At 33.9% G+C, this 47,967-nt stretch carries 40 protein-coding genes and 1 pseudogene; 29 read left to right on the forward strand and 12 right to left on the reverse strand.

The window, feature by feature from the left end; all coding sequences use genetic code 11:
• Positions 1-162: 162 nt before the first annotated feature.
• Positions 163-480: a rhodanese-like domain-containing protein gene (locus KQA_RS0207250; protein ID WP_010179588.1), complete on the forward strand. Its 318-nt coding sequence runs from the start codon at positions 163-165 to the stop codon at positions 478-480.
• A gap of 443 nt (positions 481-923) precedes the next feature.
• On the forward strand, positions 924-2,861 hold the full coding sequence (gyrB, locus tag KQA_RS0207260; RefSeq protein WP_010179590.1) for a DNA topoisomerase (ATP-hydrolyzing) subunit B: 1,938 nt from the start codon (positions 924-926) through the stop codon (positions 2,859-2,861).
• An 85-nt stretch (positions 2,862-2,946) separates the two neighbouring features.
• On the opposite strand, the gene KQA_RS0207265 is transcribed toward gyrB, so the two are convergent.
• The 5 genes from KQA_RS0207265 to KQA_RS0207285 all read right to left on the reverse strand — a co-directional run bounded on the left by KQA_RS0207265 (position 2,947) and on the right by KQA_RS0207285 (position 8,691).
• Positions 2,947-3,834 (reverse strand): bifunctional 5,10-methylenetetrahydrofolate dehydrogenase/5,10-methenyltetrahydrofolate cyclohydrolase, encoded by an 888-nt coding sequence (locus tag KQA_RS0207265; protein ID WP_010179592.1) that lies wholly within the window; start codon positions 3,832-3,834, stop codon positions 2,947-2,949.
• A 40-nt stretch (positions 3,835-3,874) separates the two neighbouring features.
• Positions 3,875-5,203 carry a signal recognition particle protein gene (ffh, locus tag KQA_RS0207270; protein ID WP_010179594.1) on the reverse strand — a complete coding sequence of 443 codons (1,329 nt, stop codon included), beginning with the start codon at positions 5,201-5,203 and terminating at the stop codon, positions 3,875-3,877.
• A 153-nt stretch (positions 5,204-5,356) separates the two neighbouring features.
• Complete coding sequence (locus tag KQA_RS18680) at positions 5,357-6,412, reverse strand: LamG domain-containing protein (protein WP_040396183.1); 1,056 nt, start codon at positions 6,410-6,412, stop codon at positions 5,357-5,359.
• Positions 6,413-6,786: 374 nt separating this feature from the next.
• Entirely contained in the window at positions 6,787-7,032 is a 246-nt protein-coding gene (locus KQA_RS20710; protein ID WP_232285866.1) for a hypothetical protein, read from the reverse strand.
• Between the two features lie 141 nt (positions 7,033-7,173).
• Positions 7,174-8,691 (reverse strand): GH3 auxin-responsive promoter family protein, encoded by a 1,518-nt coding sequence (locus KQA_RS0207285; protein ID WP_010179600.1) that lies wholly within the window; start codon positions 8,689-8,691, stop codon positions 7,174-7,176.
• Between the two features lie 314 nt (positions 8,692-9,005).
• Between KQA_RS0207285 and KQA_RS0207290 the strand changes: the two genes are divergently transcribed.
• From KQA_RS0207290 to KQA_RS0207300, 3 genes are all read left to right on the forward strand, one after another.
• Positions 9,006-9,800 (forward strand): DUF2797 domain-containing protein, encoded by a 795-nt coding sequence (locus KQA_RS0207290; RefSeq protein ID WP_010179602.1) that lies wholly within the window; start codon positions 9,006-9,008, stop codon positions 9,798-9,800.
• A gap of 65 nt (positions 9,801-9,865) precedes the next feature.
• On the forward strand, positions 9,866-10,441 hold the full coding sequence (locus tag KQA_RS0207295) for a DUF2911 domain-containing protein (protein ID WP_010179604.1): 576 nt from the start codon (positions 9,866-9,868) through the stop codon (positions 10,439-10,441).
• A gap of 250 nt (positions 10,442-10,691) precedes the next feature.
• Entirely contained in the window at positions 10,692-11,096 is a 405-nt protein-coding gene (locus tag KQA_RS0207300) for a lipocalin family protein (protein WP_010179606.1), read from the forward strand.
• A 72-nt stretch (positions 11,097-11,168) separates the two neighbouring features.
• On the opposite strand, the gene KQA_RS0207305 is transcribed toward KQA_RS0207300, so the two are convergent.
• Positions 11,169-11,927 (reverse strand): helix-turn-helix domain-containing protein, encoded by a 759-nt coding sequence (locus tag KQA_RS0207305; protein ID WP_010179607.1) that lies wholly within the window; start codon positions 11,925-11,927, stop codon positions 11,169-11,171.
• A 273-nt stretch (positions 11,928-12,200) separates the two neighbouring features.
• On the opposite strand from KQA_RS0207305, the gene KQA_RS0207310 reads away from it, so the two are divergent.
• The 14 genes from KQA_RS0207310 (at position 12,201) to KQA_RS0207375 (ending at position 27,886) form a co-directional block, all read left to right on the forward strand.
• A complete protein-coding gene (locus KQA_RS0207310; RefSeq protein WP_010179609.1) occupies positions 12,201-12,596 on the forward strand; it encodes a CesT family type III secretion system chaperone in 396 nt (131 codons plus the stop codon).
• Between the two features lie 4 nt (positions 12,597-12,600).
• On the forward strand, positions 12,601-13,314 hold the full coding sequence (locus tag KQA_RS0207315) for a PspA/IM30 family protein (RefSeq protein WP_010179611.1): 714 nt from the start codon (positions 12,601-12,603) through the stop codon (positions 13,312-13,314).
• 861 nt (positions 13,315-14,175) lie between these two features.
• Positions 14,176-14,493, forward strand: a complete 318-nt coding sequence (locus KQA_RS0207320; protein ID WP_010179613.1) for a YbjQ family protein — start codon at positions 14,176-14,178, stop codon at positions 14,491-14,493.
• Complete coding sequence (locus KQA_RS20890; RefSeq protein ID WP_262482136.1) at positions 14,493-14,627, forward strand: hypothetical protein; 135 nt, start codon at positions 14,493-14,495, stop codon at positions 14,625-14,627. The genes KQA_RS0207320 and KQA_RS20890 overlap by 1 nt, the downstream gene beginning before the upstream one ends.
• Before the next feature lie 117 nt (positions 14,628-14,744).
• The gene (locus KQA_RS0207330; RefSeq protein WP_010179615.1) at positions 14,745-15,416 is read left to right on the forward strand and encodes a hypothetical protein; all 672 of its coding nucleotides are present in this window, start codon (positions 14,745-14,747) and stop codon (positions 15,414-15,416) included.
• Between the two features lie 13 nt (positions 15,417-15,429).
• Complete coding sequence (locus KQA_RS0207335; RefSeq protein WP_010179618.1) at positions 15,430-17,529, forward strand: flotillin family protein; 2,100 nt, start codon at positions 15,430-15,432, stop codon at positions 17,527-17,529.
• Positions 17,530-17,633: 104 nt separating this feature from the next.
• Positions 17,634-17,966 carry a hypothetical protein gene (locus tag KQA_RS0207340; protein WP_010179619.1) on the forward strand — a complete coding sequence of 111 codons (333 nt, stop codon included), beginning with the start codon at positions 17,634-17,636 and terminating at the stop codon, positions 17,964-17,966.
• A 13-nt stretch (positions 17,967-17,979) separates the two neighbouring features.
• Complete coding sequence (locus KQA_RS0207345) at positions 17,980-18,348, forward strand: endonuclease domain-containing protein (protein ID WP_010179621.1); 369 nt, start codon at positions 17,980-17,982, stop codon at positions 18,346-18,348.
• A 173-nt stretch (positions 18,349-18,521) separates the two neighbouring features.
• Complete coding sequence (locus KQA_RS0207350; RefSeq protein ID WP_010179623.1) at positions 18,522-23,411, forward strand: DNA repair ATPase; 4,890 nt, start codon at positions 18,522-18,524, stop codon at positions 23,409-23,411.
• 40 nt (positions 23,412-23,451) lie between these two features.
• Positions 23,452-24,042, forward strand: coding sequence for a hypothetical protein (locus KQA_RS20520; RefSeq protein ID WP_010179625.1), 591 nt, complete (start codon positions 23,452-23,454; stop codon positions 24,040-24,042).
• Position 24,043: 1 nt separating this feature from the next.
• On the forward strand, positions 24,044-24,589 hold the full coding sequence (locus KQA_RS0207360) for a DUF4178 domain-containing protein (protein ID WP_010179627.1): 546 nt from the start codon (positions 24,044-24,046) through the stop codon (positions 24,587-24,589).
• An 11-nt stretch (positions 24,590-24,600) separates the two neighbouring features.
• Positions 24,601-25,449 (forward strand): hypothetical protein, encoded by an 849-nt coding sequence (locus tag KQA_RS0207365; RefSeq protein ID WP_029209506.1) that lies wholly within the window; start codon positions 24,601-24,603, stop codon positions 25,447-25,449.
• A gap of 11 nt (positions 25,450-25,460) precedes the next feature.
• Complete coding sequence (locus tag KQA_RS0207370; RefSeq protein WP_010179631.1) at positions 25,461-26,339, forward strand: DUF350 domain-containing protein; 879 nt, start codon at positions 25,461-25,463, stop codon at positions 26,337-26,339.
• Positions 26,327-27,886 carry a polyamine aminopropyltransferase gene (locus KQA_RS0207375; RefSeq protein ID WP_010179633.1) on the forward strand — a complete coding sequence of 520 codons (1,560 nt, stop codon included), beginning with the start codon at positions 26,327-26,329 and terminating at the stop codon, positions 27,884-27,886. Before KQA_RS0207370 ends, KQA_RS0207375 begins: the two co-directional genes overlap by 13 nt.
• Here the strand turns inward: KQA_RS0207375 and KQA_RS20215 are convergent.
• A complete protein-coding gene (locus KQA_RS20215; RefSeq protein WP_010179634.1) occupies positions 27,860-28,666 on the reverse strand; it encodes a hypothetical protein in 807 nt (268 codons plus the stop codon). The two genes, KQA_RS0207375 and KQA_RS20215, sit on opposite strands and share 27 nt — an antisense overlap.
• A gap of 114 nt (positions 28,667-28,780) precedes the next feature.
• On the opposite strand from KQA_RS20215, the gene KQA_RS0207385 reads away from it, so the two are divergent.
• The 9 genes and pseudogenes from KQA_RS0207385 to KQA_RS0207425 all read left to right on the forward strand — a co-directional run bounded on the left by KQA_RS0207385 (position 28,781) and on the right by KQA_RS0207425 (position 40,500).
• Positions 28,781-29,083 carry an S-adenosylmethionine decarboxylase family protein gene (locus KQA_RS0207385; RefSeq protein WP_010179637.1) on the forward strand — a complete coding sequence of 101 codons (303 nt, stop codon included), beginning with the start codon at positions 28,781-28,783 and terminating at the stop codon, positions 29,081-29,083.
• Entirely contained in the window at positions 29,077-30,087 is a 1,011-nt protein-coding gene (locus KQA_RS0207390) for a potassium channel family protein (protein WP_010179639.1), read from the forward strand. The genes KQA_RS0207385 and KQA_RS0207390 overlap by 7 nt, the downstream gene beginning before the upstream one ends.
• Positions 30,088-30,142: 55 nt before the next feature.
• Positions 30,143-31,327: a hypothetical protein gene (locus KQA_RS0207395; protein WP_010179641.1), complete on the forward strand. Its 1,185-nt coding sequence runs from the start codon at positions 30,143-30,145 to the stop codon at positions 31,325-31,327.
• A 337-nt stretch (positions 31,328-31,664) separates the two neighbouring features.
• Positions 31,665-33,788, forward strand: a complete 2,124-nt coding sequence (locus tag KQA_RS0207400) for a T9SS type A sorting domain-containing protein (RefSeq protein ID WP_010179643.1) — start codon at positions 31,665-31,667, stop codon at positions 33,786-33,788.
• A gap of 534 nt (positions 33,789-34,322) precedes the next feature.
• Complete coding sequence (locus KQA_RS0207405; protein WP_157366617.1) at positions 34,323-36,605, forward strand: glycoside hydrolase family 3 N-terminal domain-containing protein; 2,283 nt, start codon at positions 34,323-34,325, stop codon at positions 36,603-36,605.
• A 5-nt stretch (positions 36,606-36,610) separates the two neighbouring features.
• Positions 36,611-37,105 (forward strand): gluconokinase, encoded by a 495-nt coding sequence (locus tag KQA_RS0207410; RefSeq protein ID WP_029209509.1) that lies wholly within the window; start codon positions 36,611-36,613, stop codon positions 37,103-37,105.
• Positions 37,099-38,446: pseudogene (locus KQA_RS18690) on the forward strand (GntP family permease). Before KQA_RS0207410 ends, KQA_RS18690 begins: the two are co-directional and overlap by 7 nt.
• Before the next feature lie 61 nt (positions 38,447-38,507).
• Positions 38,508-39,113, forward strand: a complete 606-nt coding sequence (locus KQA_RS0207420; protein WP_010179650.1) for a DUF1684 domain-containing protein — start codon at positions 38,508-38,510, stop codon at positions 39,111-39,113.
• A gap of 223 nt (positions 39,114-39,336) precedes the next feature.
• A complete protein-coding gene (locus KQA_RS0207425) occupies positions 39,337-40,500 on the forward strand; it encodes a proline dehydrogenase family protein (protein ID WP_010179651.1) in 1,164 nt (387 codons plus the stop codon).
• A gap of 126 nt (positions 40,501-40,626) precedes the next feature.
• Here the strand turns inward: KQA_RS0207425 and KQA_RS0207430 are convergent, their stop codons facing one another.
• From KQA_RS0207430 to KQA_RS0207440, 3 genes are all read right to left on the reverse strand, one after another.
• Complete coding sequence (locus KQA_RS0207430; RefSeq protein WP_010179653.1) at positions 40,627-41,157, reverse strand: carboxymuconolactone decarboxylase family protein; 531 nt, start codon at positions 41,155-41,157, stop codon at positions 40,627-40,629.
• A 173-nt stretch (positions 41,158-41,330) separates the two neighbouring features.
• Positions 41,331-42,824: a beta-porphyranase gene (locus tag KQA_RS0207435; RefSeq protein ID WP_010179655.1), complete on the reverse strand. Its 1,494-nt coding sequence runs from the start codon at positions 42,822-42,824 to the stop codon at positions 41,331-41,333.
• 155 nt (positions 42,825-42,979) lie between these two features.
• The gene (locus tag KQA_RS0207440; protein ID WP_010179657.1) at positions 42,980-45,655 is read right to left on the reverse strand and encodes an AsmA-like C-terminal region-containing protein; all 2,676 of its coding nucleotides are present in this window, start codon (positions 45,653-45,655) and stop codon (positions 42,980-42,982) included.
• Positions 45,656-45,813: 158 nt separating this feature from the next.
• On the opposite strand from KQA_RS0207440, the gene folK reads away from it, so the two are divergent.
• Positions 45,814-46,329 carry a 2-amino-4-hydroxy-6-hydroxymethyldihydropteridine diphosphokinase gene (folK, locus tag KQA_RS0207445; protein ID WP_010179659.1) on the forward strand — a complete coding sequence of 172 codons (516 nt, stop codon included), beginning with the start codon at positions 45,814-45,816 and terminating at the stop codon, positions 46,327-46,329.
• Here folK and KQA_RS0207450 read toward each other — a convergent pair.
• On the reverse strand, positions 46,322-47,302 hold the full coding sequence (locus KQA_RS0207450) for an alpha/beta hydrolase (RefSeq protein WP_232285867.1): 981 nt from the start codon (positions 47,300-47,302) through the stop codon (positions 46,322-46,324). The two genes, folK and KQA_RS0207450, sit on opposite strands and share 8 nt — an antisense overlap.
• Before the next feature lie 44 nt (positions 47,303-47,346).
• On the reverse strand, positions 47,347-47,883 hold the full coding sequence (locus tag KQA_RS0207455; protein WP_010179663.1) for an RNA methyltransferase: 537 nt from the start codon (positions 47,881-47,883) through the stop codon (positions 47,347-47,349).
• Positions 47,884-47,967 lie beyond the last annotated feature (84 nt).

The raw sequence follows: 47,967 nt of genomic DNA on the forward strand, positions 1-47,967 counted from the left end.
TGAATGAAATTTCGTTATAAATTTTAAATAAAAAATGCAAGATATCACGACTAGTTAACTAGAGATATCCACCACCAAATATTAAAATTTAAATTTTTCATTACACAAATGTAATTATTTTTTATTTTTTTTCAATAACATTGTAAAATAAAATTTAAAACTATGAGACAAGATATAGATCAAGACGAATGGATTGAGCTTTTAGAAAGTGATGATAACGCTGTCATTTTAGATGTACGTACCGATGGTGAAGTTTCAGAAGGTTATATCCCTAATATGAAACAAATCGATTTTTTAGAAGGTCAGATTTTTTTAGAAGAAGTAGCTAAATTAGACAAATCTAAAAACTATTATATCTATTGCCGTTCAGGTAATCGAAGCGGTCAAGCTTGTGATATTATGGAACAACTTGGTTTTGAAACCACTTACAACTTAGAAGGTGGATTTATGAACTGGACGGGAGATATTGTGGAAGATTAAAGCTCCAAATGAAGTACTATAAACTGAAAAGGGTATAACTCAAAGGCTGCATTTTTTACATATTCATTTTTGCTATTAGCCATTAGCATTTTTATAAAATATAAAAAAAGCCAACAACTAAAAGCTAACTACTAAAAGCTCTTTGTACTATTTTTTAGAAGCTAAAAACGAAATGCACTAAAGCACATAGTTTTAACTATTTCTAAAACCAATAGACACCAAACGCACTTTCAATCATTTTAAGCCCTTTTAAGGGCTTTTCTTATTTTTAACCACAAAATTAGTGTTCAAAAAAACACCAAAACGCCAATAAACTCAATTTAAACACCTTTTTAAGTCACTTTTAGTTATTGATACACTAATGTTAATAACTTAAACAAGACTCTTTTAAACTCCTAATTTTGTTACCTATCTTTGAAAATAGCGTAAAAAAAAGTAAAATTATGAGCGAAGAAGCTAAACAAGGCTATTCAGCCGATAGTATTCAGGCACTTGAAGGAATGGAGCATGTACGCATGCGTCCTTCCATGTATATAGGGGATGTCGGGGTACGTGGTTTACACCATCTAGTATACGAAGTAGTTGACAACTCCATTGATGAAGCATTAGCAGGTCATTGTGATGTGATTACGGTAACTATAAATGAAAACAATTCGGTTACCGTAACCGATAATGGTCGTGGTATTCCTGTTGGTTTACACAAAAAAGAAGGCGTTTCTGCCCTTGAGGTAGTAATGACCAAAATTGGTGCCGGGGGTAAATTTGACAAAGATTCTTATAAAGTATCTGGTGGACTTCACGGAGTTGGAGTTTCCTGTGTAAATGCACTATCTGACCATTTACACGCCACAGTTTTCCGCGAAGGTAAAGTTTGGGAGCAAGAATACGAAAGAGGGAAAGCCGTTTACCCTGTAAAATCAACTGGTGATACTGATAAAAATGGAACAATTGTTACCTTTTTACCAGATAGATCGATTTTTCAGCAAACTGTAGAGTATAATTACGACACACTTGCTAGCAGAATGCGTGAATTGGCTTACCTTAATAAAGGAATTACCATTACGCTAACCGATGCACGTAATACTGACGAAAAAGGTGAATTTATTTCTGAAACTTTTCATTCTAACGAAGGACTAAAAGAATTTGTAAGTTTTCTTGACGCTTCTAGAACACCAATTATTGGCCATGTTATTGCCATGGAAGGTGAAAAGAATGATATTCCTGTTGAAGTAGCTATGATCTACAACGATTCATATGCCGAAAATTTACACTCCTATGTAAACAACATTAACACGCACGAAGGAGGAACACATCTTTCTGGTTTCCGTAGAGGATTGACTTCTACTTTAAAGAAATTTGCCGACAACTCTGGGCTTCTTGACAAATTAAAATTTGAAATTGCTGGTGATGACTTCCGTGAAGGTTTAACCGCTATTATTTCTGTTAAAGTTCAAGAGCCGCAATTTGAAGGACAAACTAAAACCAAATTAGGTAACCGAGAGGTAACTTCTGCCGTTTCTCAAGCGGTTTCTGAAATGCTAGAAAACTATCTTGAAGAAAATCCGGCGGATGCCAAAACCATCATTCAAAAGGTTATTCTTGCTGCTCAAGCCCGTCATGCTGCCAAAAAAGCACGTGAAATGGTACAGCGTAAAACCGTAATGAGTATTGGTGGCTTACCTGGTAAATTATCTGACTGTTCAGAAACTGATCCAGCTGAATGTGAAATATTCCTTGTGGAGGGAGATTCTGCAGGTGGAACAGCTAAACAAGGTCGAGATCGAAACTTTCAGGCCATTTTACCCTTACGTGGTAAAATTTTAAATGTTGAAAAAGCCATGCAACATAAGGTTTTTGAAAACGAAGAAATTCGAAATATTTTTACTGCCCTAGGAGTTTCTATTGGAACAGAAGAGGACAGTAAAGCCTTAAACTTAACTAAATTACGTTACCATAAAGTAGTTATTATGTGTGATGCCGATGTTGATGGTAGCCACATTGCCACTTTAATTTTAACCTTCTTTTTCAGGTACATGAAAGAGCTTATTGAGCAAGGCTATGTATATATTGCTGCGCCACCATTATATTTGGTTAAAAAAGGAGCTAAAAAACAATATGCTTGGAATGATGACCAACGTGACCTTTTAGTTAAAGAATACGGTGAAAATTCAAAAATCCAACGTTATAAAGGTCTTGGAGAAATGAATGCAGAACAACTTTGGGATACTACAATGAATCCTGAATTTAGAACAATGCGTCAAGTAACCATAGAATCTATGACAGAGGCCGACAGAGTATTCTCAATGCTTATGGGAGACGAGGTTCCACCTCGTAGAGAGTTTATTGAAAAGAATGCGATTTACGCAAATATTGATGCTTAACAGCTCAGTTTCTTATAAAACAAATGCGCTCAGCTTTAAAAGTTGAGCGCATTTTTTATACTTTATATTTACTTCTACAGAAGTTTTATTTTTCGTTTGCCATATGACGTGATCTTGCCAGCAAGGTGTTTTTTAACAACATGGCAATGGTCATTGGTCCTACTCCTCCAGGAACAGGTGTTATAAATGATGACTTAGGTGCTACAGATTCAAAATGCACATCACCTGCTAAACGGAAGCCTCTTTTCTTAGAAGCATCTTCTAAACGTGTAATTCCAACATCAATAATGGTAACTCCCTCCTTTACCATATCTCCTTTTAAAAACTCGGCAACTCCCAAAGCAACTACAATAATATCAGCATTTAGAGTAAGTTCTTTTAAATTTTCTGTTTTAGAATGTGCAACTGTAACTGTAGCATCTCCAGCTGCTCTTCGCTGACTCATTAAAATACTCATAGGTCGCCCTACAATATGGGACCTTCCTATAACTACTACATTTTTACCAAGGGTTGGCACTTTATAGCGCTCTAACAACTCCATTATTCCATAAGGAGTAGCCGGCAAAAAAGTAGGTAATTCTAAAGCCATTCTACCAACATTTGCAGGATGAAAACCATCCACATCCTTAGTAGCATCCACAGCAAGCAAAACTTTATGCTCATCAATATGTTTAGGCAATGGTAATTGTACTATATAACCATCAATTGCATCATTAGCATTTAATTCCTCTATTTTAGCTAATAATTTAGCTTCAGTAGTATCTTCAGGAAGTTCTATTAAAGTAGAATCAAAACCTACTAAATTACATGCCTTAACTTTAGCACCAACATATGTTTTACTAGCACCATCATTCCCTACAATTACAGCAGCTAAATGAGGTACTTTTTCTCCTTTAGCTTTTAATTGGGCTACTTCAACAGCAATTTCTTCTTTAATATCACTACTTATTTTCTTCCCGTCTAGTATTTCCATTAACGTGGTTTTATTTATATTCTATCTAAAAAGTTAATCCTTACTTCATTCCTTGCATCATCTGCATCATACGTTTACCGCCACCGCCTTGCATCATCTTCATCATTTTACCCATTTGGTTAAACTGCTTCAATAACTGATTTACTTGCTGAATTGAAGTACCTGAACCTTTACCGATACGTTTTTTTCTGCTAGCATTTATTATTTGAGGATTCGCACGCTCTGCCGGAGTCATAGAATGTATAATCGCTTCGATGTGCTTAAAGGCGTCATCGTCAACATCAACATCTTTGACCATTTTCCCCATACCAGGAATCATTCCCATCAAATCCTTGATGTTTCCCATTTTTTTGATCTGCTGAATCTGACTTAAAAAATCATCAAAGCCAAACTGATTCTTAGCAATCTTTTTCTGAAGTTTTCTAGCCTCTTCTTCATCAAACTGTTCTTGGGCTTTTTCAACAAGAGAAACCACATCTCCCATTCCCAAGATACGATCCGCCATACGCGATGGATAAAATACATCTATCGCTTCCATTTTTTCACCAGTACCGATAAACTTAATTGGTTTATCAACTACCGATTTAATAGAAAGCGCTGCTCCACCTCTGGTATCACCATCTAATTTTGTTAAAATAACCCCATCAAAATTAAGAACATCATTAAAGGCTTTTGCTGTATTTACAGCATCCTGCCCTGTCATGGAATCCACAACAAATAAGGTTTCTGAAGGATTAACAGCTTTGTGAATGTTTGAAATTTCATTCATCATTTCCTCATCAACTGCCAAACGACCCGCTGTATCAATAATCACCACATTACAACCATTGGCTTTTGCATGGGCTACACCTGCTTTAGCCAAAGCAACTGGGTCATTATTTTCCTTATCACTATATACCTCTACCCCTATTTGACCTCCTACTACATGTAATTGATCAATTGCAGCCGGACGATAGACATCACAGGCTACCAATAAAGGTTTTTTTGTTTTTTTATTTTTAAGAAATTGAGCTAGCTTCCCTGAAAAAGTAGTTTTACCCGATCCTTGTAAACCTGACATTAAAATTACCGCTGGTGTTCCAGAAAGATTAATCCCTTCGGCATCACCTCCCATTAAATCGGTCAGTTCATCCTTAACCAATTTAACCATTAATTGACCAGGCTTTAAACTTTTCAATACATCCTGACCAATAGCTTTTTCTTTTACTCGCTTGGTAAACTCTTTGGCTATTTTATAATTTACATCGGCATCAACTAAAGCCCTTCGAACTTCTTTTAAAGTTTCGGCAACATTAACTTCTGTAATTTGGCCATGACCTTTTAATATATGAAGTGCTTTATCGAGCTTATCACTTAAATTATCAAACATTTTTTACGGTATATTTTAAAAAAGCAAATTTATGAATTTGAAGTTGAAGAGACGAATGTATTATCTATATTTTACACTTTAAACTATATAACAAAAAACAAAAAGCAATGTTTTCACATTGCTTTTTGTTTTTTATTGATAAATATATAGCTCCTATTCCTCTACAGCTTTATAAATTCTAATCCAATCTATTAAAAAAGTATGATCTTTTTCATTTTTTATTTCTTCATCAGTAGGCGTACTTCCTTGTCCAGCTCTCCAGTTTTGATCTTCCAAATCAATAATAATATCCATTGGCTTGTTTAGCCCAGTTCTATTTTCTGGAGTTCCATCGGGAGAGGTGAAATTCTTAGGATCAATTCCATCTAAGCCATCTGATCCATCAAGTCCATTAGTCACTTTAACCAGCTTTCCATCTAAATAATATTCCAAAAGTGTCGGGCTTTTCCAATAAACTCCAAACCTATGAAATTGATCATTCCAAGCTTCAACAGAAGGATCAGAATACCAAGTACTACTATCCTTAGGCTGGTAATCCGTGAAAGGCTCACGTATAAATACATGATGACTAAAATGTAAATTTTCCCACAATTTAAGACTCCCAGTTGTATTACGCTCATATTCACCTCCCCAAGCCTCTAAAAAATCAATTTCTTGAGTATCATCAGGACTCAACAACCATGCTGCACAAGCAGTAACTGAATTTGGTATTTTAGCTCTTGTTTCTATATACACAGGAAATACAATTTGTTTATTAGATGACACACAACCAAGCCTAGTCGCTTTACCACTTACATCACTATTATTAAATTTATAGGTTTTCATTTCTCCTTCTACTCTTCTGGTTATAATTTTTAAATTACCACCAGTTACAGATACATTACTTTCATCCCATTTTGTTAACCCCGGACCTTCCCAACTATTGTGATACCAATTAGTCCATTGATTTTTAGGTCCAAACTTAACTCTAGCAGATGTAGCTCCAAATTCATAATTAAAATCATCTGAAATATCATCTTGATACACCCATTTCAAACCTTCGCCTGCACTAGTTGGTATTCTTATTTTATTAAAATCTACACTTCCCTCACTAATAATATTGGGATTAGTATTTTGACTACCTCCACCATTATTGCTATTATTCCCTCCGTCATCACTTGAACATGATAAAATTCCCATAAACAAGAACGATGCTATTATTTTTTTCATAAAGTTAATTTAAATCTATTAATGCGTTATTAAATAAACTAAAACGTTTTCGAATCTACAAATTTCGACAAAAACAAATCATAAAAAATATTTAATTTCTATTCATATCTTTAATGTCTAATAATTTAGACGTAAACAATCCTTTAACTCTACAAATATTTTTTTTTACAACTCATGTTACAATAAACTACCAATCTAGCTTTACATCTCTTTCATAATTAAATGCAACCTAAAATATAAATCCTCTGTAAAGCTAAATTTACAGATTACATTATAATCTCCAAATCATTAAATGCGTTTCTATATAGTTACTTTAGCAATGTTTCAAAAACATTCTTCTTTAAATAATCATCACAAAATTTATAGTCGTTTTTCTACTTACTTAGGTCTATCATGTAAGTTAACTGGATATTCATTGAAGTATCTCTATTCTCGAAAGAATTAGAATCCACATTTTTTGTTACACGTTTAATAAAAACTTTAGGTGTTTTTATTTTGGCATGCGGAATTGTTTTAACAACACGCTTAATTTTTGAAACAGGTGTCTTTATTGCAGGTACAGTTTTAGCTGAAACGGAAGTTCCAAAGATTAAAAATGTTATTGCAAAAAGTTTTTTCATTAATTGTGTCATTATGTACTGCAAGATAACGCCGCATTACACACAAAATGATATTTTTTTGGCTGTTTTAGATATAACTAAATATAAAATCGATGAAATACACAGTTTTTTGATTTTAAAAAAAAGAGTACAATAAAATATTTAACAAACTTTATTACAGACTATTAACTCATCCAAATAAGCCCTTGAATTTGACAATCTAGGCACTTTATGCTGTCCTCCTAGTTTGTTTTTCGATTTTAACCAGTCATAAAACAAGCCAGATCTAGCCACATTAAAAACTAACGGATTAAGTGTAATATTTTGATTTCTTTTAGCCTCATAATCACTATTCAAATACTGTAATTCTTTATCCAAAAGCTCAGAAAACACCGCTACATCTTGTGGGTATTTTTTAAACTCTACCATCCACTCATGAGCCCCTTTTTGATTTCCTTCCATAAAAATTGGAGCCACACTATAGTCTTTTACCTCCGCTCCTGTTTGAGCACATACTTTACTTAGTGCCTCCTCTGTATTTTCAATAATTAACTCTTCCCCAAACACATTAATAAAATGTTTTGTACGACCCGTTACTTTTATTCTGTATGGACTTAAATTAGTAAAACGAATAGTATCCCCTACTTTATAGCGCCATAAGCCTGCATTGGTAGTTATAATTATGGCGTAATTTTTACCTAGTTCTACTTCGCTAAGTGGAATTACTTTAGGAGTAGGTGAATGATAGGTATCCATATCAATAAATTCATAAAAAATACCATAATCCAGCATCAACAATAATTCGCTACTATTATTTTGATCCTGCAAAGCAAAAAAACCTTCCGAAGCATTAAAAATTTCGTAATACTTAAAGCCCGATGGCATTATTTTTTTATACTGCTCCTTATAAGGTGTAAAACTTACCCCTCCATGAAAATAAACTTCTAAGTTTTTCCAAACCTCAGTTAAATTCTCAACTCCTTTCTGAGTCATTACTTCATTTAGCAATACCAACATCCACGAAGGAACCCCTGCCAAACTAGTCACATTATCAGAAAGTGTTTCGGCAACAATGGCTTTCATTTTTATTTCCCAATCACTCATTAATGATACTTGATTGGAGGGTGTGGAACTAAATTCTGCCCAAAAAGGCATATTATCAATCAAAATCGCAGACAGATCTCCATAAAAAGTCCCGTTTTGTTCATATAACTGTTTACTTCCGCCCAAGCGCAAGCCTTTTCCTTTAAATAATTCCGAACCTTCATTATTATTCAAGTAAACACACAACAAGTCTTTACTAGCCGCATAATGACAATCCTCTAATGATTGTGAACTTACAGGTATAAACTTACTTTGCGCATTTGTCGTACCACTTGATTTTGCAAACCACTTAATTTCTGAGGGCCAAAATATGTTAGACTCCCCCATGCGAGATCGTGTAATAAAAGGCTCCACCTCCTCATAATTCCGAATAGGAACACGTTGCGTAAACTCCCTGTAACTTTTTATTGTTTCAAATTCATAAGCTTTACCAAATTCGGTATTTTTAGCTGTTTTTAATAGTTTAAACAGTAATTCATGTTGGACTTCATTTGGGTATTTTAAAAATAATTCCATTTGATGAATTCTTTTTTTTAAAAACCAACTGGCTATTGAATTTACTAGAGGAAATGGCATTTGAAATCTTTATATTTACACTATAAACGCTTAAATACAATTAAAGAATTACAAAATGATGTAGTACTCAATTTTGATTTATTGAATTCCCTAATACGCTTAAGTAATTCAAAAAAGTCTTCAATAAAAATTTAAACTCGTTCTATATATTTATAATCATTTTATTAAACAACTTATACACATTTCTATTTTATAAAAACAAAAAACTTAAAACACTGTTAAACAGAATAGTATTTTCATTTAAATAAAAAAAGAAACTTGTCTAGTTTTGATTCTAAATTAACAAAAATCAATCAAAAAATTCACTAAAATTTATGCAATACGCTGGAGTTTTAACAAAAATGCAAACAGAACACACCAACCCCATAAATTATTACTTGGTATTTAAATCGCATTTTATACATATTAATCAATTACTTGACAAAACAATCACACTACAATTTACAGGCTATGAGTGTTTAGGCTGTGGCCAGAATAAAAAAATTTTTAGACAAGGTTATTGTTACGATGATTTTTATAAATTACCCAATGCAGGTGACTGGATTATGAGACCCGAATTAAGTAAAGCGCATTTAGATATTGAAGATCGAGATTTAACTTATGAAAAAAAGGCACAACTACAACCCCATGTTGTTTACCTAGCCAACTCCAGCAATATAAAAGTTGGAGTGACCCGAAAATCTCAAGTACCAACTCGTTGGATTGATCAAGGCGCACATGAAGCCATTGAAATTGTTGAAGTGCCTAACAGGTATTTAGCAGGTATTACAGAAGTTGCCCTGAAAGAACATATTGCCGATAAAACCAATTGGCGTAAAATGTTAACGAATACGATAACCAACGAAACCTTAGAAGATGCTAAAGCCAACTTAAAACAATACATCCCTGAAGAAGCCCTCCCCTATTTTATTGAAAACAATAAAGAAACGGCTATACATTTCCCTGTGCTTGAATATCCAGAAAAAGTGAAATCATTAAATTTAACAAAAACACCCGAATACACAGGAAAAATCAAAGGAGTCAAAGGTCAATACCTAATTTTTGAAGACAATACTGTTTTTAACGTTCGCAATCACGAAGGTTTTGTAGTTTCTATAAAAATAAGTTAAAATATGAGCCACTCCGTAATGAACACTTTTTTAAAGAGTCTTATTTACAAATAAATACACCATCCATGAAAAAACACATTATATTATTTGTCCTATTTACTGTATGTACTACACTATTTGCTCAGGATTTTGAAAAAGTAGATCCTAGCCCAATGGATGCTACATATTACCCTCCAAAAGCCGCTAAACGCTTTTTTGAGTCTACCCCTGAAAAAATTGCAGCATTAGCCCCTAAAATTAAAGTACTCTATTCTCGTCCACAAAAAAAAGGACGTGAAATTTTTGGCAACCTTGTCCCTTACAACAAATTATGGAGAGCAGGAGCTAATGAAATTCCTGAACTTATTTTAAATGTTCCTGCCGAAATTGGTGGAAAAAAACTAGAACCTGGAAATTATTCATTTGCCATATTACCTACAAAAGATACTTGGACATTATACATTAATACAGCTACTGATATGTGGGGTGTGTATACCTATGACAAAAGTAAGAACCTATGTGAAGTAAAAGCAAATACAAACACTACTAGTAACGAAATTGAAGCCTTTTCGATCGCTATGTACAAAAAAAGTGAGCAGCTTATCCATTTAAAAATGGGCTGGGATAACACTGTTGTCGAATTTCCGATTACATTAATGTAGACTCAATTTTCCAGATTATTTATAGCTAAGATCGCCAATGAAGGCGATCTTTATCTTTTTAGTCTCATTTATTTATCAATTTAAAAAACCACAAATCAAAAAAAGAAAGAAAAGGATTACAATATTGTTAATAACATTTTAAATAAAAACAAAAGTAATAGATTGATTTTGTTAATTTTAGAAATAAAAAAGAAAGTTAAATACTACAATTTAGTTTTCTTTTATAAACAACTAATCAAAATAACTAAACATGAAAACTATTACACTATTACTATTCACTTTTATTTCCCTAAACACATATGCCCAAAAAGCGGAAGCTATTATTGGTCAATGGGTTTTCAAAGATGCCTATAACAAAGAAAACCTTGATAAGGCAGGTTTGGAATACATGAATGCAGAGATTTTAAATAAATGCACCTTTATTTTTAAAGCAGATGGTCAATTTGAATCTCACATTATGGATGAAGCTGGTACTGGCACATGGAAATTAAACAAAGAGACTAAAAAAATTACCGTTACAAATGGTCAAGGTTATGTATCTGAATTTACCATTTTAAAATCTTCAAAAAATGAACTCGCTGTTAAACTTGAAATGGGTGAATTTTTACTTACCAGAGGAACTAACTTAAATCAAGTTACTTCTACATCCAACTAAAGCTTTCAATTTTAAAACACACAAAAAAGTCATATTATTAATTTAGTATGACTTTTTTCATCAAAACTATCACTAACCCAATCGTTCCTTCATTTTACTAATTTCTAATTCTATTTTAGATAATTTATCTTCGACTCCATCAGTAAACTCTGGAATTCTTCGGCAAAACACATAACGTACACGCCATAATTCTTTAATGTCCGAAATTAAAAAACTTTCATCTTCAATATTTTTATGATCGGCCCGAAGCACTACCTTATTTTTAATTACATAAAGTCTTCTAAATATGAGCTCCCCATTGACCAACACAAAAACTAAAGTTCCATTATTCAATTTTTTAATTACCATACTTGGTACTCTTTCTCCAATTACTACATCTTTTGGGTAAAACCCATTATCATGATTGGTCATTTCTAAATTAGATACGGTATAACCTCTAAATTCTTTTTCTGTATTCACTGGTAATTGGATCACTGGAAGTTCGTTAATAAATTTCTCTTTATTGTAAAACTCTATATACCCATCTACATTAGCATCAGTTACACAAGGTATTTGAGCAAATTGCTCTTTCTTATCATCTTTTACATCGGTGGTAATATCTCCTTTAAACTTTAGCAATTCATTTACGGTAAGTTCACTAGTCAATAAACTTTCTAACGAAATGCTAAAATAATTAGCTATTTTCAAAATAGTTTCAATTTTAGGCTCACTTCTACCCTCCTCATAGGCCCCTAAAGTCCCTCTTTTTAAGTCAAATAACTCTGCAAAAGCCTGCTGACTCAAACTTTTAACACTCCGTATTTTTTTTATATTTTTTCCAAAAAATGACATTTATTGCTAATTTTATTTGCAAATATAAAATATGATCGTATATTTACACTAATATTATTAGCTAATATACCACAATACAACTAATATAAATAGTATTTTACGTATATAAATTAGTAACAGCTTGAAAAAACTAAAAATTTTAGCAATTTAAAATATAACTAAATGTAGCATACAAACCCCATTTTTAAACAACAAGCCTATAAAAAATGAACGAAGTTTTCGTATTATTGACAGCAGTACAATTACACTTAAAACCAACATAAACAAGCAGCTATGAACGAACATTTTCAAATGGTCAAAGACTATCTATTTCAACTAAAATTTGATATTTCTCACGAAAGTAAAAAGGATAATATCATTATGATTAGCAAGGAAAGTGAAGGTATTAAAAACCTGATCCTTGGGATAGCCTCACCAATTCTGATTATTGAACAACATATTTTTGACATTAAAAACAATAATGCAGAAATATACAAAAGCCTACTTCAAAAAAATAGAGACATGGTGCATGGCGCCTTTGTTTTAGATGAATCGGGTGAGAGGGTCATTTTTAGAGACACCCTACAAATTGAAAATTTAGACTTAAATGAACTTGAAGCTAGTCTAAATTCTCTAGGATTATTATTGAGTGAATACTCACAACAAATTATTAATTTTTCAAAGTATTAAGATTATGAATTTTTTCAAAAGATTATTTAAAATAGGAGAAGCACAAGCAAATTCGGCACTAGATAGTATCGAAGACCCAATCAAATTAACCGAACAAGGCATTAGAGATATGAAAGGGGATTTAACCAAAAGTTTAGAGTCGTTAGCACAAGTTAAGGCTTTAGCTATTAGAGCTAAAAATGAGACCGAAGAGTTTGCAGCTAAAGCTGAAGATTACCAAAAAAAAGCGATGCTTATCCTTAAAAAAGCACAATCTGGTGATATTAAAGCAGAAGAAGCGGATCGATTAGCTAAAGAAGCCTTAATTAAAAAGGAAGAAGCTACCACACAAGAAACTCGCAGCAAAGCAGATTCTGACAAATTTGACAGCTCTGTAGCGCAATTAGAACGTAGTGTACAGGAAATTAAACAAAACATTAGCAAGTGGGAAAATGAATTAAAAACCCTTAAAGCTCGTGTTAAAGTTTCTAACGCCACAAAAAATCTAAACAAACAAATGGCCGAGATTGATAGCTCTAGCACTGTATCAATGTTGGAACGTATGAAAGAAAAGGTCCAGCAAGATGAAGCATTGGCTGAAGCTTATGGTGATATTGCAGATTCTGGTCGCAGTATTGATGATGAAATTGACAAAGCTTTAGACTCGGACAAAACGAGTGCCGAAGACAGTTTAGCTAAGCTAAAAGAACAAATGGGATTAGGTGGGGATAAATCATAATGAGGTTAGAGGTTAGAGGTTAGAGGTTAGAGGTTAGAGGTTAGAGGTTAGAGGTTAGAGGTTAGAGGTTAGAGGTTAGAGGTTAGAGGTTAGAGGTTAGAGGTTAGAGGTTAGAGGTTAGAGGTTAGAGGTTAGAGGTTAGAGGTTAGAGGTTAGAGGTTAGAGGTTAGAGGTTAGAGGTTAGAGGTTAGAGGTTAGAGGTTAGAGGTTAGAGGTTAGAGGTTAGAGGTTAGAGGTTAGAGGTTAGAGGTTAGAGGTTAGAGGTTAGAGGTTAGAGGTTAGAGGTTAGAGGTTAGAGGTTAGAGGTTAGAGGTTAGAGGTTAGAGGTTAGAGGTTAGAGGTTAGAGGTTAGAGGTTAGAGGTTAGAGGTTAGAGGTTAGAGGTTAGAGGTTAGAGGTTAGAGGTTAGAGGTTAGAGGTTAGAGGTTAGAGGTTAGAGGTTAGAGGTTAGAGGTTAGAGGTTAGAGGTTAGAGGTTAGAGGTTAGAGGTTAGAGGTTAGAGGTTAGAGGTTAGAGGTTAGAGGTTAGAGGGCAACAAATCCTTGATCTTTATATTGTTTCACAACTTACTTTTTTTTTAACAACCGACAACTGTCAACTGTCAACTGTCAACTGTCAACTGTCAACTTATATATCAGAAACCTATCCTTTTTTAAATTTTAACATCAATGTTACTTTGAGATTGGAAAATGTGTCTTCTTGACTGAAATTTTGATAAGAAACTTATATCGAGTGACACATTTTTCAATTCATTTCAACATAAAAAAATAACACAAAATTTTAATCCATCTGTCTATGTAAGCACACTAAATAGTTACCCACGCAATCAATAGTTCATTAAACCACAACTAAAGCATATATTATGATACTTTCAACAACAGATTATATTCCAAATAAAGAAATCAATGAAATTTTAGGTGTAGCTCGAGGGAGTACCGTTAGAGCTCGAAATGTGGGACGCGATATTTTTGCTACTCTTAAAAATATTGTTGGCGGTGAAATTAGCGAATACACTAAACTGCAAGCAGAATCGCATGAACAGGCTATGCAACGTATGCAACAAGACGCCAAACGCCTAGGTGCCGATGCCGTTATCAATGTTCGACTAACTACATCCATGGTTATGCAAGGTTGTTCTGAAATTTTAGCTTATGGTACAGCTGTAAAAATCAACGACTAATGAAACATATAGAACTTATGATTTTAGGCATGAATGGCTTGCTCGGTGGCGGACTTATTATTCTGTTGATTTATTTCATTTTTCATCAAATAAAACAACGAAAAGCAGAGGATTTTGAAAAACGGGATAATTAGACACATATAAACCAAAGCCTGAAAAACTAACTCACTAGCAAAACTAAATAACGACTCACATTGGAACAACTATCTCACATCGTCTTTTCGCCTGTAAATAGCATCCTTACTATATTAATGTTGCTACTTATTGTATACTGGTTATTTACTATGATTTCGGGTATTGATTTTGAATATGATGTGGACATTGACATTGACGCAGATGTAGACATTGATGTGGATGCCGATATCGACTCGCATACCAGTATTGAAGGTGGCAATCTGGATTTTGAAGATGTGGCTAATGCCGAACTTAATAAAGAAGATGTCGTACCCAACCGCCGTAAACCACTAAAATGGTGGCAAATTGTACTTATTTATTTCAATTTTGTTGGGTTGCCCTTTATGTTTACGTTTACAAGTTGGATTTTTATTTGGTGGTTATGCACCACTATAACAACTACATTAACCCATACATACAACAACAGCTTTGGTTTTATCATTTTTATTGCAGGGATTATTCCTTCATTAGTGCTGACTAAAATTTTTACGACTCCTTTTAAAAACTTCTTTACTAATCTGAATAAGGATGGTGACAAACCTATTGATTTATTGGGTCGAAAAGGAAAAATACTTTCCACTATAAAAGAAAATAAAATGGGATCTGCCGAAGTCCTCGCCGAAGGAAACCCTATGACTATTTATGTAAAATCACTACATGGAGAACAAATCAATTACCACGAAAATATATTAATTATAAAACAATCAGCCGATAAAAACTATTACTACGTAAAAACTTATAACGATTAAACTTTCTTAAACTATGAACAACATTTTACAACTTATTGCTATTGGAATAGGCTTACTCGTATTCCTGATCATTGTATACTTTGCCATTATTGCAATGTTTTACAAAAAAGTCCCGCAAGGTCAAGCCTTGGTGCGTACCGGTTTTCAAGGGACTAAAGTGGCTACAGATAAAGGAATGTATTCGGTTCCTGTATTTCACCGATTGGAAATTATGGATATTTCCGTAAAAAAAATTCAAATTGAACGTCTAGGAAATGATGGTTTGGTATGTAAGGACAACATGCGTGCCGATATCAAAGTTACCTTTTTTGTACGTGTAAATAACGAAGTCGACTTTATTAAAAAAGTAGCACAAACCATTGGTTGCGAAAGAGCTTCGGACATATCTACTTTAGAAGAATTATTTGAAGCTAAATTCTCCGAAGCCTTAAAAACTGTTGGTAAAAAGTTTCAATTCACTGAATTGTATGAGGCGCGTAGAGAATTCCGTGATGAAATTGTAGACATTATTGGAACAGACCTTAATGGATATACCTTGGAAGATTGTGCCATTGATTACCTAGAGCAAACTCCGGTAACCTATTTAAAACCTGATAATATTTTAGATGCGGAAGGAATTAAAAAAATCACTGAATTAACGGCGGCTCAAAACATGAAAGCCAATTTAATTAAACGTGATGAAGAAAAGGTGATCCGAAAGCAAGATGTTGAGGCTAGAGAAGCTATTTTAGAATTAGACAAACAACTTGCCGAAAAAGAAGAACAACAAAAGCGCGAAATAGCCAATATTAAAGCTAGAGAAGAAGCGGAAACCTTAAAAGTATCAGAAGAAGAGCGTTTAAAGGCTGAAACTGCTCGTATTGTTACTGAAGAAAAAGTAAAAGTTGCTGAAGAAAACATGGAGCGACAAATTATTGTTGCTGCTAAAAACAAGCAACGTACCGATGCCGTGGAAACTGAACGTGTTGAAAAAGACCGTATGCTTGAAGCTACCGAACGCGAACGCATTGTAACCTTGGCTCAAATTGAAAAAGAAAAAGTAGTTGAAGTTGAAAAGAAAAACATTCAAGATGTCATTAGAGACCGGGTTACTTTAGAAAAAGGTGTGGTTGAGGAGCAGGAAAACATGAAGGATATTGAAGCCTTTAAAACTGCAGATCGCCAGAAACAAGTTAAAATTACTATAGCTCAAGTAGAAGCAGAAGAAGCGTTGATTAAAACCACCAAAGCCGCTGAAGCACAAAAAGAAGCTGCAAAACAAAAAGCACAAGAAATTAATATTGAAGCTCAAGCCCAAAAAGAAGCTAGTGAAAAAGAAGCAGAAGCTCGAAAAACATTAGCCGAAGCAACCGCCAAGGAAGAGGCTGTTATTGGAATGTCCGAGGCGCAAGTAATGCATGCCAAAGCTGATGCTAATGAGCGACAAGGTGTTGTTGAAGCTACCGTTATTGAGAAAAAAGCCAAAGCCGAAGCTGCTGGTATTTTAGCTAAAGCTGAAGCTACTAAAGAAGAAGGTATTGCTGAAGCCGAAGTTATCAAAGAAAAAGCCTTAGCTAAAGCTATTGGTGATAAAGAAATCGCTTTAGCCGAAGCTGCTGGTATTGAAGAAAAAGCGGAAGCTATGAAAAAACTTGACGGTGTGGGTAAAGAGCACGAAGAATTCAAGTTGCGTTTGGATAAGGAATTACAAGTGGACTTGGCCGAAATCAATATCCAAAAAGAAATTGCTTACGCACAAGCAGATGTTATTGGTGCAGCCTTAAAAGCAGCTAATATTGATATAGTTGGTGGGGAAACCATGTTTTTTGATCAAATTATTGGACAGATCACCAAATCAAAAGGTATAGACCGTTTAGTAAACCATTCAGACAATATTACTCAGGTTAAAGATGCCATTTTAGGAAGCGACGATGTTAAAGGAAATCTGTTAGATAAAGTAAAAGGCTTTGCTACTAAATACGGAATTTCATCAGAGGATATCAAAAATGTAACTATTGCTAATCTATTACTTGATTTGAAAGGCAAAACCACCGATAGTAGTGAACAAAACCTATTTAGCAACTTAGCTAATTTGGCAAAAGGATTAGGTTTATCTGATAAAAAATTAGGGTAAATATTGTTAGTATTTATCAGACAGCACAAGTGATCGGAGTGCTGTCTGATACCCTAATTGTAATTTGTTAATACACAACACACTCACTCTAATATTTAATTACAATGAAAAAAATACTCAGCTTACTAATTATAGTTACCGCTATTAGCTGTACACTATCCAACAAAAAAGATCAATATAGTAGCAAAAACAACCTTGCTACTGAAACTGAAGCACGTGTTATTAAAATTGATACGGTGATTGATGAAGTAATTAGTAAAAAAAATGAAAAGGGTTCCATTACTACCACTAAAAAAATGACCGTATACAAAACCACAAAACATACCGATGGTTCCACCCTAACGGATCAATCTACGGTGGAAAATGTAGTATCCGAAACCACCACAAAAAATCAAGTTTGGGATAACGAAAATAATACGTGGGTAACGGTGGATTGAAATTTTCTTTTTTATGACCAACAAAAAGCAAATACACAATAGGAAATATATAGAAACTTACCGTAAGAATTTAAGGAACAATTGCACTTCTGCGGAAGCATTTCTATGGAAATATTTGAAGAAAAGTCAATTGAGAGGAAGAAAATTTAGAAGACAACATAGCATTGGAAATTACATTACTGATTTTTATTGTCCAAAGGAAAAGTTGATTATAGAATTGGATGGTGCAATACATAATCTTCCTGAGATTATAGAAAAGGATGAAATTAGAACACAGTATTTAGAGGGCTTAGGTTTTAAAGTCATTCGTTTTGAAAACAAAATGGTCTTTGATCATTTGGGTCAAGTACTTAAGGAAATTGAAAGTCATTTTAAAACCTAAGTTTCAGCTCGCTAAAACGTCCCAAAGAGGTGGTAATGAATCCCCACGTAATATGTATCAGGGAGCATACACCACCCTTGATTTGTCAGAGACAAATCGTTCCCTCCTCAGGGAGGAGGGAAGCTCTTCGGAGTAACTCCAAATAAAATTTGTAGTTAAAAAATAACAACAACATGGAACAAAACAACACAAATAGTACACAACAACTCGAAGGAGGTACATACGAGATTATCCAAAACCGTTTACAAAAACAGAAAACGGAACTACTACAGCGTTTAGCTCAGTTAAATGATGCCCGTAAAGAAGTTTTTGGAAGTGTTGAAACCAAATTGATTGCCAATAACCGCATCAATACCGAAAACAACTGTATTGCACGTGATATTGTAACTATAGGAGAACATTGTATTTTTGGATATAATGTACATTTTGGTTTGCGTACCGAAATGACCTTAGCCGATGTGTTTAGTATTTACACCTACGACGAAGATCATTTTACACCTCAATCGTTAAGCTTATTTGAGGACACTACTTTTATAAACGATTTTGTAAACCTATATAAATATTACCGAAACACCATTTTTTCCAAGTTTGCTATTGTTGGCAATTACTTACATATGGTGTTTCAGTTAAGTGATAGTCCTACCGATATTAAAACCTTTAAATGGTTAATTAATGAAGGACAACTTACTTATATTGATAACCGAAGTGAACACGAGTTTACATTTCCAAAACAACATGAATTTAATTGGACCGAGGTAACTCGTGATATGCATCGTTATGGTGATCATCCGCATATTTCAATTTTAGACAAGGTTTTTGTAGAAACCATTGGAGGCGATTTAACCATTAAAATCGAAGATAACACCAACGATGGCAAAGGGATTTATAATGAATCGGTTGAGTTAGTTGACCAAACTTTGGATGACGGACAATACCGTTATGCCGACTTAGGCAACCTAATTGCTATTGAAATTAAACCCTTTCAGGAAGCCCCTCGTTATTTTGTGTACAACCATAAAATTCAAGAAGTCAAAAAAATTGAAAGCATAAAAGATGCTTGCGTTTTATTACCCGATGAACAAGGCGTTATTTTTGCCGATGGGTATTACTTACAGTCTGGCGATTTTAAATTATTTGACAATGGAATTAACGATGTTAAATTTCAAGAAAAAATAAGCTCTCCTAATGGAGAAGATTATTTATATGTCTTCTACGAAAGTAAAAAAGGCCTGTATGTATTAATGTCCTATAATGTCATTGAGCAACAGGTAAAAACACCTATTATTTGTAATGGATTTACCATTTTAACTAAAGGTGAATTATGTTATTTTAAAACCGAAGATGAACAAACCAAACACCATGTAATTCAAATTTGGCAAACGCCTTTTATAAAAGGAGATGTTATTCCTTCGGAACATACAGATACCTTACTCTATAAAATAGGCAACAAAGATATTGTAAAAGCCATGGCCGAATGCCAGGGCTTAATTACTCTTTTAAATAAGGAGGATAGTTACGATGGCTTGTACGATGATATAGCTAAATTTTCAAGTGATATTACTAATAGTTACTATTGGATTAGAGAACCTGACACCTTTGATTTAGCCGTTCCCTTAGATGAAATTAACGGCGCTGCCAATGCCGCTATTGACGAGTTCGAAAAGGTAATCCAACTCCGAAAAACGGCCGAAAACACTACCAAGGAAACCAAAGCTAAGGCCGATGCTATTTTTAGTAAAATAAAAAGCAGCTCCTTTAAATCTATTGATGATTTTGTTCAGGTATTAGCGCAATTACGTAGCCTTCGCGGAGAAGTTATTGGCATGAATGATATCCGCTATGTGGATAAACAATTCATTAGCGATTTAGAAGCAGAAATTGCTGAACAAACCGATCGAATTTCGCAACGTTGTGTTCAGTTTTTATTGGATGACAAAGCCCTCCTGCCCTACCACAAACGTTTAGAGGAAAAACAAACGGCACTTGAAAGCATTAAAAAAGTAATTGCTGCCAAAAAACTAGAGGAAGAAGTCAATCAAATTGCGGTGGATTTAGAAATGCTTATCGACATTGTTTCTAATTTGCAAATTGAGGACACCTCGCATTCTACCAAAATAATTGACAACATTTCTTTGATTTTTGCCACTATAAATCAGCTTAAAGCGGGAATAAAAAATAGCATAAAATCCTTAGGCAGTAAGGAAGCCACTGCCGAATTTGGCGCGCAGTTAAAACTGGTTGATCAAAGTATTATTAACTATTTAGATATTGCTAGTACTCCCGAAAAAACGGACGAATTACTCAACAAGGTTTCGGTTCAACTAGAAGATTTAGAAGGACGTTTTGCTGATTTTGAGGATTTCATTTCTCAAATCATTGAGAAACGCGAAGAGGTTTACAATGCCTTTGAAACTAGAAAAAACAGTTTAATTGAGGCCCGAAACAAAAAAGCAGTTGCCTTAGAAAATTCTGCAAACCGAATTTTAAAAGGAGTCACCAAAAAGGCGTTGAGTTTTGCCAGTGTTGCCGAAATCAATGGTTATTTTGCTTCGGATTTAATGATTAATAAGCTTAGAGATATTATCGAAAGCTTACAAAAATTAGATGATGCTGGTAAGGCGGAAACTATTGAAACTGCTTTAAAAGTTGCTAAGGAAGATGCCACTCGAAAACTTAAGGACAAACAAGATTTATATGAGGATGGTGAGAATGTTATAAAATTGGGTAAGCACAAATTTGGTGTAAACAAACAAGCATTAGATTTAACTATTGTATACAAAGACGATGCGTTACAATACCATTTAACGGGGACTGATTTTTATCAAGAAATTGAAAATGAAATCCTCCTGCAATCTAAAAAATATTGGAACCAGGAATTAATTTCCGAAAATGAAAACGTATATCGATCAGCTTATTTAGCTTACAAGGTATTTTCAAACAATCCAAAAGAAAACTTAGAAAAGCAAACCGAAGAAGATTTACTACAACTCATACAAATCCAAAGCAGTAAAAATTATGCCGAAGGTTATGTGAAAGGTGTACATGATATTGATGCGGCTAAAATTTTAAAAGTGTTAGTCACTAAAAATCATGATTTAGGCCTGCTCCGTTTCTCTCCAATTACTCGAGCTCATGGACAGTTTTTTTGGCACAGCTTAGCAGACGAACAAAAAGAGTATTGGAATCAAAAAATTAAAGCATCGGGCGAGGTACGTGCTGTTTTTCCTGAAAGTACTGCCTATAAGACTATCATTTCGGAGTTAGCAGCGTATATATCCACTGCAAAAATCCTTAAAAAAAATGAGGCAACGCCTACAGCAAATTCACTTTTTACTGAAACCGCTGTAGCTTCCTACTTATTTTATGAATTACAAACTGACTCTATTTTTTGCATAAGTCAAACTGCTCAAGAAATACATGATTCATTTATCAAGGAATTAAAAAGTAAAAAGGGAAATACTTCCTTTAAAAAATCGCTTGAAAAGACTAGGCAACAACATGGTATTCATGATACCATACAATTAGCGCTGCAATGGGTTACTTCGTATATAAAAATAGCCCATTCAAATTTACAAGCCTACGCACATGAAGTCGTTTACTTGCTTTTGTTTAAAGATGCCTCAACGGCCGAAGTGATTCATGTGAATCCTTTGCAAATTATCGAAAACTTAAAAGGAAGTCACGCCTCAATAACCGAAGGTAATTTTACCTTTAATTATCACCAGTTTATTTCAGATGTAACACTTTTCACTGCTGTAGAAGTGCCTGCTTTTGAAAGTTATAAAAATGCCAAACATCAGGTCACTGAAGAATTAAAAGAATCATTAAAACTTTCGGAATTTAAACCTAGAGTCCTTTCCTCCTTTGTGCGTAATAAATTGATAGATCAAGTCTACTTGCCTTTGTTTGGCGATAACTTATCCAAGCAATTAGGAAGCCTTGGAGATAACAAGCGTACCGATCGTATGGGAATGTTATTATTAATTTCGCCTCCAGGCTATGGTAAAACAACCTTAATGGAATATATGGCCAATCGTTTAGGCTTGGTGTTTATGAAAATTAATGGTCCTGCTATTGGTCATGAAGTGACCTCTGTAGATCCAATGGCTGCTAACAACTCGGCAGCACGAGAGGAATTAAAAAAGCTAAATCTTGCTTTTGAAATGGGGAATAATGTGATGCTTTATCTTGATGATATTCAGCATTGCAATCCGGAATTTTTACAAAAATTTATATCGCTTTCCGATGGAACTCGAAAAATTGAAGGGATTTATAAAGGCAAACCAAAAACCTATGATTTACGCAGCAAAAAATTCTGTGTTATTATGGCAGGAAATCCCTATACCGAAAGTGGCGAAAAATTCCAGATTCCAGACATGCTAGCTAACCGTGCAGATATTTATAATTTAGGAGATATTATTGGCGATACTGCCGACTTGTTTAAACTGAGTTTGGTTGAAAACGCCATGACTTCCAACCCGATATTGTATCAATTAAGCAGCAAGTATTTTGACGATATTTATAAACTGATCGAAATGGTCGAAACAGGTTCGCAAGAAGGCATTGAACTCCAAGGAAATCACACCAAACAGGAGATACAGGATTACGTATCTATTCTAGAAAAAGTAATTACTATAAGAAACACCGTGCTTAAGGTAAATGAAACTTACATTGAATCGGCAGCCATGGAAGATGCCTACCGTACCGAACCTTCGTTCAAATTACAAGGTTCGTACAGAGATATGAGTAAATTAGTGGCTAAAGTAGTTCCTATTATGAACGAAAAGGAATTACAAAGCCTGCTCCTATCACATTACGAAAACGAATCTCAAACCTTAACTAGTGCGGCCGAAGCCAATTTATTAAAGTACAAAGAACTTACAAATACCATGACTGGAGAAGAATTACCTCGATGGGAAGTGATTAAAGAAACTTTTGTGAAAAACAACAAACTAAAAGGCTTTGGCGATAAAAACGAAATGGCACAAGTATTAGCTCAAATGATGCAGTTTAGCGAGAATTTAATTGGGATTCAAGAAGTGTTGAAGAGTGGGTTGAAATAGAAACTTGATTGTATATTTATATTCATAAAAGAAACCGTTAATGGACAATAGAAATTTAAAAGATCGATTAGGAGAATCTCAAACTATTTTCACCTCATGCTATATTTTCATTATAGGAATTGGCATGCTCTTTAACCACAGTAAATATTCTAGATTTGATATCAATATTTTTGATTATTCTGATATTTTTGATTTTTTACTTGCTCCATTTTCCGACGTTATTATACTATTATTTTCAATTGTAAGTATAATTATTATGTTTGTTTTAGTTAAATATGATAAAAATTGGAGAATAAAAAATCCAGAATCTTATTCAAAATATAGCTTTGGCTTAGATAAAAAAAAATGGTTTAGTATTTATCTTTACACCTCTCAATTTCTTGCTTTTTTATCCATTTTATATGCAGCCTCAGGTTTCTACGGAAAATATCAAAAAGAACAAATATTAAATCAAAAACCTATTACGATACACTTTGTAGATAAAGAGGTAAAAGAAGGGATTCTTATTGGGAAGACCAAAGATGTTATTTTTTTATTAAGAAATGAAAAAGTGGAAGCTATTCCCTTTACGGAAACAATAAAAAATATTGAAATCACGAAAAAACTAGATATTAAAAAAACAAAAAAATAAAATGGGCCTATTCGATATATTTAAAAAAAAGGAAGAAGAAGAAACACACTTTGATCCTACAAACATACAAGTAACAGACCTAGAAAAAGGCTATTTACTGGATTACGACATGGAAACATGGACGGTTAAAAAAATGGCAGAATACGATTGGGGTGACAACTTTTTTTCGCGCGAATTTTTAATTGAATCCCGAGGCAAAACACGTTACCTCAGCATTGAAGAAGATGAAAGTTTGGAAATTGTTATTTCCGAAAAAATAAAATTCCGCAAGTTAGGTCAGGATGTTATTTCCTATTTTGAAAATCACGACAAATTTCCAAACCTTATTATTTACGAAGGTACAAGCTATCATTTTGACGAACAATCCCCTGGTTATTACCGCGATGTAGAAAGTGACGATTGGAGTGAATTGATCTCGTTTGATTATGAAAATGATGCCGAAACCCATTTTTTAACTATTGAACAATGGGGCGAAAATGAATTTGAAGTTAGTATAGGAAAAAAGGTGAAACCTTTTGAAATTAGTAATATATTGCCTGTAAGTTAACCAAGCACAACATGAATAAATTTAGCACCTTATTTCTATCCCTATTTAGCGTCTGCTTGTGCGTTATTTCTTGCGGAGGCAATACCGAGCAACGCCCTAAATTTGTAAAATCACCTGTCGATAATTTAATTACTAAATATATTGATGTAAATAACTATACGGTGATACTAGCCGATATGGATTACAAAGAGGATATAGATAAATATTACCATAAATACCGTATTCTTTTACAAAAGTCTAAACCCAACCTAACCCGAGAACAATTACAGGATACAACAGCCCAGGCTACCGATATTAAAGTTGAAACTACCGATTGGCTCGAGGTTTCTCCTATTATTTTTGAAGATCATCAAAACGATTTAGGAATGACCATTTTAAATAAAGAAAATGGCGTGCTCGACAAAAATTCTGCACCCGCTGGTGCTAATGGCTATGTAGGAAATCCACAATATGGACAATGGCAAACCCATAGTAACGGAAGTTCATTTTGGGCTTTTTATGGTCGCTATCGTTTAATGAGTGACCTGTTTTTTGGACCTAGATATGGCTATGGTGGTTATTATGGTTACCCTAGAAATGACTGGAATGACTATCGCCGGAATTACCGTGGTCGTACCGATTACTATGGTCGAAACAACCAATATGGTTCGCGCTCCAAAACAACAAATACCAATACTAGTTGGAATAAAAAACCATCTAGCTTTAAAAGTAAAGTTCAAAGTAAGGTAAGGCAAAGTTCGTCCAGTTTAAAATCTAGAGGTTATACCTCCAGTAAAAGTTATTCAAAAACAACACGAAACACCAATCGCTTTAGCACCTCTTCAACATCAAGAGGAAGAAGTGGTGGTTTTGGTAAATAATACATAATCCTATGAATATGCTAACAGATTTTATAGATATCAATGGATTAATCCATAGTTTGGGTTACTTAGCCATTGCTTTTGCTTTGTTTTTTATTGGAAAAGTTCTTTACAATGTTTTGAATCCGAATATTCTTGTTTCCTATGAACTAGTTGAAAAAGATAATTTTGCCTTTAGTATTGCTTATGTAGGCTACTTTTCTGCCATAACCGTTATTCTAATTGCTGCCATTTCTGGCGAAAGCTACGGTTTTATTGAAGATGCTAAACTGATTGGAATTTATGGTATACTTGGTATTCTTTTACTCCATGTTTCTATTTTAGTAACAAATAAGTTAATGCTCCCAAAATTTTCAGTTAAAAAAGAAATTTTACAAGATCAGAATGAAGGTACTGGAATTATTGAAGCCGCTGTTTATTTAGGAAATGCTTTTTTATTATACGGCGCGCTTGTGGGCGAATCTTCTAGCTTGACTGAAGGACTCATTACCTTTGTAGGTTATTGGTTTATAGGAAACATCATGCTTATTATAAGTACTAAAGTATTTAGTTTATGGATGAAATATGATATTCATAACGAAATTGAAAAAGACAATGTAGCCGCAGGAACGGCTTTTGCTGGTTCTATTATTTCCATTAGTTTAATTATTATGAATGCCCTAGTGGAGCCCTTTACAAATTGGCAAACCTCAATTATTGATATTAGTTTATATACTGTTTTAGGTATACTCATTTTACCTGTAATGCGTTATATTTCGGATAAAATTTTACTCCCTGGCCAACGTTTAACTGATGAAATTGTAAATCAAAAAAAACCAAATATTGGGGCTGGTCTTATTGAAGCCTTTGCCTACATAGGTGCCGCTATTTTAATTGTATGGACTTTTTAAAAAACAACTCTTTTGTTTTAAAAGCAGCCATTTTTGCCACTGGTTTTGCCGGGATTGTTGCGGAATATGTACTTTCTACCTTGGCTACTTATTTTATTGGGAACTCCATTTTCCAGTGGACTATGATTGTCTCGCTCATGCTTTTTTGTATGGGACTAGGAAGTCGTTTAAGTAAAAAAATCCACGCTAATTTAATCCAGAATTTTTTAATCCTGGAAGTCAGTCTATCCTTAGTCGTTGCATTTTCGTCGGTTATTGTGTATACTATTGCTGCTTTTTCCATGTATTACGAAATTTTAATTTACAGCTTAAGTATGCTCGTCGGTTTACTTATTGGCTTGGAAATCCCTTTAGTAGTTCGCATTAATAAAGAATATGAGGATTTAAAAACTAACATTTCATCCATTCTTGAAAAAGACTATTACGGCAGCTTACTTGGTGGAGTATTTTTCGCCTTTATTGGACTCCCCATTTTAGGCTTATCCTATACGCCTTTTGTTTTAGGCATTATTAATTTTTTAGTAGCCGCTATTGTATTATTTCGCTTTAAAGAAAAAATTGAACTCCCGCGCTTAAAAAAACTTAATGCGCTACTTTTAGCCACTTTTGGCATCTTAATTTCGGGGATTTTATATACCAAACCGATTATTCAGTGGGGAGAGCAAAAAAAATACAAAGACAAGGTTATTTTTTCTGAACAAACCAAGTATCAAAAAATTGTACTAACCGAATGGAAAAAAGAACACTGGTTATACCTTAACGGAAATTTACAATTTTGTACTATTGATGAGGAAATGTATCACGAACCTTTGGTACATCCAGTGATGCAATTAGCTCAAAAACCTACCGATATTTTAATTTTAGGTGGAGGCGATGGTTGTGCGGTTCGCGAACTATTAAAATACCCAAGCGTTCAAAAAATTGATATGGTGGACTTGGATCAAAAAATGACCGATTTAGGAAAAAATCATCCCGTTTTGATAAATATCAATAACGGTTCCATGAGCAGTTCCAAACTAAACATTTACAATAAGGATGCTTATACGCATTTAGAACAAGACACCAATTCATTTTATGATGTGATTATTATCGATTTACCCGATCCAAGAAATATCGAATTAGGACGTTTGTATTCACATGAATTTTACACGCATTGTTACCGAAAATTGCGTCCAAATGGTTTTATTATTACCCAAGCTGGAAGCCCCTATTTTGCCACCAAAGCTTTTAATTGTATAAACAATACCTTGCAATCGGCTAATTTTAAAACAGTCCCCATGCATAATCAAATCATTTCCATGGGAGAATGGGGTTGGATTTTAGGAGCCAAAAAAAGCAATCCTATTGTATTAAAAAAAGCGCTTAAAAAGCTTACTTTTAAAAATCTCAAAACCGAGTGGATTAATACTGAAGCCATGCAATTAATCACCTCATTTGGAAAAGATCGTTTTTTTAGTAAAACTACTATGGACAGCACCGATATAAATAAAATACATCATCCGATTTTATATAAATACTATTTAAAAGGAAACTGGGATTTGTATTAGTTGGCTGTTGGCTGTTGGCTGTTGGCTGTTGGCTGTTGGCTGTTGGCTGTTGGCTGTTGGCTGTTGGCTGTTGGCTGTTGGCTGTTGGCTGTTGGCTGTTGGCTGTTGGCTGTTGGCTGTTGGCTGTTGGCTGTTGGCTGTTGGCTGTTGGCTGTTGGCTGTTGGCTGTTGGCTGTTGGCTGTTGGCTGTTGGCTGTTGGCTGTTGGCTGTTGGCTGTTGGCTGTTGGCTGTTGGCTGTTGGCTGTTGGCTGTTGGCTGTTGGCTGTTGGCTGTTGGCTGTTGGCTGTTGGCTGTTGGCTGTTGGCTGTTGGCTGTTGGCTGTTGGCTGTTGGCTGTTGGCTGTTGGCTGTTGGCTGTTGGCTGTTGGCTGTTGGCTGTTGGCTGTTGGCTGTTGGCTGTTGGCTGTTGGCTGTTGGCTGTTGGCTGTTGGCTGTTGGCTGTTGGCTGTTGGCTGTTGGCTGTTGGCTGTTGGCTGTTGGCTGTTGGCTGTTGGCTGTTGGCTGTTGGCTGTTGGCTGTTGGCTGTTGGCTGTTGGCTGTTGGCTGTTGGCTGTTGGCTGTTGGCTGTTGGCTGTTGGCTGTTGGCTGTTGGCTGTTGGCTGTTGGCTGTTGGCTGTTGGCTGTTGGCTGTTGGCTGTTGGCTGTTGGCTGTTGGCTGTTGGCTGTTGGCTGTTGGCTGTTGGCTGTTGGCTGTTGGCTGTTGGCTGTTGGCTGTTGGCTGTTGGCTGTTGGCTGTTGGCTGTTGGCTGTTGGCTGTTGGATTTTTTTTGAATTCTTCAAAAAAAATCCATATTCTAAAAAATAGTTTTAAACTAAAAGCTAAAGGCTAAAGCTGAAAAAAATACCAGAAATAACATTCCTTATTTCTAAATTAAATTGGGATTCAAAACAAGAATGATGGATATAAAATATAAAGAAGTCGAAGCTCAAATTTACAATCATCAATTATGGGTAAGTGAAACAGAACCCGACCGCTTAAAAAAAATATTCGACAAGCAATTAATTAATAGTGGTTTTACTATTATCAATTTTACCGAACATCATTTTGATACACAAGGATACACTTGTTTTTGGCTATTGGCCGAAAGTCATTTAGCGATTCATACCTTTCCTGAAAACCACAAAAGTTATATTGAATTGAGTAGTTGTAACCTTGAAAAATTAGAAGCGTTTAAAAAGCTACATTCTTTATGTTAAACACTAAAAAAATACTCGCTTTTTTAGGCACGCTTTTAGGCTATAACTTTTTAGTGTATCAACTCTATATTGTTGAATCCGATTTTCCAGAAGGAAATATTACCAACCTAGCAGATGCCTATTGGTATTCATTAGTAACCCTAACTACTGTGGGTTATGGAGATTTTTATCCTGTTACCTTTTGGGGTAGACTTATTGGTTTTTTGTTTGTTATTGGAAGTTTAGGAATTTTAGGATACTTGCTTACCGAATTAAATGTGAGAATTAAACGATATTTAAAAAATAAAGAAATGGGACTTTTAGGAACAAAAATTTCAAATCACTGTGTTATTATTGGTTGGAATTCATTTTCGAAACAAGTAGCGGAACAAATAGTAAAAGCCAAAGAACCATTAGCTGTTGTGATTGATAATGAAGAAGATTTAAAACAAATAAAGCAATTATATGATAGTAAAAAATGCTTTGTATTACAAACAGAATTAAATGATTTTGAGAGTCTTGAAAAGGTGAATATTAAAAACTCCAAACGCGTATATATTAATTTTGATAGTGACACAGATACGCTTGTCTACTCCATTAGTCTAAAAAAGAAATATGAAGATTTAAAATGTGTAGTTGCCATTGAAAATATTGAGTTGAAAGAATCCTTTAATTACCTAGGCATTCAATATATTATTCCACGCAAAGAGATTATTTCCAAATTTATTGCCAGCTATGTTTTTGAACCCAATGTAGCTTTGCTGACTGAAGATTTAATATCTACTTCTAATTCTGCTGCTGATTTAGATATTTGCGAAACTAAACTCAGTTCTAATTCTCCTTTGGTAGGAAAAAATTACACCTCTGCCTTTGTAGCACAAAAAGAACAAAATAACATTGTGCTACTCGCTGTAAGCCGTAAAGGTCAACTTATTAAAAATCCTTCCAACGAATTTATTATTCAAGCCGAAGATATTTTGATTTATATGGCTAATGGAATGCAAAAAGAATTGATAGTTGGGTAAGCATATCAAACACAATTGGCATAGCTTTTGAATAAATTAACATAAAGACCAACTAATGAAAAAATGTATACTATTAATTACTACTATTCTATTCGCTATTTCGTGCAGTGGAGTTAAAAACACCCAAAAGTCTTTATCACAAGGTAATTATGATAGTTCTATTGAAAAAGCCATAGATAAATTATCGCGAAATAAAACAAGTAAAAAAAAGCAGCCCTATATCCCTATACTGGAAGATGCCTTTAAAAAAGCAAGTTCTAAAGATTTAAAACGAATTGATTTTTTAACACGAGAAAACAATCCAACTAATCTAGACGAAATTTATCATACCTATTTAAAACTTAGAAATAGACAAGAGCGTATAAAACCTCTGCTACCCTTACACTATTTAAATAGTTCTAAAAAAGCTGTTTTTAAATTTTCTGATTATACCAATGAGGTTATTGAAAGTAAGAAAAACTTAGCGACATTTTTATATAAGGATGGAACTACCGCATTTCAAAATGCAAAAAATAAAAATGATTTCAGAAACACCCATGAAACCTTGTCTTACTTAGAGTCGATTTATCCTAATTATAAAAACACGCGCTCTTTACTTGATCAAGCGCATACTAATGGTATTGAACATGTATTTATCTCATTAACAAACAATACCAATCAAATTATACCCAGAAACTTAGAAAATGATTTATTAAACATAGCGACTTATGATTTAAACAGCTTTTGGACAGTATTTCACACTAAAAAAACAGCTACTACTTCATATGATTATAACATCTTATTTCTTTTTAACGAGATTCTAATTTCTCCCGAAAGGATTAAAGAAACCCACCATACTTATGAAAAAGAAATTATAAACGAAGAATATTTACTTGATAAGGACGGGAACTTTGTTTTGGATGAACATAAACAAAAAATTATAATTGAAACTAAAGAAAAAGCTATTTGTGAATATTACGAATTGCAACAATATAAAAATGCTAGTGTACAGGCTATCATAAAAATCATAGATAACAACACTCAACAAAACTTAAATAGCTATCCTTTAAATACAGCGACAGTTTTTGAACATTTATTTGCCAATTATAAAGGAGACACTAGAGCACTAAATGAAACCCATTTAGGCTTAATTGGTAGCGAAGAAATTCCTTTTCCTAGTAATGAACAAATGATTTATGATTCGGGGGAAGATTTAAAAAATCAATTTAAAAACATCTTAAAAAGTAACCGATTCAATTAATTTATACGATTTACAAGTAAAAATTTCGTTTTACCATGAATAAACAGAAATAACTTGATCTATTCACGAATGATTCCCCTCTTACTTTGATCCAAAACAAAACAACATTCTAAAAAAAAGCATGTTACTAAATTTTCCAAACCCATAAAAACTGCTTTACAACGCAGTTTTTTTTTATTCTTCCCTTTTTAAAGTAAGATTAACCTGACTATAAGGCTTTAGTAAATATACCTGTAGTGATTTTTAAAAATCATTACTTAAATTTAATTAACAACTTGTAAGTCAACTAATTAATTATGCTCTGAACTATTTGTATAAACTTTAAAACACCGTATTTATGACTTTAAAAAAGATGTTATCCTTACTCCTTTTGTTCGGAATTATTAGTAGCCTTAAAGCTACAGATTATTACATTGACGCTAAAAACGGAAACGACAGTAATAATGGTCTAGCCGTTTCAAGCGCTTTTAAATCTCTTTACAAAATTGATGCCTTAAGTCTTCAGCCAGGAGACAATGTTTATTTTTTAGAAGGTCATTACACCAGACCAAACGCGACACTAATTACCATTACCCAATCGGGAAATGAAGATGAATACATTACTTTTCAAAACTATAATAACCAAGATGTACTACTTGAATTTGATAGTTGGACTGGTATTGATATTATAAATGGAGCTTCATATCTTAAATTTATAGGCTTAAAAATAAAAGGAGCGCGAAGCAAAATTGATTTAGATGACGCACTCAATCAACCTGGTAGTTGTGCCAATGATTTTGTAGGTGGAGCTAATGGTTTTTACAACGGAACTGGAATTTTAGCCGTCGGTCCAAACTTATTATGGAGTAACCCAGCCACTACTGGTAATGAAATTCCACATCATATTAGTATCGAAAACTGCGAAGTTTTTGATTGTACTAGTTCTGGCATGGCTTTTCAACAAGCTGATTACATAACAATTAAAAACAACAAAGTGTACAATAATTGTTGGTATTCCATATATGGCACCAGTGGAATTAATTTATATCAATTTATTAATACGGATAATACTACAGGCTTTCATAATGATATTAGTAATAATTTGATGTATGGCAATGAAATGAGGGTACCTCAAGTACCTTTTTGTGAATTTTTTGATGGAAATGCTTTTATTATTGATGATTTTAAACACACTCAAACTAAAAATTATTTAGACAAATCAGTAATCTTCGATGATTATACTGCAAAAACCTTGATTAGCAATAATATTTCGGTAGAAAATGGGGGTAGTGGATTACATTTTTTTCTAAGTTCAAATTGCTACATTTATAACAATACTATTGTGAATAATGCAAGTCAAAACAATGGAAAAAATGGAAATGGCGATTTACGAATAGGTGCTTGTAATAATTTTGAAATTAAAAACAATATTATTATTGGACAAGATCGCTTACACAACATTGGTGGTAATTCTAATATAGTATATACGCATAATTTACACTATGGACCAGGCATTTTAAGCACCCTAACAGCTTGCGAAAATTGTATTGAAAACACCCCTCTAGAATTTATTAATACGGATGTTTCTGATCAAATACCCTTTGTAACAAATTTTGAAAGTAGCGTAAAAAATGCCGGTGTAGCGCTCACTGAAATTACTACTGACTTTTTTGGCACTACGAGACCACAAAATGACACCCATGATATAGGTGCCTATGAATTGTTAGCATGTTACCCTACACTTTGGTTTGCCGATAATGATACGGATGGTTTAGGCGATGCTAATGAAACCTTATCGGCTTGTGATCAACCCATAGACTATGTCGCTTCAAAAGGAGATCAATGCCCCGAAGACGCTAACAAAATAGCCCCAGGTGCATGTGGTTGTGGTAACGCCGAAGATTCCTGCGATACCTTATGTAGCTCTCCTGAATATAATGCTGATACAACATATGCTAACACCGGCACCGTGATTCTTTACATGGGAAAAGCTTATGAAAGCAAATGGTATACAAAAGGGGATACACCAACAAATGGTGGCCCTTGGAGACTAGTCGGTATTTGTAATGGAGAAACCCTGGATTGCACTACTATTAATGATTGGTCCGCCAATACTATTTATACTACTCCTGGTACGCAAATTACCTTTGAACATCGCATTTATGAAAACAAATGGCACGTAACTGGCCAAACACCCGATACTAGTGATGCATGGGAATTAACAGGAATTTGCGATACTATAAATATGCTTCCCGAAGCTTCTATTTTGATCACTCCTAGTCTTGTTTCTGATGTTATTAGTATTGAAACTTCAACTGCCTATACACTAAACATCCTTGATCTTTCTGGAGTATTGATTAGTTCTCATATAATTACAGCTGGCACAAATACTATTGACACTACTCACTTACTCTCTGGCATGCACGTTTTATTATTTACCAATAACCAAAGCAGTATTACCGAAAGAATCATAAAATTATAAAACTTCAAAACATATTAAAAAACAGGCATTCTTTAGTGAAGCCTGTTTTTTTTAATTATTTCTAGCGAAAATACATTTTACCTTTTAACCCGAATTATGCATTAAAAAATCTATTACGTCTGCGATCTACTTCAAATACTATCGTAAACTGTGTTTTTAATTTAACCATAACGGTGCTATGCTGAAATTAAGAAAACACTAGTATTTATTGTATATCACAGCCTCATGACAAAGTTTCAATGCATAATCCGGGTTTACCACAAATATTCTCAAAAAATTAACTTCATTTTTATTAATTCCATTTATTTATAGTATTTTCATTTTGTAATACTATAATTTTCGATGATTACCCCCCTAAAATCATCTAGGACACTATACGAATTAGGATGTAACGTGTTTTTTATTGATTTTTTTTAATTCTCACCCACTAAAATTTATCATTCAGTTAAATTTTACCCTCTGAATTTGAGAAAAAAGAGACACTAATAATAAAAAATGTTTTAGCACTAAATCGTATTAATCATCAAAAAAATAATGAAAAAAAGAAATCACAAAAAAGAATCATCCCACTTTTTCTTCAATCGATTTACCCTAAACCACCTATTCATAGTGTGCTATCTGGGAGTAATAAATGTTTATGCCCAAAGTAACACTGCTGTAGAAGAAAAAATTACCCGTATCATTTCGAAAATGACTGTAGACCAAAAAATTGGTCAATTAGCCCTACGGGGTACATCGAGCAGGTCCAAAGACCTACCCGAACAATTAAAACAAGATGTAAAAAATGGTAAAATAGGTGCTTTTCTAAATGTAATGAATAAGGCTTATGTGGACGAGTTACAACGCATTGCTATTGAAGAAAGTCCTCAAGGAATTCCTTTAATTTTTGCACGTGATGTAATTCATGGATTCAAAACTATTTTCCCCATTCCCCTTGGTCTTGCAGCCTCATGGGATGCCGAAACTGCGAAATCCGCAGCTAGAGTTTCTGCTATCGAAGCCTCGTCATTTGGTATACGTTGGACATTTGCTCCTATGCTTGATATTGCTCAAGATAGTCGTTGGGGCCGAATTGCAGAATCCCCTGGCGAGGATCCCTATTTAGCCTCAATATTAGCTAAAGCTTATGTTGAAGGTTTTCAAAATAACGATTTAAGTCAGCCCACAAGTTTAGCTGCTTGTGCCAAACACTTTATAGGCTACGGTGCCGCTATTGGCGGAAGAGATTACAATACAGCCATTATACACCAACCTTTATTACATAACACCTATTTAAAACCTTTTGAAGCTGCCCTAGCTGCTGGTGCACCTACAGTAATGACTTCTTTTAACGAAATAAATGGTGTTCCCGCTTCGGGAAATAAATGGTTATTAAACGATATATTACGAGGAAAACTTGACTTTAAAGGCTTTGTGGTTAGCGATTGGAATTCCACCACGGGAATGATTGATCATGGCTATGCTAAAAATGAAAAACACACCGCTGAACTATCTTTTAATGCTGGTCTTGATATGGAAATGACAAGTAAGTCTTATGAAAATCACTTAAAAGAATTACTTGAAGAAAAAAAAATTACAGAAACTCAATTAGATTTTTTAGTTGCTAATATTCTTCGAGTAAAATTTCAACTTGATTTATTTAAAAATCCTTACCGATCTAAAACATTTACTGGAAATTATTATGATCAAAAGCATTTAGATCTGGCTAAAAAAGCAGTTATAAAAAGTAGTGTATTATTGAAAAACAATGCTATTCTTCCACTAAATAAAAATACAAAAGTAGCTGTGATAGGCCCCTTAGCTAATGCCCCACTTGAACAACTCGGTACTTGGATTTTTGATGGTGATAAAAAACATACACAAACACCAACCTCTGCCTTTACAAACAACAAGGTAAATTTTAAATTTACCGAAGGCTTAAGCTACAGCAGAGACACATCAACTCAAGGTTTTAAAAAAGCCCTTGAAATTGCAGAAGCATCCGATGTTATTTTATTTTTTGGTGGCGAAGAAGCTATTTTATCGGGAGAGGCCCATAGTAGAGCATCTATTGACTTACCTGGTAAACAAGAGGCACTCATCAAAGCTTTAGCAAAAACTGGCAAACCTATTGTACTTGTTATTATGGGAGGTAGACCCCTAAGCATTACTAATATTATTGACGATGTGGATGCTGTTTTAATGGCATGGCATCCTGGTACCATGGGGGGACCAGCAATTTATGAAATGCTCTGGGGAAAAAGTGAACCACAAGGACGACTTCCTGTTTCCTGGCCAAAAACCGCTGGACAATTGCCTCTATTTTATAATCATAAAAGCACCGGAAGACCTTTTGATCCAAAAAGTTTTGTGCAAATGGATAGTATTCCTGTTGGAGCATGGCAAAGCTCTTTAGGAAATACCACTCATTATCTAGATCTAGGTGCCGCACCTCATTTTCCATTTGGGTATGGACTTGGCTACACTAGGTTTAGTTATAAAAATTTAAAAATTTCTAAAACAACTATTTCTAAAAACGAAACTGTTAGTCTATCTGTAACCATTACTAATACAGGTAAAAATGCTGGTAGTGATATCGTACAATTATACATTCAGGATATTGTAGGAAGTTTAACTCGCCCTGTAAAGGAATTAAAACGATTTAAACCCATTTTTCTTGAAAAAGGAGAAACAAAAACTGTTGAATTTACAATAACACCCAAAGACTTAATGTTTGTGAATAATACACTGCAACCTGTTTTAGAGTCGGGCGATTTTAATGTTTTTGTAGGAAACAATTCTGCCAACACCTTAAAAACCACATTCACTTTAAACTAACACTTATGTTAATCATTGTTATGGGCGTTAGCGGCAGTGGAAAATCGACTATTGCCAAACTATTGGCAGATAAAACTGGTCTTGATTATTATGATGCAGATGATTTTCATCCCCAGTCCAACATAGACAAAATGAAAGGTGGTAAGGCCTTGAATGATACCGATAGAAAACCTTGGTTACTACTACTGGCCAAAAAGTTATATGAATGGGAACAACAAAAAGGAGCTATTTTAGCTTGTTCTGCTTTAAAAGAAAGCTACCGAGAACTACTAAGTTCGCAATCCAAAAAAATTAAATGGGTCTACTTAACAGGCACTTTTGAAACTATTAAAAATAGAATTGAAAGCCGAAAGGGGCATTTTATGGATACGCATTTACTACAATCTCAATTTGACACTTTGGAACCCCCAACTTACGGAGTACATGTGGCCATTGATCAAACACCTCAACAAATTACAACTCAAATTTTAAGCAGAATTCAAAAAAACCTCAAATGTTAAACTATCAACTCATACTAGCTGTTTTTATTGGAATTGCCACTTTATTGGTATTGATTCTAAAATTTCGAATCCAAGCTTTTATAGCTTTACTCATTGCAAGTATTGCCGTAGGAATTAGCGCTGGCATGGACCCCTCATTGGTTATCAAAACCATGCAAGATGGTATGGGAAATACGCTTGGTTTTGTTGCTGTTGTGGTAGGTTTAGGCGCTATGTTTGGAGCTATTTTGGAACATTCGGGAGGTGCCGAAGCTTTGGCAAAATACCTGTTACATAAATTTGGAGAAAAAAATGCCTCATGGGCATTAATGCTCACTGGTTTTTTTGTGGCTATTCCTGTCTTTTTTGATGTCGCATTTATCATTTTAGTACCCTTAATTTATTCGCTACAGCGAAAAACAAAAAAATCATTACTACTTCTATGCCATTCCTTTATTAGCCGGTCTTGCCATAACACATGCTTTCATTCCTCCTACTCCAGGACCAGTGGCCGTAGCCGATATTTTAAAAGCAGATTTGGGATGGGTTATTTTATTTGGTTTTGTTACAGGTATTCCTGCAGCCATAATTAGTGGCCCTCTATTTGCCAATTATATTAGCCGTAACATACACATTAATGCCCCTAAACTAGAGGAAGAGACTATAACGTATACGTCATATCCATCCGTAAGTTTAGTATTAAGTATTATTGGTATTCCCATTCTTTTAATTGTTATAAACACAGTTTTAAATAGCGCTTTATTTGAAATAAATACGGGTATTCCTACGGCAATAAAAAAATGGATTCAAATGATTGGACATCCGTTTTCTGCATTAATTCTCGCTAATTTAATTGCCATTTATCTTTTAGGAATTAAACGTGGTGTGGCTAAAGAAACGCTATTAAAAATAACAACAAAATCCATGTCATCGGCAGGTATTATTATCCTATTGACAGGTGCGGGAGGAGTCTTTAAACAAATGTTAGTCAATACAGGCACAGGTGAAATGCTTGCCAATTATTTTGCTAATGCAGGTATTCCGATCATAGTTTTTGCTTTTATTGCTGCTGTTTTTATTCGAATTCTTCAGGGTTCCGCTACGGTGGCAATGATTACTTCGGCTGGTATAACGGCTCCACTTCTAGCTTCTAACGTAAGTGAAATAGACAAAGCATTATTAGTAATTGCTATAGCATCGGGGGCATCAATTTTATCACATGTTAATGATAGTGGTTTTTGGCTAGTAAGCAACTATTTAGGCTTAACAGAAAAGCAGACATTTAAAAGTTGGACAATAATGACTACCTTATTGGCACTTGTTGGATTTGCTACTGTAAGTATAATTTCTTTGTTTTTGTAGTTAGTTTTAAGGGTTTCAGCAGACTACCTATAAGACATACCTCTGCTAAATGCTACCCATTATGAGCTTAAAACTATCCTATTTATCATTATTTATACTATTAATTACGGGTAGTACTCATGCACAGATAAAGCATGCGCAAGAAATTAAAAATTTTCAAAAAAAATTAAATAAGCTATACTGTAATCCCTATAAATCCCCATTACCCAAAAAGGAACGGAAGACTTTTAAAGGGCATCATTTTTTCGCTATAGATAGTTTATATAAAATTGAAGCTAAATTTAGTAAGTACAAAAATCCAGCTTCACTTCAACTAAAAACTACATCGGATAGACTCGCAAGTTTTAACAAATACGGATCAATTGAATTTATATTAAACGGAACAAAACAGCGCTTAACTATTTATCAAAGTCCGAATTTAGGTAAAAGTAAAAAATACAGAAACCGATTATTTCTTCCTTTTAATGATTTAACTAATGGAAACGAAACTTATGCTGGCGGAAGGTATATTGACCTAAGCATCCCTGAGGGGGATCTAATTATTATTGATTTTAATAAATCGTACAACCCGTTTTGTGTATACAATCATGGATATTCATGTCCTGTACCTCCTATTGAAAACAACTTAACTATTCGTATTGAAGCTGGTATTAAAGCGCCTAAATAAGGGATAGCATATTTTCGTTCTTATGTGTTAGTTTATTACTAAAATCACAAAAACTATAATTTAAAAATAACAGTTTCACATAATATTTGTTCATTTTTATTAGCTTGATAAATCTAATAACTCAGCCTAATTTAGTTAGATAAACCTTTGTTAATAGCCATAAAATGGCACTAAATTTAGCAACTAAATTTATAAATTGTATTGCCTCAAAAAATCTAAAAAAATGCTGAATTTTAGTGATACTCAAATTGCTTTTAGTTCCAAAAGCACTAATGAATTAAAAAAGGCGTATTGGTTGTTTAAATTAATTGGTTGGCCTTGGCTTACCAAGGCCAGTCCATTATTACTTAAAATTTTTATGCCTTTTAAATTTCCAATACCTATAGTTAGACATAGCATATTTAAGTATTTTTGTGGTGGGGAACATAGAGAAGATTGTAATAAAAGTATTCATAAACTAGCCCAATCTAATATAAAAACCATACTAGATTACTCTGTAGAGCACCAAACTGGAAACCATCAAAACAACTTTGATGAGGCTTTTTTAGTTATTGAAAAAGCAAAAAACAACCCGAATATTCCCTTTGTGGTTTTTAAAATGACTGGATTTATCAGTTTTGATATCCTTTCAAAAAAAAATAACATAAATAATACATTAAGCAAAGAAAAAGAGATCAGTTACTCTAAAGCTATTGCTCAAATTAATGAACTCTGCCAAAATGCTGTAAAAGCAAACGTTCCTATTTTTTTTGATGCTGAAGAAAGTTGGATTCAAAATGCTATTGACACTATTGTAGTACAATTAATGAGACAGTACAACAAAAAAACTTCAATAATATACAATACTGTACAATTATATCGTAAAGATCAATTAGCGGCCTTAAAAAAAGTTATCGCTTTAGGAAAAACGGAACAATTTTATGTGGGTCTTAAGTTAGTGCGTGGTGCATATGTCGAAAAAGAAAACGAACGAGCTATTGCTTTAGGCTACGAATCGCCTATACACATTTCTAAAAAAAATTGTGATATTGATTTTAATCTTGCCTTAGCATTTTGCATGGATCATATTGAACAAGTTTATATTTGTTGTGGTAGCCACAATGAATACAGTAATTTATTACTTACTCAACTTATGGAAAAACAACATATTGCTCCCAATGACCCACGTATTTACTTTGCGCAATTATTAGGCATGAGTGATCATATTAGTTTTAATTTGGCTGCAAGCGGTTATAATGTTGCTAAGTACATGCCTTATGGCCCTGTAAAAGATGTGTTACCTTATTTGATTAGAAGAGCCCAAGAAAACACTTCTATTTCTGGACAAACGGGTAGAGAGTTGAGTTTAATCACTCAAGAACTAAAACGCAGAAAAACAAATCACTAGCACGATTATATACCCATATCATTATAAATTAAAAAAGAGGATGCATTTAACATCCTCTTTTATATGTGTTTGTTATGTCTCCTAAAATTGCTTTTTACGTTACAAATTATGAAACAATGCTTTATACTATAATTCCTTAGTTTCTGGAAAATCAATAGCTACACCTGTTAAATTATGGAAAAAATTAGTAGTCGTAATAATACCAATGGCAAGTACTAGATCAACCAAATTTTCTTTGTTGTAACCAGCTTCATAAAATGCAGCTACTTCTGCGTCACTAGCTTTTCCTTTATTAATCGCTATTGATTGAGCTAACTTTGCTAACGCATTTAATTTAGTATCCTCTGCATTTCCTTGTCTAAATCCTATGATTTGATCATCATTAAAGCCATTCATTTTACCAATAGCTGTATGTGCTGCTAAACAATACTTACATCCATTTACTTGACTTACTGCTAAATCAATAACTTCTTTTTCTTTATTTGAAAATGATGTTTTAGCACCTGAATATTGTAAATAATTTCCTAATCCATTTTCGGAATGAGCCATGGCGGCATAAATGTTAGGCACAAAGCCTACTGCTTTTTCTAAATTATCAAAAATTGCTTGATTTGCAGATGACACCTCTTCGCGCTTAGGAATTGTTAATTCTAACATAAACTTATATTTTTAAATTACACCTTGTATGTCTCTTAAAACCTTAAAACATTTCACGATCTATTGTTAAATATTTCCTATTAAAGATATAAAGCATTAAAAACACAAAACAAACAATCTATTGACTAACAAATAAATACCTGTAATTAAAATGATCCAGCTATTCCAAAAAATTAATCTTTAACAATTTTCAATGTTTGACCAGGTTTTGTTACTAAAAAATAAATCCCAGCTGATAAACCATCATCTAAATCTAATGCGATCGAATTATCCGAAGTTTTCTCTACACTAAAACCTACAGCCGCTCCCGTTTGATCAAAAAGCTGAACATCCACATTAGAAGTCCCTTCAAGAACTACCATATCTTGCACAGGATTAACAGCTATTTTTAATGAATTCGTTTGCTGTCCAATTATTTTTTGACCACTTTCCGTTTTCCAATCAAAGGTTTCCCAACCTAAATCGGCATTGCCTTTAGCTCTTATTATTGCATTAGCTTCGTTCCATGAAGCTTGTAACCATTTCCCAGAATGCACACTCTTCAATGCTACTTTTCCATTCCCTTTTGATTTCCATTCAAAACGTTCCCAGTCCCCTTTAAAAGTTCCTTGATTTCTTACTGGAGCATTAGCATCTTTATTGGGAACTTGCACATATTTATTGTTTGAAAGCGCCTTTAAAACCACACCTCCTTTAGGGTGGCTCTCCACTCTAAACTTTTCCCAACCTCTAACAGATCCGGCTCTAGCTAGTAATTGACTTCCATTTCTCTCTCCGGTAACAAACTTTCGATCTCCTCCTGTTTTTCGTAATGAAATCACTTTATTTATAGGTACACCCGAACCTGCATTTCCGCCATTATTAGGTGGTGGTGGATTTCCCTGAATATTCCCCGTTTTTCTCCATGTACGCACGTAGTCCACTAACATATCGCGTTTGGAACCATCATTTACTTGGCTTTGAGTTGGCGGAGACATCCAATTATAAGTCTCGGAATTAATAATCATCCATAAAGGTTGGATGGTACTATTGGTGGTCACTTGTTTTTTAAATACCCCGTCCAAATAAAAACGTAGGGTACTTTCATTTACAATCCATACTCCATAGGTATGAAAGCCTTTATCTATATCTGCTCCGCTTACACTAAACTTGTTAGGTTGCGGTTGATCATTTGTAAAATTAGGTTGTGGATTATGCACATTGGTATTCATTGTCCTAGGGGCTTGTGTACCAAAAGCTTCTTGTACATCTATTTCATCTTCTCGGTTTTGATTGTCTCTCGAATTATGAGCAAACCAGAAATTAGATCCCATATTTAAACTATTTGCTTTATAGGAACATTCCGAATACATGCCTACAGCCATGTCTCGATTTTTACTCCTAATAGCACCCGATCGCATATAATCTTTGTTACCACCCACCCAGGTAGCCCTAATTACTAAACGCCCATTGTTCACAAAAGCATTGGCTCCTTTTCCAAAAATGGCTGGAGATCTGCCTCGCCACCAAGGGTGACCAAATTCCCATTTACCTTGATTTAGTGAATTCCCTGAAAATTCGTCCGAAAGTGAATTTACTTTAGTCCAATTAGCTGGGTTCTCACCAGCTGGTTGTGCCCATATGCCCAAGCAAAACATAAGAGACACAACTGAAAGAAAAAATTTCATAAAATTGATTTTTAATTAGTTGTATTTAGCAAGTTACCAAAAACTAGGTATACCTAATTACTAAAAAAACAATAACCTTAAATCAAATCGATGAATCTGTTAATAATATAGATAAAATAGTACAAAAACCTCAATAAAACCTTTGTTTACCGATACTATTTCTTCTTAAACAAGCCATTTAACAAGTTTCCTGCAGCTTTTTTAACTTTATCCTCAGTATTTTTATTAGCATTTTCATTGGAAGAATTATCCGACTTATTAGCTTCCTTACTTCCACCTAATAACCCACCCAAAACATCTTTAGCCTTTCCTTTTACTTGCTTAGATAGTTGTTTCGAAACTTCTTCCTTTACTTTAGCTGTTGCCTTTTGCTTTAATTGCTGCTTTTGATTGGCTACTACTTGTTTGGTTAAATTAGAAATAGCCCCTTTCATATCCAAACCAACTTTGGGGCTTGTAAAAGTACCTCCCAATGAAATAGGTACCGGAACTTTCATATTATCCTGATCCGCAGCCGACAATTTAGACAACAAACCACTTGCTGAACTCCCTAAATATTTTGCTGGTAAATCCATGGTTAAATTATAATTCATTCCGGCATCAAAACTATGCGCACCAGCAGCTGTCACTTTGATATCATCCGTCAAATTAAAATCAAAAGGCTTTACCTTTACTTTTCCATCTTCAAAATCAAAATTAGCCGTTAAGTCTTTAATATTCAACTTATCCATATTAATAAAATCGGTACGCTGATTTAATTGACTCAATAATTTATTGTTTTCAGGATTTACTTTTGCGTTTAAAATATTAGCTAAAGCCTTACCTTTTAATGAAGATAATACTGGTGAAAAATCATCTTTCAACTTTCCATTTAAATTTACTTTAGACGAAAACACTCCATTTAAAGCAGAAGCAATGGGCGTCATTTTTTTCAACATCTCTAAACTTTGGAATGACTTGGCAAAGCTCAGCTTTTTCATATCCAAATCCATATTAAAAGTAGGCTCCTTTTCTGCGGTGGATACATAACCAGACAAACCTATACTACCTCCAAAAATATCCGTATTGATATCTTTTAAAATCGCCTTTTGGTCCTTTATAGCCAATAAACCCGAGGTGTTTTTTAATTCTAAATTGTCATAATATACTGTAGCCGCTTTAAAGCGTGAAGTAATATCCAAAAACGAAGGAATAGCACCTTGCGCAGTGGTCGTCTCAGTTGTTTCCGATTCCGTTGCTTCCTTTTCATCAGTTGCTTCAGCTTCGGCAACCATAAAATCACTTACCTTAAAGGTAGTTGCATCCAAATTAAAGTCTCCTTTAAGTACTTTATCGGAAAACACAAATGGAATTACATTTTCCAATGTCCCCGTAGCACTCAAATCCGAATCTCCCGTGGTCATACTAAATTGCGCTAACTTTACTATTTCGGGCTGAAAATCAACTTTAGCTGATGTAATTTTAACCGGGTGCGGCATTTCTGCAGAAGCAAACAAAAAGTCGGTTAAGGTGACCGTACCATTACTTTTAATTTGTTCATATTTTTCCTTTTCTAAAGAAGCCATATCAAAACTTGTCGCTACATCTGCATTGATAATTCCTGCTAAATCGGTCTCTAATTTTACAGGATAAGCCTGGTTTAGATTTGCTAAATTAACTACTCCCTTAGCTTTTAAATTTACCTTTAAATTTTCGGAAACATTACTCAATTTACCATTAGCCGAAAATTGATCTTGGTCAATCTTCATTTTAAAACTATGAATATCAACATGAGTATCTTTCGATATACCTGTATCATTTTTCACATCGGCAATTAGTGTAATATTATCAATTCCCTTTGGTAAGTCTGGATATTTAAAATTCGCATTTTCTGTACGTAATGAAATGTCTATTTTAGGAATCAAATCATCGGTACTTTCTCCTTTAATTGTTCCATGCAAATCAAATTTACCATTAGCTTTTACGCCTTTTATATCTTTTTTATAGGCACTTGGTATGGAGGCTAACAAATCCTTAAAAGCAGCCTTTTTTGAATTAAAGGAAATATCGACCAAGGTGGATTTTTCTAACGACTGAACAAACCCATTAAACTCCAATGGAATTTGATTAATTAGCGCTTCATTTTCCTTAAAGGTATATTTATTTTGATTTTGATCCACCCCTATTAAGGCTTTTAAATGAATAGGCATGGCTTTGGTATATGTCATACCTCCCATGGCAAATGACATCTCCATTTCGGTAGCGGTATCTAAATCCGAAATTAACTCAGACACATCCCCTTTCCCTGTATGTGTTAAATGTGCAATATCCACATAGGTTTTGGTTGTTTCGTCCATATAAATAATATGACTATCATTTATTTCGTAATCCAAATTCAATTTAAAACCAGAAGCGCTATCGTTGGTATCTTCTTCTGCAACTTCTTCTTTTGGAATAGTAATATCATAATTTGCTTTCCCTGCTTTGTTTACTAAGACTTTTACCTTAGCTTGATCAATAGCAATCTTATCAATACTCACGCCTTTATCCAATCCGGTTAGCAATTGAATAATAGATATTTTTCCAACAATAGACTTTGCATATACTAAAGTGTCATTTTCAAATGGCGCGTTAGTTATAATTTCAAAATTTTCCAATTTCAATTGCGCACTTGGAAAACTTTTAATTAAACTCAAATCAATGTCCGAATAATCAATTTTTGCATTGACTTGGTTTGCTGTAAAGTTCCGCACCAATGTATCAATATTCTTTTCCAAGAAAAAAGGAATGGCTATTAATGCCGCTATAATTAAAAAAAGTAATCCTCCCAGTATTTTAAAAACTATTCTCATCCTAAACTATTCATTGAAATATAACTAATAGACTCAAAAATCTGATCACTATGTCGAAAATATCTATCTATCACTACATTCATTAATAAACGTTAAATTTACAATGTATTACAGTAACATAACTCATTTAAATGTTATTGTTCCTTAAATTTTAGTTATTGAAAACAAAAAAACCGATAATCGAACTTATTATTTCACTAGGAAGTAATATAGCACCGCGTTTTGAGCATTTACAAGAAGCAGTGGTATTAATCAAAAAAAAAATCGGTACTGTTCACGCATCATCATTTATATATGAAACACCTGCTTGGGGATTTATAAGCACACCTTTTTTAAATGCTTGTATTACTATTAAAACTTCATTAAACACAAAAAATGCTTTAATTGTGCTACAAGAAATTGAAAAAGACTTAGGTCGTAAACCTAAAATAGGACCTGCTTATGAAGCACGTCCTATTGATTTAGATATTCTATTTTCTTCAGAAGGTATCTTTAATTATGAATCGCTCACTGTTCCTCATCCCTTATTACATGAACGCAAATTTGTTTTAATTCCTTTACTTGATATTGCTCCAAATTACGCACATCCTTTGCTGCACAAAACAACGCAACAATTACTAAAAACCTGTCATGATTCCTCGGAAATAACCCCCACTAAACACCAACTTACTTAGCCGTATTTTGTGCTAAAAATTGCTGTAAATCTTTTCTACAAGCAGCGCAAGGCCATAAAATATCATGCCCTTTATTTGGAATCGCATTAAGTCTATGGGTTAAGCCTAATTTTTCTGCTTTAGCATGAATAAATTTAGAGCCTTCGAGACCATTTCCTTTTCCATCAATGGGTACAAGCTTATCGGCCTCACCATGTAAACTATATAAAATGGAAGTATTTGTATCCAATAATTCCGAATTCACAATAGCTCCCGATACATTAATTACCCCTTTTACTGTAGAAGCATATCCAGGATTTCCACTACTGCCTTCAATTCCATTATGTGTAGTTACATAAGGAGCTAAAAAAGGCACATAAGTGGTTACTTTATCAATAGTATTTAAGTAAGCCGTGTGTAAAGCCGTAATGGCTCCAGCAGAATAACCACCTATAAAAATCTGATCTGTATCGATTTTAAATTCATTCGTAGTTGCGGCATCTTTTCTAAAATAACGGATAGCTGCTCTCATATCTTCAACCGCATTTAATATACCGATGGATGTAGATTGCATATTCGAAGGCACATCCAATAATCGATAACTAATTGAAGCCACCACATAACCGGATTTTGTTAAGGTTTGTAAAAACCCCGATGGTTTAATAACATCTCTAGCTCCTTTTGTAAAACCTCCGCCATGTGCAAAAATAAATAAAGGACGTTTGGCTAGCGTATCACCTTTGGGCTGATACAAATCAAGCTTAAGCTCCATTTTTTTTCCACCTTGAGTGATATTTTCACCATAAGTGTAAGTTTTAATGCTAATATCCTCAAAAACCTCATTATAATAGCGTGCCGATTTATGAGGAGGAGTCTCTACAACTCCTTCTTTATGCTCTACTATTGATGGCTTTACTCCTAAACTACTCGAAGCTTTACAACTAAAAAAACTAATAACTAAAAAACCTATAATTCCTTTTAAAAACATATGCATTTGTATTCTAAATTTAATCTTGAAATTATTTCAATTTTGGAAAATTAGCTCAACTTACAAAATAGATCCCAAAGTACCACACCACAGCTTACCGAAATGTTCAACGAATGTTTTGTTCCATATTGAGGAATTTCAATCACTTTATCACTAGCAGTTACTACCGATTGTTGTACACCTTTTACTTCATTCCCAAAAACAACAGCGTATTTTTTTTCCTTTTTAGGAAGAAATTCATTTAAAAAAACCGCATCTTCGGCTTGCTCAATAGCTAAAATCTCAACAGCCTCTTCTTTTAATTTTTCTATTAACAACAGCGTATCTTCAACATACTCCCAAGCAACTGTTTCCGTAGCTCCCAAAGCTGTTTTTTGAATATCCTTATGTGGTGGAGTAGCTGTAATACCACACAAATAAATTTTTTCAATTAAAAAGGCATCGGCCGACCTAAAAACGGAACCTATATTATTCAAGCTTCTGATATTATCTAATATCACAATTAGTGGTGTTTTTTCGGCCTCTTTAAATTGGCTTATATTCAATCGCTCTAATTCGCTATTTTTTAATTTTCTGTTTTGCTGCAAAATGGGTTAAGGGTTAAGGGTTCAAAGACTAAAGACTAAAGACTAAAGACTAAAGACTAAAGACTAAAGACTAAAGACTAAAGA

Source organism: Aquimarina agarilytica ZC1, assembly GCF_000255455.1.
Classification (GTDB): Bacteria; Bacteroidota; Bacteroidia; order Flavobacteriales; family Flavobacteriaceae; genus Aquimarina; species Aquimarina agarilytica.

What these genes read in the sequence shown, in the direction of transcription:
- KQA_RS0207250 (WP_010179588.1), top strand. Translation starts at nt 163, where the DNA reads ATGAGACAAGATATAGATCAAGACGAATGGATTGAGCTTTTAGAAAGT.
- gyrB (WP_010179590.1), top strand. Translation starts at nt 924, where the DNA reads ATGAGCGAAGAAGCTAAACAAGGCTATTCAGCCGATAGTATTCAGGCA.
- KQA_RS0207265 (WP_010179592.1), bottom strand. Translation starts at nt 3,834, where the DNA reads ATGGAAATACTAGACGGGAAGAAAATAAGTAGTGATATTAAAGAAGAA.
- ffh (WP_010179594.1), bottom strand. Translation starts at nt 5,203, where the DNA reads ATGTTTGATAATTTAAGTGATAAGCTCGATAAAGCACTTCATATATTA.
- KQA_RS18680 (WP_040396183.1), bottom strand. Translation starts at nt 6,412, where the DNA reads ATGAAAAAAATAATAGCATCGTTCTTGTTTATGGGAATTTTATCATGT.
- KQA_RS20710 (WP_232285866.1), bottom strand. Translation starts at nt 7,032, where the DNA reads ATGAAAAAACTTTTTGCAATAACATTTTTAATCTTTGGAACTTCCGTT.
- KQA_RS0207285 (WP_010179600.1), bottom strand. Translation starts at nt 8,691, where the DNA reads ATGCCATTTCCTCTAGTAAATTCAATAGCCAGTTGGTTTTTAAAAAAA.
- KQA_RS0207290 (WP_010179602.1), top strand. Translation starts at nt 9,006, where the DNA reads ATGCAATACGCTGGAGTTTTAACAAAAATGCAAACAGAACACACCAAC.
- KQA_RS0207295 (WP_010179604.1), top strand. Translation starts at nt 9,866, where the DNA reads ATGAAAAAACACATTATATTATTTGTCCTATTTACTGTATGTACTACA.
- KQA_RS0207300 (WP_010179606.1), top strand. Translation starts at nt 10,692, where the DNA reads ATGAAAACTATTACACTATTACTATTCACTTTTATTTCCCTAAACACA.
- KQA_RS0207305 (WP_010179607.1), bottom strand. Translation starts at nt 11,927, where the DNA reads ATGTCATTTTTTGGAAAAAATATAAAAAAAATACGGAGTGTTAAAAGT.
- KQA_RS0207310 (WP_010179609.1), top strand. Translation starts at nt 12,201, where the DNA reads ATGAACGAACATTTTCAAATGGTCAAAGACTATCTATTTCAACTAAAA.
- KQA_RS0207315 (WP_010179611.1), top strand. Translation starts at nt 12,601, where the DNA reads ATGAATTTTTTCAAAAGATTATTTAAAATAGGAGAAGCACAAGCAAAT.
- KQA_RS0207320 (WP_010179613.1), top strand. Translation starts at nt 14,176, where the DNA reads ATGATACTTTCAACAACAGATTATATTCCAAATAAAGAAATCAATGAA.
- KQA_RS20890 (WP_262482136.1), top strand. Translation starts at nt 14,493, where the DNA reads ATGAAACATATAGAACTTATGATTTTAGGCATGAATGGCTTGCTCGGT.
- KQA_RS0207330 (WP_010179615.1), top strand. Translation starts at nt 14,745, where the DNA reads ATGTTGCTACTTATTGTATACTGGTTATTTACTATGATTTCGGGTATT.
- KQA_RS0207335 (WP_010179618.1), top strand. Translation starts at nt 15,430, where the DNA reads ATGAACAACATTTTACAACTTATTGCTATTGGAATAGGCTTACTCGTA.
- KQA_RS0207340 (WP_010179619.1), top strand. Translation starts at nt 17,634, where the DNA reads ATGAAAAAAATACTCAGCTTACTAATTATAGTTACCGCTATTAGCTGT.
- KQA_RS0207345 (WP_010179621.1), top strand. Translation starts at nt 17,980, where the DNA reads ATGACCAACAAAAAGCAAATACACAATAGGAAATATATAGAAACTTAC.
- KQA_RS0207350 (WP_010179623.1), top strand. Translation starts at nt 18,522, where the DNA reads ATGGAACAAAACAACACAAATAGTACACAACAACTCGAAGGAGGTACA.
- KQA_RS20520 (WP_010179625.1), top strand. Translation starts at nt 23,452, where the DNA reads ATGGACAATAGAAATTTAAAAGATCGATTAGGAGAATCTCAAACTATT.
- KQA_RS0207360 (WP_010179627.1), top strand. Translation starts at nt 24,044, where the DNA reads ATGGGCCTATTCGATATATTTAAAAAAAAGGAAGAAGAAGAAACACAC.
- KQA_RS0207365 (WP_029209506.1), top strand. Translation starts at nt 24,601, where the DNA reads ATGAATAAATTTAGCACCTTATTTCTATCCCTATTTAGCGTCTGCTTG.
- KQA_RS0207370 (WP_010179631.1), top strand. Translation starts at nt 25,461, where the DNA reads ATGAATATGCTAACAGATTTTATAGATATCAATGGATTAATCCATAGT.
- KQA_RS0207375 (WP_010179633.1), top strand. Translation starts at nt 26,327, where the DNA reads ATGGACTTTTTAAAAAACAACTCTTTTGTTTTAAAAGCAGCCATTTTT.
- KQA_RS0207385 (WP_010179637.1), top strand. Translation starts at nt 28,781, where the DNA reads ATGATGGATATAAAATATAAAGAAGTCGAAGCTCAAATTTACAATCAT.
- KQA_RS0207390 (WP_010179639.1), top strand. Translation starts at nt 29,077, where the DNA reads ATGTTAAACACTAAAAAAATACTCGCTTTTTTAGGCACGCTTTTAGGC.
- KQA_RS0207395 (WP_010179641.1), top strand. Translation starts at nt 30,143, where the DNA reads ATGAAAAAATGTATACTATTAATTACTACTATTCTATTCGCTATTTCG.
- KQA_RS0207400 (WP_010179643.1), top strand. Translation starts at nt 31,665, where the DNA reads ATGACTTTAAAAAAGATGTTATCCTTACTCCTTTTGTTCGGAATTATT.
- KQA_RS0207405 (WP_157366617.1), top strand. Translation starts at nt 34,323, where the DNA reads ATGAAAAAAAGAAATCACAAAAAAGAATCATCCCACTTTTTCTTCAAT.
- KQA_RS0207410 (WP_029209509.1), top strand. Translation starts at nt 36,611, where the DNA reads ATGTTAATCATTGTTATGGGCGTTAGCGGCAGTGGAAAATCGACTATT.
- KQA_RS0207420 (WP_010179650.1), top strand. Translation starts at nt 38,508, where the DNA reads ATGAGCTTAAAACTATCCTATTTATCATTATTTATACTATTAATTACG.
- KQA_RS0207425 (WP_010179651.1), top strand. Translation starts at nt 39,337, where the DNA reads ATGCTGAATTTTAGTGATACTCAAATTGCTTTTAGTTCCAAAAGCACT.
- KQA_RS0207430 (WP_010179653.1), bottom strand. Translation starts at nt 41,157, where the DNA reads ATGTTAGAATTAACAATTCCTAAGCGCGAAGAGGTGTCATCTGCAAAT.
- KQA_RS0207435 (WP_010179655.1), bottom strand. Translation starts at nt 42,824, where the DNA reads ATGAAATTTTTTCTTTCAGTTGTGTCTCTTATGTTTTGCTTGGGCATA.
- KQA_RS0207440 (WP_010179657.1), bottom strand. Translation starts at nt 45,655, where the DNA reads ATGAGAATAGTTTTTAAAATACTGGGAGGATTACTTTTTTTAATTATA.
- KQA_RS0207450 (WP_232285867.1), bottom strand. Translation starts at nt 47,302, where the DNA reads ATGCATATGTTTTTAAAAGGAATTATAGGTTTTTTAGTTATTAGTTTT.